The sequence below is a fragment of the Streptomyces sp. NPDC101178 genome (assembly GCF_044767965.1).
Taxonomy (GTDB): domain Bacteria; phylum Actinomycetota; class Actinomycetes; order Streptomycetales; family Streptomycetaceae; genus Streptomyces.
Genome location: NZ_JBIWOZ010000010.1, coordinates 57,672 through 115,342, shown reverse-complemented (window position 1 = coordinate 115,342; position 57,671 = coordinate 57,672). Strand labels below are relative to the sequence as shown.

The 57,671-nt window shown below is 71.8% G+C and carries 44 protein-coding genes (2 of these 44 cut by a window edge); 11 read left to right on the top strand and 33 right to left on the bottom strand.

Features of this window, described 5'->3' with window-relative positions:
• A protein-coding gene (locus ACIRR8_RS26990; protein ID WP_404069614.1) for a M16 family metallopeptidase crosses the window boundary here: on the bottom strand, window positions 1-1,093 show its 5' portion. The gene continues 278 nt to the left of window position 1, outside the view; the window shows 1,093 of its 1,371 coding nt (coding positions 1-1,093); it begins with the start codon at window positions 1,091-1,093; its stop codon lies beyond the left edge, outside the window.
• Window positions 1,094-1,119: 26 nt separating this feature from the next.
• Complete coding sequence (locus ACIRR8_RS26985; RefSeq protein ID WP_404069612.1) at window positions 1,120-2,475, bottom strand: M16 family metallopeptidase; 1,356 nt, start codon at window positions 2,473-2,475, stop codon at window positions 1,120-1,122.
• Between the two features lie 260 nt (window positions 2,476-2,735).
• Between ACIRR8_RS26985 and ACIRR8_RS26980 the strand changes: the two genes are divergently transcribed.
• Window positions 2,736-5,189: a DNA topoisomerase (ATP-hydrolyzing) subunit A gene (locus ACIRR8_RS26980; protein ID WP_404069610.1), complete on the top strand. Its 2,454-nt coding sequence runs from the start codon at window positions 2,736-2,738 to the stop codon at window positions 5,187-5,189.
• Window positions 5,190-5,299: 110 nt separating this feature from the next.
• Here the strand turns inward: ACIRR8_RS26980 and ACIRR8_RS26975 are convergent, their stop codons facing one another.
• A complete protein-coding gene (locus tag ACIRR8_RS26975; RefSeq protein ID WP_404069608.1) occupies window positions 5,300-6,433 on the bottom strand; it encodes a CobW family GTP-binding protein in 1,134 nt (377 codons plus the stop codon).
• Between the two features lie 24 nt (window positions 6,434-6,457).
• On the bottom strand, window positions 6,458-7,612 hold the full coding sequence (locus tag ACIRR8_RS26970) for a citrate/2-methylcitrate synthase (protein WP_404069606.1): 1,155 nt from the start codon (window positions 7,610-7,612) through the stop codon (window positions 6,458-6,460).
• A gap of 111 nt (window positions 7,613-7,723) precedes the next feature.
• On the opposite strand from ACIRR8_RS26970, the gene ACIRR8_RS26965 reads away from it, so the two are divergent.
• Window positions 7,724-8,968 carry a citrate synthase gene (locus ACIRR8_RS26965; protein WP_404069604.1) on the top strand — a complete coding sequence of 415 codons (1,245 nt, stop codon included), beginning with the start codon at window positions 7,724-7,726 and terminating at the stop codon, window positions 8,966-8,968.
• A 28-nt stretch (window positions 8,969-8,996) separates the two neighbouring features.
• Here the strand turns inward: ACIRR8_RS26965 and ACIRR8_RS26960 are convergent, their stop codons facing one another.
• Window positions 8,997-10,016: a LacI family DNA-binding transcriptional regulator gene (locus tag ACIRR8_RS26960; protein WP_015611931.1), complete on the bottom strand. Its 1,020-nt coding sequence runs from the start codon at window positions 10,014-10,016 to the stop codon at window positions 8,997-8,999.
• Window positions 10,017-10,192: 176 nt separating this feature from the next.
• Between ACIRR8_RS26960 and ACIRR8_RS26955 the strand changes: the two genes are divergently transcribed.
• Window positions 10,193-11,842 (top strand): ATP-binding protein, encoded by a 1,650-nt coding sequence (locus ACIRR8_RS26955; protein ID WP_404069602.1) that lies wholly within the window; start codon window positions 10,193-10,195, stop codon window positions 11,840-11,842.
• Window positions 11,839-12,507 carry a response regulator gene (locus ACIRR8_RS26950; protein WP_404069600.1) on the top strand — a complete coding sequence of 223 codons (669 nt, stop codon included), beginning with the start codon at window positions 11,839-11,841 and terminating at the stop codon, window positions 12,505-12,507. The genes ACIRR8_RS26955 and ACIRR8_RS26950 overlap by 4 nt, the downstream gene beginning before the upstream one ends.
• A gap of 10 nt (window positions 12,508-12,517) precedes the next feature.
• Here ACIRR8_RS26950 and ACIRR8_RS26945 read toward each other — a convergent pair whose 3' ends face one another.
• The 3 genes from ACIRR8_RS26945 to ACIRR8_RS26935 all read right to left on the bottom strand — a co-directional run bounded on the left by ACIRR8_RS26945 (window position 12,518) and on the right by ACIRR8_RS26935 (window position 16,901).
• On the bottom strand, window positions 12,518-14,110 hold the full coding sequence (locus tag ACIRR8_RS26945; protein WP_404069598.1) for a cation acetate symporter: 1,593 nt from the start codon (window positions 14,108-14,110) through the stop codon (window positions 12,518-12,520).
• Window positions 14,107-14,556: a DUF485 domain-containing protein gene (locus ACIRR8_RS26940; protein WP_404069748.1), complete on the bottom strand. Its 450-nt coding sequence runs from the start codon at window positions 14,554-14,556 to the stop codon at window positions 14,107-14,109. The genes ACIRR8_RS26945 and ACIRR8_RS26940 overlap by 4 nt, the downstream gene beginning before the upstream one ends.
• A 218-nt stretch (window positions 14,557-14,774) precedes the next feature.
• Entirely contained in the window at window positions 14,775-16,901 is a 2,127-nt protein-coding gene (locus ACIRR8_RS26935) for a type IIA DNA topoisomerase subunit B (protein ID WP_404069596.1), read from the bottom strand.
• 447 nt (window positions 16,902-17,348) lie between these two features.
• Between ACIRR8_RS26935 and ACIRR8_RS26930 the strand changes: the two genes are divergently transcribed.
• Entirely contained in the window at window positions 17,349-17,579 is a 231-nt protein-coding gene (locus ACIRR8_RS26930; RefSeq protein ID WP_018516290.1) for a hypothetical protein, read from the top strand.
• 120 nt (window positions 17,580-17,699) lie between these two features.
• On the opposite strand, the gene ACIRR8_RS26925 is transcribed toward ACIRR8_RS26930, so the two are convergent.
• The 6 genes from ACIRR8_RS26925 to ACIRR8_RS26900 form a co-directional block, all read right to left on the bottom strand.
• Window positions 17,700-18,530: a serine protease gene (locus tag ACIRR8_RS26925; protein WP_404069594.1), complete on the bottom strand. Its 831-nt coding sequence runs from the start codon at window positions 18,528-18,530 to the stop codon at window positions 17,700-17,702.
• A 137-nt stretch (window positions 18,531-18,667) separates the two neighbouring features.
• Entirely contained in the window at window positions 18,668-20,218 is a 1,551-nt protein-coding gene (locus ACIRR8_RS26920) for an RNA polymerase sigma factor (RefSeq protein ID WP_404069592.1), read from the bottom strand.
• A gap of 328 nt (window positions 20,219-20,546) precedes the next feature.
• On the bottom strand, window positions 20,547-21,437 hold the full coding sequence (locus ACIRR8_RS26915) for a FadR/GntR family transcriptional regulator (protein WP_404069590.1): 891 nt from the start codon (window positions 21,435-21,437) through the stop codon (window positions 20,547-20,549).
• Window positions 21,438-21,597: 160 nt separating this feature from the next.
• Window positions 21,598-23,334 (bottom strand): ATP-binding cassette domain-containing protein, encoded by a 1,737-nt coding sequence (locus ACIRR8_RS26910; protein WP_404069588.1) that lies wholly within the window; start codon window positions 23,332-23,334, stop codon window positions 21,598-21,600.
• A 145-nt stretch (window positions 23,335-23,479) separates the two neighbouring features.
• Window positions 23,480-24,223 carry an NUDIX domain-containing protein gene (locus ACIRR8_RS26905; RefSeq protein ID WP_109163229.1) on the bottom strand — a complete coding sequence of 248 codons (744 nt, stop codon included), beginning with the start codon at window positions 24,221-24,223 and terminating at the stop codon, window positions 23,480-23,482.
• Window positions 24,224-24,377: 154 nt separating this feature from the next.
• Window positions 24,378-25,754: a DUF4192 domain-containing protein gene (locus tag ACIRR8_RS26900; RefSeq protein WP_404069586.1), complete on the bottom strand. Its 1,377-nt coding sequence runs from the start codon at window positions 25,752-25,754 to the stop codon at window positions 24,378-24,380.
• Between the two features lie 110 nt (window positions 25,755-25,864).
• Between ACIRR8_RS26900 and ACIRR8_RS26895 the strand changes: the two genes are divergently transcribed.
• Together ACIRR8_RS26895 and ACIRR8_RS26890 are read left to right on the top strand one after the other, a co-directional pair.
• The gene (locus tag ACIRR8_RS26895; protein ID WP_404069584.1) at window positions 25,865-28,036 is read left to right on the top strand and encodes a RecQ family ATP-dependent DNA helicase; all 2,172 of its coding nucleotides are present in this window, start codon (window positions 25,865-25,867) and stop codon (window positions 28,034-28,036) included.
• A 215-nt stretch (window positions 28,037-28,251) separates the two neighbouring features.
• The gene (locus ACIRR8_RS26890) at window positions 28,252-28,902 is read left to right on the top strand and encodes a hypothetical protein (protein WP_404069582.1); all 651 of its coding nucleotides are present in this window, start codon (window positions 28,252-28,254) and stop codon (window positions 28,900-28,902) included.
• A 111-nt stretch (window positions 28,903-29,013) separates the two neighbouring features.
• On the opposite strand, the gene ACIRR8_RS26885 is transcribed toward ACIRR8_RS26890, so the two are convergent.
• From ACIRR8_RS26885 to ACIRR8_RS26860, 6 genes are all read right to left on the bottom strand, one after another.
• Window positions 29,014-29,652 (bottom strand): hypothetical protein, encoded by a 639-nt coding sequence (locus ACIRR8_RS26885; RefSeq protein WP_404069746.1) that lies wholly within the window; start codon window positions 29,650-29,652, stop codon window positions 29,014-29,016.
• Between the two features lie 62 nt (window positions 29,653-29,714).
• Window positions 29,715-30,425 carry a ribonuclease HII gene (locus ACIRR8_RS26880; RefSeq protein ID WP_404069580.1) on the bottom strand — a complete coding sequence of 237 codons (711 nt, stop codon included), beginning with the start codon at window positions 30,423-30,425 and terminating at the stop codon, window positions 29,715-29,717.
• Window positions 30,426-30,519: 94 nt separating this feature from the next.
• The gene (locus tag ACIRR8_RS26875; protein WP_404069578.1) at window positions 30,520-32,319 is read right to left on the bottom strand and encodes a DUF4153 domain-containing protein; all 1,800 of its coding nucleotides are present in this window, start codon (window positions 32,317-32,319) and stop codon (window positions 30,520-30,522) included.
• A gap of 266 nt (window positions 32,320-32,585) precedes the next feature.
• Window positions 32,586-33,494, bottom strand: coding sequence for an ADP-ribosylglycohydrolase family protein (locus ACIRR8_RS26870; RefSeq protein WP_404069576.1), 909 nt, complete (start codon window positions 33,492-33,494; stop codon window positions 32,586-32,588).
• A 12-nt stretch (window positions 33,495-33,506) separates the two neighbouring features.
• Window positions 33,507-34,166, bottom strand: a complete 660-nt coding sequence (locus tag ACIRR8_RS26865; protein WP_404069574.1) for a histidine phosphatase family protein — start codon at window positions 34,164-34,166, stop codon at window positions 33,507-33,509.
• 130 nt (window positions 34,167-34,296) lie between these two features.
• Complete coding sequence (locus tag ACIRR8_RS26860; protein WP_404069572.1) at window positions 34,297-34,902, bottom strand: YdbC family protein; 606 nt, start codon at window positions 34,900-34,902, stop codon at window positions 34,297-34,299.
• A 185-nt stretch (window positions 34,903-35,087) separates the two neighbouring features.
• Between ACIRR8_RS26860 and ACIRR8_RS26855 the strand changes: the two genes are divergently transcribed.
• A complete protein-coding gene (locus tag ACIRR8_RS26855) occupies window positions 35,088-35,624 on the top strand; it encodes a TerD family protein (RefSeq protein ID WP_404069570.1) in 537 nt (178 codons plus the stop codon).
• Window positions 35,625-35,722: 98 nt separating this feature from the next.
• Here the strand turns inward: ACIRR8_RS26855 and ACIRR8_RS26850 are convergent, their stop codons facing one another.
• Complete coding sequence (locus ACIRR8_RS26850) at window positions 35,723-38,617, bottom strand: vitamin B12-dependent ribonucleotide reductase (RefSeq protein WP_404069568.1); 2,895 nt, start codon at window positions 38,615-38,617, stop codon at window positions 35,723-35,725.
• Between the two features lie 165 nt (window positions 38,618-38,782).
• Window positions 38,783-39,295 carry a transcriptional regulator NrdR gene (nrdR, locus tag ACIRR8_RS26845; protein ID WP_404069566.1) on the bottom strand — a complete coding sequence of 171 codons (513 nt, stop codon included), beginning with the start codon at window positions 39,293-39,295 and terminating at the stop codon, window positions 38,783-38,785.
• A gap of 482 nt (window positions 39,296-39,777) precedes the next feature.
• Here nrdR and lexA point away from each other — a divergent pair, with 482 nt between their 5' ends.
• Entirely contained in the window at window positions 39,778-40,575 is a 798-nt protein-coding gene (gene lexA / locus ACIRR8_RS26840) for a transcriptional repressor LexA (RefSeq protein ID WP_026242273.1), read from the top strand.
• An 81-nt stretch (window positions 40,576-40,656) separates the two neighbouring features.
• On the opposite strand, the gene ACIRR8_RS26835 is transcribed toward lexA, so the two are convergent.
• The 5 genes from ACIRR8_RS26835 to ACIRR8_RS26815 all read right to left on the bottom strand — a co-directional run bounded on the left by ACIRR8_RS26835 (window position 40,657) and on the right by ACIRR8_RS26815 (window position 48,786).
• A complete protein-coding gene (locus ACIRR8_RS26835) occupies window positions 40,657-42,627 on the bottom strand; it encodes an ATP-dependent DNA helicase (RefSeq protein ID WP_404069564.1) in 1,971 nt (656 codons plus the stop codon).
• Between the two features lie 38 nt (window positions 42,628-42,665).
• Window positions 42,666-44,567 carry an IucA/IucC family protein gene (locus ACIRR8_RS26830; RefSeq protein ID WP_404069562.1) on the bottom strand — a complete coding sequence of 634 codons (1,902 nt, stop codon included), beginning with the start codon at window positions 44,565-44,567 and terminating at the stop codon, window positions 42,666-42,668.
• 60 nt (window positions 44,568-44,627) lie between these two features.
• Window positions 44,628-45,377, bottom strand: coding sequence for a GNAT family N-acetyltransferase (locus ACIRR8_RS26825; RefSeq protein ID WP_404069560.1), 750 nt, complete (start codon window positions 45,375-45,377; stop codon window positions 44,628-44,630).
• A gap of 69 nt (window positions 45,378-45,446) precedes the next feature.
• Window positions 45,447-47,354, bottom strand: a complete 1,908-nt coding sequence (locus ACIRR8_RS26820) for an IucA/IucC family protein (protein ID WP_404069558.1) — start codon at window positions 47,352-47,354, stop codon at window positions 45,447-45,449.
• Between the two features lie 28 nt (window positions 47,355-47,382).
• Complete coding sequence (locus ACIRR8_RS26815) at window positions 47,383-48,786, bottom strand: diaminobutyrate--2-oxoglutarate transaminase family protein (protein ID WP_404069556.1); 1,404 nt, start codon at window positions 48,784-48,786, stop codon at window positions 47,383-47,385.
• Window positions 48,787-49,089: 303 nt separating this feature from the next.
• On the opposite strand from ACIRR8_RS26815, the gene ACIRR8_RS26810 reads away from it, so the two are divergent.
• Window positions 49,090-50,316 carry a trypsin-like serine peptidase gene (locus tag ACIRR8_RS26810; RefSeq protein ID WP_404069554.1) on the top strand — a complete coding sequence of 409 codons (1,227 nt, stop codon included), beginning with the start codon at window positions 49,090-49,092 and terminating at the stop codon, window positions 50,314-50,316.
• Window positions 50,317-50,422: 106 nt separating this feature from the next.
• On the opposite strand, the gene ACIRR8_RS26805 is transcribed toward ACIRR8_RS26810, so the two are convergent.
• Both ACIRR8_RS26805 and ACIRR8_RS26800 read right to left on the bottom strand, forming a co-directional pair.
• The gene (locus ACIRR8_RS26805) at window positions 50,423-50,803 is read right to left on the bottom strand and encodes a hypothetical protein (protein ID WP_404069552.1); all 381 of its coding nucleotides are present in this window, start codon (window positions 50,801-50,803) and stop codon (window positions 50,423-50,425) included.
• A 58-nt stretch (window positions 50,804-50,861) separates the two neighbouring features.
• The gene (locus ACIRR8_RS26800) at window positions 50,862-51,104 is read right to left on the bottom strand and encodes a DUF6411 family protein (RefSeq protein ID WP_404069550.1); all 243 of its coding nucleotides are present in this window, start codon (window positions 51,102-51,104) and stop codon (window positions 50,862-50,864) included.
• A 176-nt stretch (window positions 51,105-51,280) separates the two neighbouring features.
• Here ACIRR8_RS26800 and ACIRR8_RS26795 point away from each other — a divergent pair, with 176 nt between their 5' ends.
• Window positions 51,281-51,730, top strand: a complete 450-nt coding sequence (locus ACIRR8_RS26795; protein ID WP_404069548.1) for an ATP-binding protein — start codon at window positions 51,281-51,283, stop codon at window positions 51,728-51,730.
• A 58-nt stretch (window positions 51,731-51,788) separates the two neighbouring features.
• Here the strand turns inward: ACIRR8_RS26795 and hflX are convergent, their stop codons facing one another.
• From hflX to dapF, 4 genes are all read right to left on the bottom strand, one after another.
• Window positions 51,789-53,309 (bottom strand): GTPase HflX, encoded by a 1,521-nt coding sequence (gene hflX / locus ACIRR8_RS26790; protein ID WP_404069546.1) that lies wholly within the window; start codon window positions 53,307-53,309, stop codon window positions 51,789-51,791.
• Window positions 53,310-53,506: 197 nt separating this feature from the next.
• Window positions 53,507-54,961, bottom strand: a complete 1,455-nt coding sequence (locus ACIRR8_RS26785; RefSeq protein WP_404069544.1) for a M1 family metallopeptidase — start codon at window positions 54,959-54,961, stop codon at window positions 53,507-53,509.
• Between the two features lie 71 nt (window positions 54,962-55,032).
• Window positions 55,033-57,234 carry a RelA/SpoT family protein gene (locus ACIRR8_RS26780; RefSeq protein WP_404069542.1) on the bottom strand — a complete coding sequence of 734 codons (2,202 nt, stop codon included), beginning with the start codon at window positions 57,232-57,234 and terminating at the stop codon, window positions 55,033-55,035.
• A gap of 188 nt (window positions 57,235-57,422) precedes the next feature.
• Window positions 57,423-57,671 carry the 3' end of a diaminopimelate epimerase gene (gene dapF / locus ACIRR8_RS26775; RefSeq protein WP_404069540.1) on the bottom strand. The gene runs 624 nt beyond the window's last position, so 249 of the gene's 873 nt are visible here — the last part of the coding sequence; its start codon lies beyond the right edge, outside the window; its stop codon occupies window positions 57,423-57,425.

The following is a 57,671-nucleotide window of genomic DNA, read 5'->3' as shown; positions in this document are numbered from 1 at the left end:
CCGTCTCGCGCTCGGCGTCGGTCAGCCCTTCGGCGGCCAGCGTCCGCAGGACTTTCCAGAGGTCCTCCAGCGCCGGGCCGGTGGACTCGGTGTCAACCGAACCGCTGATGGCGAGCATCGCCGCGCCGCCCGAGTCGGGCCCGGTCGAGCGCAGGACCTGGGTGAAGGCGCGTACCCCGTAGGTGTAGCCCTTCTCCTCGCGCAGCACCCGGTCCAGCCGGGAGGTGAGCGTGCCGCCCAGGCAGTACGTGCCGAGCACCTGGGCCGGCCAGACGCGCTCGTGGCGGTCGGCGCCGATGCGGCCGATCAGCAGCTGGGTCTGGACGGCGCCGGGACGGTCCACGATGACCACGCGGCCGGCGTCGTCGGCGGTGATCGGCGCGACCGGGCGGGCCTGGGCCGTGTTGCCGGACCAGTCGCCGAGGGTGTCGGCGAGCAGCGCGTCCAGGTCGATGCCGGTGAGGTCGCCGACGATGACGGCCGTCGCGGTGGCCGGGCGGATGTGGGCGTCGAAGAAGGCGCGCACGGCGGCGGCGTCGATCCGCCGCACGGTCTCCTCGGTGCCCAGGCGCGGGCGGGACATCCGGGCGGTGGCCGGGAACAGCTCCTTGGAGAGCTGCTTGGCCGCGCGCCGGGACGGGTTGGCCTTCTCGTGCGGGATCTCGTCGAGGCGGTTGCCGACGAGCCGCTCGATCTCGCTCTCGGCGAAGGCCGGGGCGCGCAGGGCCTCGGCGACCAGGCCGAGCGCCTTGGCCAGCCGGGAGGCCGGGACCTCCAGGGAGACCCGGACTCCCGGGTGGTCGGCGTGCGCGTCCAGGGTGGCTCCGCACCGCTCCAGCTCTGCGGCGAACTCCTCGGCGCTGTGCTTGTCGGTGCCTTCGGAGAGCGCGCGCGACATGATCGTGGCCACGCCGTCCAGGCCCTCGGGCTCGGCGTCCAGCGGTGCGTCCAGGAAGATCTCCACGGCCACGACCTGCTGGCCGGGTCGGTGGCAGCGCAGCACGGTCAGCCCGTTGGGCAGGGCGCCGCGCTCGGGTGCGGGGAAGGCCCACGGCCGGGCGGTGCCCGGGGTCGGCTGCGGGTGGTACTCCATGGCTACTCCAGTCACGGCGGCGTCGCTCACTTGTCCGCCCCCTCGGGCGCGTCGGTGGCCTCTTCGGCGTCCTCGGACGGCTCGATGGGCTCGTAGACCAGCACCGCCCGGTTGTCGGGGCGCAGGGCCGCCGCTGCCGCCTCGCGCACCTCGTCCGCGGTGATGTCGAGGACGCGTCCCACGGCGGTCAGGGCGAGCTGCGGGTCGCCGAACAGCACCGCGTAACGGCACAGTTCGTCGGCGCGGCCCGCGACCGTCCCCAGCCGGTCCAGCCACTCGCGCTCCAACTGGGCCTGCGCGCGCTCCATTTCCTCCGGTGTGGGGCCCTCCTCGGCGAACCGGGCCAGCTCCTCGTCGACGGCGGTTTCGATCGTCTCCACCTCGACCCCGCCGGAGGTCTTCACGTCCAGCCAGCCCAGCGAGGGCGCGCCGGCGAGCCGCAGCAGGCCGAAGCCCGCCGCCACCGCCGTACGGTCGCGGCGGACCAGGCGGTTGTGCAGCCGCGAGGACTCGCCGCCGCCGAGCACGGTGAGCGCCAGGTCGGCCGCGTCACAGGCGCGGGTGCCGTCGTGCGGGAGGCGGTAGGCGGCCATCAGCGCACGCGCCGGGACCTCCTCGTGGACCACTTCGCGCAGCTGCTCGCCGATGATCTCGGGCAGGGTGCCGTCGCGCGGCGGCTGCTTGCCGTCGTGGGACGGGATGGAGCCGAAGTACTTCTCGACCCAGGCGAGGGTCTGCTCCGGGTCGATGTCCCCGACGATCGACAGCACCGCGTTGTTGGGCGCGTAGTACGTACGGAAGAACGCGCGGGCGTCCTCCAGCGTGGCCGCGTCCAGGTCGGCCATGGAGCCGATCGGGGTGTGGTGGTAGGGGTGGCCCTCGGGGTAGGAGAGGGCGGTGAGCTTCTCGAACGCGGTGCCGTAGGGCACGTTGTCGTAGCGCTGGCGCCGTTCGTTCTTGACGACGTCGCGCTGGTTCTCCATGGACTCCTCGTCGAGCGCGGCGAGGAGGGAGCCCATGCGGTCGGCCTCCAGCCAGAGGGCCAGCTCCACCTGGTGGGTGGGCATGGTCTCGAAGTAGTTGGTCCGCTCGAAGCTGGTCGTCCCGTTGAGCGAGCCGCCGGCCCCCTGGACGAGCTCGAAGTGGCCGTTCCCCTTGACCTGGCCCGAGCCCTGGAACATCAGGTGCTCGAAGAGGTGAGCCAGGCCGGTGCGTCCCTTGACCTCGTGGCGCGAGCCGACGTCGTACCAGAGGCAGACCGCGGCGACCGGGGTCAGATGGTCCTCGGAGAGCACCACACGCAGGCCGTTGGCCAGGCGGTGCTCGGTCGCTGTCAGGCCGCCGGAGCCAGCCTGTGCGGTGGCCGTGTGACCCATGGGCATGTACGTCCCTTCGATCGCGATACTGGACTTCCTGACCGGTACTTCCTGCCAGACCTGCCACTCTAAGCAAGCGCACCGGCACCTGGCGAAGTTCCCGTTCCGCGGAAGTTTCCATCGATGGTGTCCCCGGCCGTGCCGCCCGGGACGGCTTCGGACGGGTCAAGGTCCGCGTTGTCAGTGCGGAGGTCCACAATGGTCCGCATCAGTACCCCAGGTTGTCCGATCAGAATCCGTGAATCCGAGAAGGAGTCGCAGCCGCGATGGCCCGCCGTAGCACGAAGACCCCGCCGCCGGACGACTTCGAGGAGAAGATCCTCGACATCGACGTCGTCGACGAAATGCAGGGCTCCTTCCTGGAGTACGCGTACTCGGTGATCTACTCCAGGGCCCTGCCCGACGCCCGCGACGGCATGAAGCCGGTGCACCGGCGCATCGTGTCCCAGATGAACGAGATGGGACTGCGCCCCGACCGCGGCTATGTGAAGTGCGCGCGCGTCGTCGGTGAGGTCATGGGCAAGCTGCACCCCCACGGTGACGCGTCGATCTACGACGCCCTGGTGCGGATGGCGCAGCCCTTCTCGATGCGGCTGCCGCTCGTCGACGGCCACGGCAACTTCGGCTCGCTCGGCAACGACGACCCGCCGGCCGCCATGCGGTACACCGAGTGCCGGATGGCCGACGCCACTTCGCTGATGACGGAGGCGATCGACGAGGACACGGTCGACTTCCAGTCGAACTACGACGGCCAGGAGCGCGAGCCGGTCGTCCTCCCGGCCGCCTACCCCAACCTCCTGGTCAACGGCGTCTCCGGGATCGCGGTCGGCATGGCGACCAACATGCCCCCGCACAACCTGGGCGAGGTCATCGCCGCCGCCCGCCACCTGATCAAGCATCCGGGCGCCGACATCGAGACGCTGATGCGTTTCGTCCCCGGCCCCGACCTGCCGACCGGCGGCCGGATCGTCGGCCTGGGCGGCATCAAGGACGCGTACACCAACGGCCGCGGCACGTTCAAGATCCGCGCCTCCGTCGCCGTGGAGAACGTGACGGCCCGCCGCAAGGGTCTCGTCGTCACCGAACTGCCCTTCACCGTCGGCCCGGAGAAGGTGATCGCCAAGATCAAGGACCTGGTCTCGGCGAAGAAGCTCCAGGGCATCGCCGACGTCAAGGACCTCACCGACCGCGCGCACGGCCTGCGCCTGGTCATCGAGGTGAAGAACGGCTTCGTGCCGGAAGCGGTGCTGGAGCAGCTCTACAAGCTGACGCCGATGGAGGAGTCCTTCGGCATCAACAACGTGGCGCTGGTCGACGGCCAGCCCCTCACACTCGGCCTCAAGGAGCTGCTGGAGGTCTATCTCGACCACCGCTTCGAGGTGGTGCGCCGGCGCAGCGAGTTCCGCCGCACCAAGCGCCGCGACCGGCTGCACCTGGTCGAAGGTCTGATCGTCGCCCTGCTCGACATCGACGAGGTCATCCGGATCATCCGGGACAGCGACAACTCGGCGCAGGCGAAGGAGCGCCTGATGGCGCACTTCTCGCTGAGCGAGATCCAGACGCAGTACATCCTGGACACCCCGCTGCGCCGGCTCACCCGCTTCGACCGGATCGAGCTGGAGAGCGAACGCGACAAGCTCAACGGCGAGATCGAGGCGCTGACGGCGATCCTGGAGTCGGACGCGGAGCTGCGGAAGCTGGTCTCCACGGAGCTGGCCGCGGTGGCGAAGAAGTTCGGCACGGACCGGCGCACGGTGCTGCTGGAGTCGGCGGGTGCGCAGATCGCCTCCGTACCGCTGGAGGTCGCGGACGACCCCTGCCGGGTGCTGCTCTCGTCGACGGGTCTGCTGGCCCGTACGGCCAACGCGGAGCCGGTGGAGATCTCCGAGGACGCCCGGCGGTCGAAGCACGACGTGATCGTCTCGGCGGTCGCGGCGACGGCGCGCGGCGATGTGGGCGCGGTGACCTCCACCGGGCGGCTGCTGCGGCTCTCGGTGATCGATCTGCCGCAGCTGCCGGACACCCACGCGGAGCCCAACCTGTCGGGCGGGGCGATGATTTCGGAGTTCCTCACGCTGGAGGCGGACGAGGAGCTGATCTGCCTGACCACGCTCGACGAGGGGTCGCCGGGGCTGGCGATCGGGACGCTCCAGGGTGTGGTGAAGCGCGTCGTGCCGGACTATCCGGCCAACAAGGACGAGTTGGAGGTCATCGCCCTGAAGGACGGTGACCGCGTCGTGGGCGCGACCGAGTTGCGTACGGGCGAGGAGGACCTGGTCTTCATCACCTCCGACGCGCAGTTGCTGCGCTATCCGGCGGCCTCGGTGCGGCCGCAGGGGCGGGCCGCCGGAGGCATGGCGGGCGTCAAGCTGGCGGCCGGGGCCGAGGTGCTGTCGTTCACGGCGGTGGACCCGGCGGCGGACGCGATCGTGTTCACGGTGGCCGGTTCGCACGGGACGCTGGACGACTCGGTGCTGACGTCGAAGCTCACGCCGTTCGACCAGTATCCGCGCAAGGGCCGGGCGACCGGCGGCGTGCGCTGCCAGCGGTTCCTGAAGGGTGAGGACGTGCTGGTCTTCGCCTGGGCGGGTCCCACCCCGGCCCGGGCCGCGCAGCAGAACGGCACCCCGGCGAAGCTGCCGGAGCCGGACCCGCGGCGGGACGGTTCGGGCACACCGCTGCTGGAGAAGGTGTCCGTGATCGCGGGACCGCCGCTCTAGGGGTGTCGTCGAACTCAGGGGTGTCGTCAAACTGCCGTCGTCGCCCGGCAGGCGGCAGTCTGACGACGGGCCCCAGGCCTCTCCGTACGGTGGGAAGCGGCCCGGAGGTGTCACGCCTCCGCGGCCGCTTCCTCCCGTACCTCCTCGGGTTCCGGCTCCTGTCGTACGTACCGGAGCACGCCCCACATGGCGCGTTCGGCGTCCGGGGTTTCGGAGCCGTCGTCGTCGGAGGCCCGCGCCGGGTCCGCGCTCTGCACCGGCTCCGCGCGGCAGGCGGCGAGGCCGGTCCGCAGCGCCTCGGCGTCGATGCCGGCGCCGATCATGACGAGCTGGGTGAGCCGCTGTTCGTCCCGCGCCCACGGCTGCGGTACGAAGCGCAGGAACCGGCCGACCGCGTGCAGCGCGTACCGGTTGTCCCGGTCGCCCACGCCGAAGTCCGCGAACCCCTTGATCCGGTACAGGCCTTCGGGCCGTGAGTCGAGGAACGCGATGAAGCGGCGCGGGTCCATGGGGACGTTTGAGGTGAACTCGACGCTCTCGTAGGCCGCGTGGAGGTGGTCGGCGTGCCCGTCACCGGCCTCCTCCCGCAGCAGGTCCTCGAAGGTGAGCTGGCGGATCCTCTCCTCGCCGTCCGGCCGCAGCGCCGGATCGAAGAGCAGCTCGGGGTCGATCCGTCCGTGCACGGCGGAGATCACGGCGGCGGGCGCGCTCAGCTCCGCGACCGCCGTGCGCAGCCGCTGCTGCTCGGCCTCCGCCACCCGGTCGGTCTTGTTCAGGACGACGAGGTCCGCGACGGCGAGGTGGCGGTCGATCTCCGGGTGGCGCTCCCGGACCCCGTCGAACTCGGCGGCGTCGACGACCTCGACCAGTCCCCCGTACAGGATGTGCGGGTTCTCACTGGCCAGCAGCATCCGTACGAGCTCCTGGGGTTCGGCGAGACCGCTCGCCTCGATGACGATCACGTCCAGGCGGGCGGAGGGGCGGGTGAGCGTCTCCAGGAAGGTGTCCAGTTCGCTCGCGTCGACCGCGCAGCACAGGCAGCCGTTGCCCAGGGAGACCGTCGAGCCGACCTGCCCCGCGACCGTCATGGCGTCGATCTCGATGGACCCGAAGTCGTTGACGATCACGCCGATCCGGGTGCCCGCGCGGTTGCGGAGGAGGTGGTTCAGGAGCGTGGTCTTGCCGGAGCCGAGAAAGCCCGCCAGGACGACGACCGGGATCTGCTGGGTGCGGGGCGGGGTCAACGGGGGCCTTCCTGGGTGGGGCGGTCAGGGTGCGGGGACCGGCTGCGGGGCAGGTGTGCCGATGTAGCGGGCCGCCGGGCGAATGATCTTCGAGTCCTCCGCCTGCTCCAGGATATTGGCGCTCCAGCCGATCACCCGCGCCGCGGCGAAGGTGGGCGTGAACATCGCGCGCTGCAGCCCGCAGAGCTCCATGACGACCCCGGCGTAGAACTCCACGTTGGTGTGCAGCTCCCGCCCCGGCTTGAGCTCGGCGAGGATCGCCTCCACCTGCCGTTCGACCTCCACGGCGAAGTCCACGAGCGGCCCGCCGAAGCCCTGCGCGATGGACTTGAGCATCCGGGAGCGCGGGTCCTCGGTGCGGTAGACGGGGTGGCCGAAGCCCATGATGCGGCGGCCGGAGAGGACCTGCTCGCGGATCCAGCCGTCGATGCGGTCCGGGGTGCCGATGGCGTCCAGGGTGTCCAGCGCGCGGCTGGGCGCTCCGCCGTGCAGCGGTCCGGAGAGCGCGCCGACGGCGGCGACCAGGCAGGCGGCGAGGTCGGCGCCGGTGGAGGCGACGACGCGGCCGGTGAAGGTGGAGGCGTTGAAGCCGTGGTCGATGGTGGAGATCAGGTACCGCTCGACGGCCCGGACCCGGTCGGGCTCCGGCTCGGTGCCGGTGAGCATGTAGAGGTAGTTGGCCGCGTACGGCAGGTCCGCGCGGGGCTCGACGGGTTCGAGGCCCTCGCCGAGGCGCTGGAGCGCGGTGAGGATCGTGGGTACGGCGGCGCAGGCGGCGAGCGCGTCGTCGCGGCGGCTGTCGGCGTCGAGATCGTAGACCGGGCGGAATCCGGCGGAGGCGCCGAGCAGTGACAGGGCCGTACGGAGTCCGGCGAGCGGTCCGGAGACGGCGCCCGCGCGGGCGATGGCGGGCAGGGCCTCGGTCACGTCGGCGGGGATCGTGCGCAGCCTCGCCGTGCGGGCGGTGAAGTCGGCGGCCGCTGCCCGGCCGGGCAGTTCGCCGTGGAACATCAGGTACCAGACGTCCTCGAAGCTCCGGGTCTGCGCGAGGTCGATCGCCGCGTACTGGCGGTAGTGGTAGAAGCCCTCGCGGCCGCGGACATCGCCGAGTGCGGTGTCGGTGACGACGACTCCGGCGAGGCCGCGCGGGACGGCGGGGGCGACAGGGGTGGTGGTCATGGCCGGTCTCTCCTCCGTGCATGCAACATTGATTCAACTGTTCATGCTTGACTGTAGATCCGTCAATATTGATTGAGTCAATGTTCAGGCGGAGTGGATACGGTGGCCTCCATGACGGATCAATCAGAGCCCGGCGCCGTCCCTCCGGACGCACCACGGCTGACCACCCGCGAGGCGGCCGAGCTGCTCGGGGTGAAGGCCGAGACGGTGTACGCGTACGTCAGCCGGGGCCAGCTCAGCAGTGTGCGGGCGGCCGGGGGCCGAGGCAGCACGTTCGACGCCGAGGAGGTGCGGGCGCTGGCCCGGCGCTCGGGGCGGCGCGATCCGTCACCGGCCGGCGGCGACCTCGTGTTCCGTACCGGCATCACGCTCATCGAGGAGGACCGGTACTTCTTCCGCGGGGTCGACGCCACGGAGCTGGCCCGGAACCACAGCTACGAGGAGGTCGCGGAGTGGGTGTGGACCGGTGAGCTGCGGCCGGGCGCGCGGTTCGAGGCGCCTTCCGGGACCCTGGCGGCGGCTCGCCGGGCGGTCGGCGCGCTGCCCGTGCACAGCGGGCCGACGGACCGGCTGCGGGTGGCGGTGGTGGCCGCGGCGGTGACGGATCCGCTGCGGTTCGACCTGGCGACCGGGGCGGTGCTGAGCAGTGCGCGGAGCCTGATCCCGACGCTGGTGGGCGCGTTGCCGCTGCTCGGCGCGCCGGAGGCCGAGGAAGGCCCCTTGGCCCGGCAGCTCTGGCCACGGCTGACCTCGTCGCCCGCCGACGCCCCAGCCCTCGCCGTCCTGGACACCGCGCTGGCTCTCCTGATCGACCATGACCTCGCGGCCTCCACCCTGGCCGCCCGGGTCGCCGCCTCGGCGCACGCCCATCCGTACGCCGTGGTCTCCGCCGGCCTCGGGGTCCTGGAGGGTCCGCTGCACGGGGCCGCCAGCGGACTGGCCCACCGCATGCTCCAGGAGGCCGTGGACCGGGGCAGCGCGGTCCCGGTCGTCGCCGACCACCTGCGGACCGGGCGCCGGGTGCCGGGGCTGGGCCACCGGCTCTACCGGGGCGAGGACCCCCGGGCCCGCACCCTGTTCGCGCTGCTGGAGGACGTGCCGCAGGCGGCCGGAGCGCTGACGGCGGCCCGGGAGGTGGTCGCCACGACGGCCCGCCAGGCGCCGCTGCACGCCAACATCGACCTGGCGCTCGCCGTCCTCTCCGTGGGCTGCGGGATGGCGGCGGAGGCGGGTGAGACGGTGTTCGCCATCTCGCGCACGGCGGGCTGGATCGCCCACGCGCTGGAGGAGTACGGGGAGCGCCCGCTGCGGATCCGGCCGAGCGGGCAGTACACCGGGCCCCGGCCCACCCCCTAGGTACGGGCCACTGCAAATTAGCTACGGATCAGAGGGAATTCTCGCGCGGCGGCTGAGCCGTGGATCCGCGCACCACCAGCTCGGGCTCGAAGAGCAGCTCGTCGGAGGGCACGGTCCGGCCGCCGATCTGCACCGAGAGCAGCTCCACCGCCGCGCGCCCCATGGCCTCGATGGGCTGGCGGACGGTGGTCAGCGGCGGCTCGGTGCAGTTCATGAACGCCGAGTCGTCGTAGCCCACGACCGATACGTCGTCGGGGACCGAGAGTCCTCGGCGGCGGGCGGCCCGGACCGCGCCCAGAGCGAGCGGGTCGCTGGCGCAGATGATGCCGGTGACGCCGCGCTCCAGCAGCCGCATGGCGGCGGCCTGCCCGCCCTCCAGCGAGAACATCGCCCGCGCCACCCACTCGTCGGGGATGCTCGTGCCGGTCTCCTCCGCGAGCACGCGGGCGGCGGCGAGCTTGCGCTGCGAGGGCACGTGGTCGGAGGGGCCGAGGACCAGGCCGATGCGCTCGTGGCCGAGCGAGACGAGGTGGCGCCAGGCCTGCTCGACGGCGACCGAGTCGTCGCAGGAGACGCCCGGGAAACCGAGCCGGTCGATGGCCGCGTTGATCAGGACGACCGGGATCTTGCGGTCGGCGAGCACCTTGTAGTGGTCGTGCGGGGCGTCCTCCTGGTGGTACAGGCCGCCCGCGAAGACCACGCCGGAGACCTGCTGCTGGAGCAGGAGCTCCACGTAGTCGGCCTCCGAGACGCCACCCTTGGTCTGCGTGCAGAGCACCGGGGTCAGCCCTTGTTGCGCGAGCGCGCCGCCGACCACTTCGGCGAAGGCCGGGAAGATCGGGTTCTGCAGCTCGGGCAGGACGAGCCCGACCAGCCGGGCCCGCTCTCCCCGCAGCTGCGTGGGCCGCTCGTAGCCGAGGACGTCCAGCGCGGACAGCACGGCCTGCCGGGTGGCGTCGGAGACGCCCGGCTTACCGTTCAGCACCCGGCTGACCGTCGCCTCGCTGACTCCCACCTTCTGGGCCACTTGAGCAAGTCGTCGCGTCATAAGCGCAAGATTAGCGCAAGAAAAGCAAGCAGATTGCGCTACTGACGAACTCCCCGCAACGCTCCCAGAACGCCCGTACGAGAACGCTCACAGAAGCCGCGCCGCCAGGCAAGGGGAACGGCCCGGCGAACCCAGCGGATTTCCACCCGGTCGCCATGCCCCTTACCGTCTCTACGATGAACGCCGCACCCCTCTCCAGCCGGGCGCCGCGCCGGTTCGGCTGGCCGCAGCGGGTCTTCTCCCAGGTGCTGCTGATGCAGCTGGCCATCATCACGGGCGTCACCGTGCTGGTCACCGGCCTGTTCCTGGCTCCTCTCAGCGCCCAGCTCGACGACGAGGCCATGCGCCGCGCGCTGGCCGTCGCGCAGAGCACGGCCGCCCAGCCCGGCATCGCGGAAGACCTGCGCACCACGGAGCCGTCCGCGCTCGGCCCCGTACAAGCCGCCGCCGAGAAGATCAGGCGGGCCACCGGCGCGGAGTACGTCGTCGTGCTGGACCGCCGGGGCGTGCGCTGGTCGCACCCGGAGGCGGACCGGATCGGCGAGGTGGTCTCCACCGACCCAGGGGACGCGCTGCGCGGGCGGGAGGTCATGGAGATCGACAGCGGGACGCTCGGCCGCTCGGCGCGGGGCAAGGTGCCGTTGCGCGAGACCTCCGGCTCGTCGGAGGTGGTCGGCGCGGTCTCGGTCGGGATCGAGTACGACAGCGTGCGCGCCCGCCTCCTCGGCGCGATCCCGGGGCTCCTCGCGTACGCCGGAACCGCCCTGGCCGTCGGCGCGCTCGCCGCGTACCTCATCTCCCGCCGGCTCCAGCGGCAGACCCATGACCTGGCGTTCTCCGACATCTCGGCGCTGCTGACCGAGCGTGAGGCGATGCTGCACTCCATCCGCGAAGGGGTCGTCGCGCTCGACGGGACGGGCCGGATCCGGCTGCTCAACGACGAGGCGCAGCGGCTGCTGGGGCTCGGCCCCGAGGCGGCGGGCCGGCCGCTGGAGGAGATGCTGGACGGCGGCAGGACGGCGGATGTGCTGGCGGGCCGGGTGGTGGGCGAGGACTTGCTGGCGGTCCAGGGCGGCCGGGTCCTGCTGGCCAACCGGATGGAGACGGACGACGGCGGGGCGGTGGTGACCCTGCGCGACCGGACCGAGCTGGAACACCTCGGCCGCGAGCTGGACTCCACCACCGGCCTGATCGATGCGCTGCGCGCGCAGGACCACGAGCACGCCAACCGGCTCCACACCCTTTTGGGGCTGCTGGAGCTGGAGATGCACGAGGACGCCATGGAGTTCGTCACGGAGGTGGTGGGCGTCCACCGGGCGACGGCGGAGCAGGTCACCGAGAAGGTCCGGGACCCGCTGCTGGCGGCGCTGCTCGTCGGCAAGGCGACGGTCGCCGCCGAGCGCGGTGTCTCGCTGCGGCTGGCGCCGGGCACGCTGCTGCCGGACCGGGTGGTGGATCCGCGCGGCCTGGTCACCGTGGTCGGCAACCTGGTCGACAACGCCACGGACGCGGCGGCCGGGTCGGCGGACGCCCGGATCGAGGTCGGGCTGCGGGCCGAGGGCCGTACGGTGGTGCTGCGGGTGAGCGACAGCGGCCCCGGGATCGCACCGGAGCGGTACGGCTCGATCTTCACCGAGGGCTGGTCCACCAAGGACGTTCCGGCCCACGGCAAGCGGGGTCTCGGGCTGCCGCTGGTCCGGCGGCTCGCGGAGCGCCAGGGCGGCGGCGTGACCGTCGCCGGGGCCGACGGCGGCGGCGCGGTCTTCACGGTGGTCCTGCCGGAGGCGCTCGGCGCGGCGGGCCCCACGACGGGAGGCGAACGGTGATCCAGGTCCTGATCGTGGACGACGACGTGCGGGTGGCGGGGATCAACGCCGCGTACGTCGCCAAGGTCGCCGGATTCCGGGTGGCCGCGCAGGCCCACTCGGCGGCGCAGGCGCTGGCCGTGGTCGAGGAGGTGCCGGTGGACCTGATCCTGCTGGACCACTACCTCCCGGACCGCAACGGTCTCGCCGTCGTACGGGAGCTGCGCCGACTGGGCCGCCAGGTGGACGTGATCATGGTGACCGCCGCCCGTGATGTGGCGACCGTGCAGGACGCGATGCGGCACGGCGCGCTCCAGTACCTGGTGAAGCCGTTCACGTACGCCGGTCTCCGCTCGAAGCTGGAGGCGTACGCGGCGCTGCGCCGGACCCTCGACGGCGGCGGCCAGGCCGAGCAGGCGGAGGTGGACCGGATCTTCGGCGCTCTATGGGCGGCGGGCGAGCCGGAGCTGCCCAAGGGCCACTCCCCCACCACCGCCGAACTGGTCCGGCGGGCGCTGCGCGACGCGGACGGCCCGCTCTCCGCACAGGAGGTCGCGGAGAGCGCGGGGATGAGCCGGCAGACGGCGCAGCGCTATCTGAAGCTGCTGGAGCGGACGGGGAAGGTCCGGTTGACACTGCGGTACGGCGAGACGGGCCGCCCGGAGCACCGGTACGCCTGGGCCTGAAGGTCCTCGCCTACGCCGCTCCCGCCCCCGTCAGCGCCCGGACCTCGCTCTCGGCGTGCTTGGCCTCGTCCGGCTCCTCGCGCGAGGTGACCGTGCCGAGCCAGCCCGCCAGGAAGCCGAGCGGGATCGAGACCAGCCCCGGGTTCTCCAGCGGGAAGAGCTGGAAGTCGACGCCCGGAAAGAGCGACGCCCGGCTGCCCGAGACGACGGGTGAGACCAGGACCAGGGCGACGGCCGGGACGAGGCCTCCGTACACCGCCCAAACGGCTCCCCGGGTCGTGAAGTTCCGCCAGAACAGCGAGTAGAGCAGCGCCGGCAGGTTGGCCGACGCGGCCACGGCGAAGGCGAGGCCGACGAGGAAGGCCACGTTGAGGTTCTGCGCGAGGAGGCCGAGTGCGATGGCGACCGCGCCGATGGCGGCGGCGGCGACCCGGGCGACGGCCACTTCGCCGTACTGCTTGCGGCCCGGACGCCGGAGCGAGGCGTAGAGGTCATGGGCGACGGAGGCCGAGGAGGCCAGCGTGATGCCCGCGACGACGGCGAGGATCGTGGCGAAGGCGATCGCGGCGACAAGGGCGAAGAGAACCGTTCCGCCGGTGGACCCCTCACCGCCGCCGAGGTCGAGGGCCAGCAGCGGTACGGCGGTGTTGCCGGCGCCGTTCGAGGAGCGGACCTCGGCGGAGCCGACCAGGGCGGCGGCGCCGAAGCCGAGCACGATCGTCATCAGGTAGAAGCTGCCGATGAGGCCGATGGACCAGACGACGGACCGGCGCGCGGCGCGGGCGGTGGGCACGGTGTAGAAGCGCGCCAGGATGTGCGGCAGCCCCGCCGTGCCGAGGACGAGGGCCACACCGAGGCTGATGAAGTCGAAGCGCGCGGTCCAGTCGCCGCCGTAGCGCAGGCCGGGTGCGAGGAAGTCCTTGCCGTGGCCGCTGCGTTCCGCGGCGGTGTTCAGCAGGCTGTTGACGTCACCGCGGAAGTGGACCAGGACGAGCACCGTGAGCGCGACGGCCCCGCCCATCAGCAGTACGGCCTTGACGATCTGGATCCAGGTGGTGGCGCGCATCCCGCCGAAGGAGACGTAGATGACCATCAGCGCGCCGACGCCGACCACGGTCCACGTCCGGGCCGCCTCGCTCGTCCCGCCGAGCAGCAGGGCCACCAGGGAGCCCGCGCCGACCATCTGGGCGACCAGGTAGAGCACGGAGACGGTGACGGAAGAGGTGCCGAGCGCGGTGCGGACCGGGCGCTCGGCCATCCGGGCGGCGACCACGTCGGCGAGGGTGTACCGGCCGCAGTTGCGGACGAGTTCGGCGACCAGCAGCAGGACCACCAGCCAGGCGACCAGGAAGCCGACCGAGTAGAGCATGCCGTCGTAGCCGAAGAGCGCGATCAGCCCGGAGATGCCGAGGAAGGAGGCGGCGGACATGTAGTCGCCGGCGATGGCGAATCCGTTCTCCATCGGCGAGAAGAGGCGTCCGCCGGCGTAGAACTCCTCCGCGGAGCCCTGCCGGTTGCGGCTGACCCAGGTGGTGATGAAGAGCGTCACCGCGATGAACGCGCAGAACAGCAGCAGGGCGAGTGTCTGGTGGTCGCCTCTCAACGTCCCCGCCCTCCCGTCGCCTGCTGGGCGGCGCCTCGCGTCAACTCCTGTGTGTCCCATCGCAGATCGAGCGCCGCCCGGTCCCTGCGCAGCCGCGCGTGACGGGCGTACGCCCAGGTCAGCAGGAAGGTGGTGAGGAACTGGCCGAGGCCCGCCACCATCGCCACGTTGACCGCTCCGACGACCGGTCGGGCCATCAGCGCGGGCGCGGTGGTGGCCGCGACGACGTACGCGAGGTACCAGAGGAGGAAGGCGAGCGCGGCGGGCGCCACGAAGCGGCGGTAGCGGCGGCGCACCTCACGGAAGGCCTCGCTCCGGTGCACCTCCAGGTAGATCTCGGCCGCGCTGGGCCGGGGTTCTCCGGGGCCGGGCAGGCCGTCCGCCGCGCCTTCCGCCTCGTCCCAGCCCGCGGCCGACGCCTCGTACCACGGGTCGTCGGGCCGCACTCCCGCGACGGCCGGCCCTGCATCCTTCTCCACCGAGCAACTCCCTTGTCCACGGACCTTTTCGGCCGCGTGGCCCACGATGGGTGGTGGAGGAGGACCCCGGGTGCGTCATTCGCCCGAATTCACCTCTTCAGGTGACAGAGACCTTGAACGCGGGCGGCCCCCCCCCACCCGGTGGTCCGGGAGGGCGGGGGCCGCGACGAGCCGGTAGGGCTTCCCTACGCGTCGATGCGCGAGCGGTCCAGGGTCGCCGCCGAGCTGGTGATGAACTCCTTGCGGGGCGCGACCTCGTTGCCCATCAGGAGGTCGAAGACCTGCTCGGAGGATTCCAGGTCCCCGATGTTGATCCGGCGCAGCGTGCGGTGGCGCGGGTCCATCGTGGTCTCGGCCAGCTGGTCGGCGTCCATCTCACCGAGGCCCTTGTAGCGCTGGATGGACTCCTTGATGCGCACGTTCTTGCGCTGGAACTCCAGCAGCGTCTGGCGCAGCTCGTTGTCCGAGTACGTGTAGACGTACTTGTCCTGGCCCTTCTTCGGCTGGACCAGCTCGATCCGGTGCAGCGGCGGCACGGCGGCGAAGACCCGTCCGGCCTCGACCATCGGGCGCATGTAGCGCTGGAAGAGGGTCAGCAGCAGCGTACGGATGTGGGAGCCGTCCACATCGGCGTCGGTCATCATGATGACCTTGCCGTACCGCGCGGCGTCGATGTCGAAGGTCCGGCCGGACCCGGCTCCTATGACCTGGATGATGGCGCCGCACTCGGCGTTCTTCAGCATGTCCGAGACGGACGACTTCTGGACGTTGAGGATCTTGCCGCGGATCGGCAGCAGCGCCTGGAACTCGCTGTTCCGCGCCAGCTTGGCGGTGCCGAGCGCCGAGTCGCCCTCGACGATGAAGAGCTCGCTGCGCTCCACGTCGTCGCTGCGGCAGTCGGCGAGCTTGGCCGGCAGCGAGGAGGACTCCAGCGCGGTCTTGCGGCGCTGGGCGTCCTTGTGCTGGCGCGCCGCGATCCGCGTACGGGCGGCGGCGACGGCCTTCTCCAGGACCGCGCGGGCCTGCGCCTTGGCGTCCCGCTTGGTGGAGGTCAGGAACGCCTTCAGCTCCTTGGCGACCACGGCGGCGACGATCCGGTTGGCCGCGGAGGTGCCGAGCACCTCCTTGGTCTGCCCCTCGAACTGCGGCTCCGCCAGCCGTACGGTGACGACGGCGGTGAGCCCTTCGAGGGCGTCGTCCTTCACCACGTCGTCCTCGGCGACCCGGAGCAGCTTCTGGGAGCGGAGCGCCTCGTTCACCGTCTTGGTCAGCGAGCGCTCGAAACCGCTGACGTGGGTGCCGCCCTTGGGGGTGGCGATGATGTTGACGAAGGAGCGGACGGTGGTGTCGTAACCGGTGCCCCAGCGCAGCGCGATGTCGACGCCGAGTTCGCGGGTGACCTCGGTCGCGGTCATGTGGCCGCGGTCGTCGAGGACCGGGACGGTCTCCTTGAAGGTGCCCGTGCCGGTCAGCCGCTGGACGTCGCAGACGGCCTTGTCCTGCGCCAGGTACTCGCAGAACTCGCTGATGCCGCCGTCGAAGCGGAACGTCTCCTCCGTCTTGCCCTCGCCGTCGAGACCGCGCTCGTCGCGGACGACGATGGTGAGGCCCGGGACGAGGAAGGCGGTCTGGCGGGCCCGCTGGTGGAGCGTCTCCAGGTTGAGCTTGGCGTCCTTGAGGAAGATCTGCCGGTCCGCCCAGTACCTGACCCGGGTACCGGTACGGGTCTTCGGGACCCGCTTGCCCTTGCGAAGGCCGTTGGCCGGGTCGAAGGGGCTGTCGGGGCCCTGCTCGGTGAACATGCCGGGGACGCCGCGGCGGAAGCTGATGGAGTGGGTCGCGCTGTTGCGGTCGACCTCGACGTCCAGGCGGGCGGAGAGGGCGTTGACCACGGAGGCGCCGACGCCGTGGAGGCCGCCGGAGGCGGCGTAGGAGCCACCGCCGAACTTGCCGCCGGCGTGCAGCTTGGTCATGACGACCTCGATGCCGGAGAGGCCGGTCTTGGGCTCGACGTCCACGGGGATGCCGCGTCCGTTGTCCCGGACCTCCACGGAGGCGTCGTCGTGGAGGATGACCTCGATCTGGTCGCAGTGACCGCCGAGGGCCTCGTCGACGGAGTTGTCGATGATCTCCCAGAGACAGTGCATGAGGCCACGGCTGTCGGTGGACCCGATGTACATACCGGGGCGCTTGCGGACCGCCTCAAGCCCCTCGAGGACGAGAAGGTGCCGCGCGGTGTAGTTGGAGCTGTCCCGGTCGCCGCCTGCTGCGGTCAGCATCGCGGTGGACGGCACGGACGTTTCGGCGGTCACGCGGTTCGCTCCTCGCTGAATTTCATCTGGGCCCTTGGTGGGTATCACGGTCGGCTTCGGTTGCCGCTGAGAGCCTACAGAGGCCTGGTAGAGCGGTTGTAACGCCACCCTCGGGGAATCCTCATGCTAGACGAGCACCATCCGGGCTCGCATGGATGTTCGATCATTCGTCGGAGTGACGTGCACATCACGTTCCCTTCGAGGCATGAACCATTTAGGCTCCGGGCACGTCCTCATGAACACACCGGCAAGCCGGCCGGCGGGACCCACCCCCAAGACAAGCAATGCGAAACCGTAGCGCTCCGCATACGGCACATTCGCCGCCAACCGGCAACTGACAGCCATCCCGAGAAGAAGTTTCGAAGAAAAGCCACGAGCGGGAACGTTTTCGGCCTGGTTGGATGTTGACCCTGGTACGACAGCTCGTCGAGCTAGAGAAGAGGCGACGTGACTACTGTTCTGACCCCCGCGAGCCCGCTGACCGCAGCAGACCGCTGTGACCGTTGCGGCGCCCAGGCCTATCTGCGCGTCGTCCTGATCAGCGGCGGTGAACTGCTCTTCTGCGCCCACCACGGGCGCAAGTTCGAGCCGGAACTCAAGAAGATCGCCGCGGAAATACAGGATGAGACGGATCGGCTCACCGCCGTGCAGGCGACCGCCGACGAGGACCAACACTGACACCTCGCATCCACGACGAGCCAGGGGCCGGTCCAGGACCGGCCGACGGGCGGCACTCCCCACCGGGGGTGCCGCCCGTTCTCGTGTTCTCCGGCAGGCCTCGGCGACCCGCTCGACCGCTCAGATGCGGCCCTCGGCCCACTTCACGGCGGCCGAGACCCGGGTGTACACCCCGGGGCTGCCCGCCCGCCCGCAGCCGCTCCCCCAGGACACCAGGCCGATGAGCCGCCCACGGGCCACCAGCGGCCCGCCGCTGTCGCCCTGGCACGCGTCCCGCCCGCCCCTCGGATCGCCCGCACAGAGCATCCCTGAGGCGTCGTACGTGCCCTCCCTGCCGCCCGGGTAGGCCCGGGCACACTCGGCGTCCGGCAGGACCTGGACCCGGGCGGAGCGCAGCACGGAGGCGTACGTACCGGCTCCCGTCGTGTCGCCCCACCCGTAGACCGCCGCACCCGTCCCGGCCCGGTACGCCTCGTCCCCGGCCCGCGCCATCGGGATGACACTGCTCCTCGGCAGCGCGCGGGAGAGGGTCAGCACCGCGAGGTCTCCGGAGTTGGTGTCGGGGTCGTACGCCGGATTGACCCAGACCGTCCGGACCGGGATCTCCTGACCGGCGGTGTCGCTCAGCCGGTCCCGCCCGGCGATGACGCGCAGGTCCCGCACCCGGCTCACCGGTCCGCCGAGGGCCTCTTCACCCAGACAGTGGGCGACCGTCAGGATCTTCGTGGGCGCCACGGCGACGCCGCCGCAGAACTGGCCCGAGCGCGCTCCGCCGAACCGCTCCCGGCTCGACAGGGCCACCGCCCACGGGCTGTCCGCCACCGGGGCGGGCTGTCCGCCGACGACGATGCTGTCGGCGGCGGCCGGGAGCGGGGCCGCGAGCGGCGCCACGGCGGCCGCGGCGGTCAGGGCGAGGAACCCGGTCAGGGTACGGACGACGGGACGGGGCATGAAGGCTCCTGACACTGAGGTGGCAACGGTCCGCCCAGCGTGATCCAGCCCGTACGCCTGCGCACCCGCGGACACGCCGGAGGGCCCGGATCCCCTGCGATCCGGGCCCTCCGGCGGTGAATCTTCCGCCCTGTGTTCTAGTCCAGGTAGTCGCGCAGGACCTGCGAACGCGACGGGTGACGGAGCTTCGACATCGTCTTCGACTCGATCTGACGGATGCGCTCACGCGTCACGCCGTAGACCTTGCCGATCTCGTCCAGCGTCTTCGGCTGGCCGTCGGTGAGACCGAAGCGCATCGAGACCACGCCGGCCTCACGCTCGGAGAGCGTGTCGAGCACCGAGTGCAGCTGCTCCTGGAGGAGCGTGAAGCTGACCGCGTCCGCCGGGACGACGGCCTCGGAGTCCTCGATCAGGTCACCGAACTCGCTGTCGCCGTCCTCGCCGAGCGGGGTGTGCAGCGAGATCGGCTCGCGACCGTACTTCTGGACCTCGATGACCTTCTCCGGGGTCATGTCGAGCTCCTTGGCCAGCTCCTCCGGGGTGGGCTCACGGCCCAGGTCCTGGAGCATCTGGCGCTGGACGCGCGCGAGCTTGTTGATGACCTCGACCATGTGCACCGGGATACGGATGGTGCGGGCCTGGTCGGCCATGGCGCGGGTGATCGCCTGACGGATCCACCAGGTGGCGTACGTGGAGAACTTGTAGCCCTTGGTGTAGTCGAACTTCTCGACCGCGCGGATCAGACCGAGGTTGCCCTCCTGGATCAGGTCCAGGAAGAGCATGCCGCGGCCGGTGTAGCGCTTGGCCAGGGAGACCACCAGGCGGAGGTTGGCCTCCAGGAGGTGGTTCTTGGCGCGGCGGCCGTCCTCGGCGATGATCTCCAGCTCGCGCTTGAGCTTCGGCGCGAGCTTGTCGGCGTTGGCGAGCTTGTCCTCGGCGAAGAGACCGGCCTCGATGCGCTTGGCGAGCTCGACCTCCTGCTCGGCGTTGAGGAGCGGAACCTTGCCGATCTGCTTGAGGTAGTCCTTGACCGGGTCGGCGGTGGCGCCGGCGACGGCGACCTGCTGGGCAGGTGCGTCGTCCTCGTCGTCGTCGGAGAGGACGAAGCCCTTGTTCTCGCCCTCGCCCTCCTCCTCCTCGCCGCCCTTGCCTGCCTTGACCTCTTCGACGGCCTCGTCACCGTCGAGCAGCTCGTCGTCCTGCTTGCCGGACTTCTTCGCCGCTGTCTTCTTGGCCGCTGTCTTCTTCACGGCGGTCTTCTTGGCAGCCGTCTTCTTGGCTGCCGCCTTCTTCGCGGGGGCGGCCGCGACGGCGTCGTCGGCCACCGCGTCCGCGCTCTCGGCCGCCGGGGCGGCGGTGGCCGCGACGGTCCTCGTCACGGTGGTCTTCGCCGCGACAGTCTTGGTGGCGGTGCGCTTGACCGGGCTCTTCGCTGCGACGCTCTTGCGGGCGCGCTTCGGCGACTCCGCGGCACTGACCATCAGCGTCACACCCTCTTCCTCGAGGATCTGGTTGAGGCTGCGCAGAACGTTCTTCCACTGGGTTGGCGGAATCTGGTCAGCCTCGAAGGCCCGACGCACGTCATCGCCGGCGATCTGCCCATCAGCCTTTCCCCGCTCGATGAGCGCCATCACAGACTCGGACTCGGCGATCTCCGGCGGGAGCGTACGGGATGTGCTGGCCGACACGAACAACCTCTCGGAACGATGGAAACGGCTTCCGGCCCTGCCCTGGGGAGGGCTGGAACCGACGACCGTCGACTGGGGATGTCGCCGACGGCGCGGGTTTGGCCTCAGAACTGAAACAGCGCGCCCAAGGGCTGCTGTATTCCTTCCGCGGCGGTCACCTCTTAAGTCATCGCGCTGCTTCGAGGAGTGTTACGCCCAATCCGCGTGGCCCGAGTCACACCCCATTCGGGACGAACCGTGCCAGGGCAGGCATCATCTCCTCATCATTGTGCCGCCGGACCCGTGCGGTCCGGCGGCACAGGGCCTGTCCACCCCGGCCGTGGACCGGTCAGTGCTGCTCGCGAGGCGCGGGAACCACGCGCTCCACGTCGGGGTGGACGACGAGCAGTTGGCGCATGGCCGTCTCGGCGCCCGCGGAGTCGCCCGAGGCGAGGGCGTCGACGATGCGCGCGTGGTGGGCGAGCGAGGCGTCACCCGGGCGGTCGCAGCCGGTGACCGGGCCGCCGGAGACGTGCAGGGCGGCCGAGACGATGCCGGAGAGGTGTTCGAGCATCCGGTTGCCCGCGGCCTGGATGAGCAGGGCGTGGAATTCGGCGTCGGCACGGGAGAAGGTGATCGCGTCCCCCTGTCCCATCGCGTGCCCCATGATCTCCACCATGTCGCCGAGGCGCTGCTGGAGGTCCTCCCGGCCGTGGCCGGCGGCGAGGCGAGCGGCGAGCGGCTCGATGGTCCAGCGCAGCTCGGCGAGCTCACGGCGCTGGTCGTCGCGCTGCGGGCCGAAGGCGCGCCATTCGATGATGTCGGGGTCCAGCAGGTTCCAGTCACTCACCGGACGGACCCGCGTACCGACATTGGGACGCGCGCTGACCAGCCCCTTGGCCTCCAGGACACGCAGGGACTCGCGTACGACGGTACGGGAGACCTCGAAGCGCTGGCCGATCTCCTCGGGGACGAGGGGGCGGTCCGCGCCGAGGTCGCCGGAGACGATCATCTGGCCGAGCTGCTGGACGAGTTGGCCGTGCAGGCCGCGTCCGCGGCTGGCCGCTCCCCGCCGGCTCGCCCGCCCCAACTCGGAATCGGAACCGCCCCAGGGCCGGGCCGCGGCGCGCTCGCCGGCCGGCGCCTCCGCATAGGGATAGCGATCGAGTTCGCCCGAGCCGGCCAGGCCGGAGTCGGCGGAGCGGGCGGCGGTCATCATGGTGTGCGCAAGGGTACTCACGCATCCTTTGTCGGCGTGGCCCGTCCACCCCTTGAGGTCTTTGGTGAAAAGCACACGAAAGGGTGATCGGCGCTCACGCCGCAATTGACGCCATATACGCATGAACCCGGCATTTCCTAGGGAGTTGCGGGCTCCCCTCCTCGACGTCGGTCCGCAGTGATCACCAACGCACCTTTCCGCGAAGACTGGTGAACAGATACGCACAGATCAGGGCCGACAACGACAGGGTGAGCGCAGCGCCCACGGGCTGCGCGACCACCCGCGCGACGGCCAGGACCCAGCGGTCGGCCTCCTGCGGCAGCTGCCACCAGGCCAGTTCGCGCAGCCTGCCCGGAAGTCCGGTGACCGAACGCGCGGACGGGGCCTCGAACACCTTCTGCACCAGCGGAACCACCAGCACCGGAACGGCCAGCACGGCGGCGATCCCGGCCCCGGCCACCCGGAAGACGCCCGCCGCCAGCAGCCCCGCCCAGGCGCAGCCCACCGTCAGGCAGGCCCAACTCGCTCCGAGCGCGACGGCATTGGTCGGCACGGTGATCAACTCCGGCCCGTAGAAGAGCCGGAGGGCCTGCGCGCCGCCGACGATGGCGAGCGAGGCCAGCAGGAGGGCGAAGCCGGCGGTCACCGTCAGCTTGGCCAGCAGCAGGCCGATCCGCCGGGGCACGGTGCCGCGTCCGGCGGCGAGCGCCGGGTAGCGGAACTCGTCGCCGAAGGAGAGCGCGCCCAGGATGCCCGCGCCCAGGGCGGCGGGAGGCAGCGGCAGCAGCTCGGGCCAGGCGGCGAGTGCGCGCGGCAGGGGCGTGGAGCCGGTGCGGGCGAGCAGGACGGAGAGCGCGGCGGAGACGAGGAGCACGGACGCCATGATCATGGTCGTCGTCCGTACGCCGAGGGAGCGCCGCAGCTCGTAGCGGAGCGGGCGCAGCGGGCCGCGTGCGGGGCGGGCGCGGATGGGCGGCGGCAGTTCGGAGAGGGCGGCGGCGGAGGGCTGCCGGGTCTCGCCGGTGTCCGGCGGCGGGGCGGCGGGGCCGGTGTCACCGATCTCGTCGGCGAGTTGGTGGACCGGGACGCCGTGCCGGAAGGCGGTGTCCCCGACCTCGGCGCAGGAGGAGCCGTACACGGTGAGCCGGCCGTTCGGCTCGGGGACCACCTCGACCGAGCGCCGCGCGGCGCGGGCCTCTCTGCTGACGACCGCGGCGAGCCGGGCCGCGTGCGGGGTGCGGACGGCGACGCGGGGGCGGAGGCGGGTGCGCGCGAAGTCGGCGACCTCCTGGTCCGCGACGAGCCGGCCGCCGTCGACGGTGACGACGTGATCGGCGGTGCGGGCGGCCTCCTTGGGGTCGGCGGTGGCGTACAGGACGGTTCCGCCCTGCGCCGCGTGGGCCCGCAGCAGCCCGTACAGCCAGCTGTTCTCGCGCGGGGAGAGGCCTTCCGCCGGTTCGTCCAGGACGAGGGTGTGCGGGTCGCCGAGCAGGGCGGAGGCGAGGCCGAGCCGGCGGTCCATCCCGACCGACAGGGTGCCGAGCCGCTGGTCCCCGAGCCCGGCGAGGCCCACGACCTCGAGCATCTCGTCGGCCCGGGTCGCGGGCGTTCCGGCGGCCGCGCAGAGCATCCGGAGCTGGCCGCGGGCCGTACGGGACGGATGCCCCGGTACGTCGCCGAGCAGCACGCCCACCTCGCGGGCCGGGTGGGCGATGCGGTGCAGCGGCCTGCCCCGGAAGTAGGCGACGCCCCGGCCGGAGTCGAGTTCCAGCATCAGCCGCAGGGCCGCGGTCTTGCCCGAACCGGGGGCGCCGAGCAGAGCGGTGACGCGGCCGGGCGGAGCCTCGAAGGTCAGGTCGTCCACGGCGGGCGGAGCGGCGCGACGGGGTGTGCTGGTGAGTCCGATGGCCTGGAGCATCGCTTCTCTCGCGTTCTCTCACGGAAGGTGAGACCGCTCGGCGGCAGAGGGGTACCGCAGCAACATAACGCGACATTTCCGACTTTTCGTGCAGCAGCAGACCCCGGGTCTTCCGCACTCCCCCGGCTGCCGACAGGCGCCGTCGTCAGACCTCCGGCCGCAGCATCGGCGGATTGAGCACGGTGGCGGCACCGGCCCGGAACAGCTGCGCGGGCCGGCCGCCCTGTCGTGTGGTGGTCCCGCCGGAGGGCACCAGGAACCCGGGAGTGCCGGTGACCTTGCGGTGGAAGTTACGGGGGTCGAGGACTACGCCCCACACCGCCTCGTACACCCGGCGCAGCTCTCCGACCGTGAACTCCGGCGGGCAGAACGCGGTGGCCAGCGAGGAGTACTCGATCTTGGAGCGGGCGCGCTCCACACCGTCGGCGAGGATCCGCGCGTGGTCGAAGGCGAGCGGCGTCGCCTGCTCGCCCTCCCTGAGCAGATCCTCCACGGGCGCCCAGCGCGCGCTGTGCGCGTCCCCGCCGGCCCGGGGCGCGGGCAGATCCGGCGCGAGGGCGAGGTGGGCCACGCTGACGACCCGCATCCGGGGGTCCCGTGCGGGGTCCCCGTAGGTGGCCAGCTGTTCGAGATGCGCACCGTTGCCGACGGCCGGCTTCGCCGGATCGTGGGCGCACAGCCCCGTCTCCTCGACGAGCTCCCTCGCCGCCGCGGATCCGAGATCCTCATCGGCCCTGACAAAACCGCCGGGCAGCGCCCACCGGCCCTGGAACGGGGTCTCCCCACGGCGGACCACCAGCGCGCAGAGCGCGTGACGGCGCACCGTGAGCACGACCAGGTCCACGGTGACGGCGAAGGGCGGGAAGGTCGACGGGTCGTAGGGCGGCATGACGTGATCATAGTCGTCTGCCTGACGATAAACACTCCCTTCGGGCACTCCGGTGATCAGGGGAGCCGGGTGCGCGGGTGGACGCGTGGGGAGCCGGGGGCACGGCACCGCACCCGCCCGCACCCCGGCCCGCCAACGCGCCGGCCCACCGACCTCAGCGCCGCGTCCCCGTGCCCCGCCTGCCGTAGCGCCGGACGTCACGCGGCCGGCGTCCGGGCATCGCACCGTGAGGGCCGGTGCGGGCGGTAGCGGGCGCCGGTGTGCTTCCCTGCGCGTTCGTCGTCCGGCGGCCACTTCCGCGCCGCCGTGAGCGGTTCGCCGCCGGCCTGACGCTGCGGACATGCAGGGCGGGGCCCCTTACGGCGCCCGCACCGGCCTCCTCGGCGGCCGGGGCCGTCGCATCGGAGCCCGTAGCGTCACCGCGCAGGCAGCGGCGCAGGGTCTCCGGGTCCAGGCCCTCGTTGCAGGCCCGGTGCAGGAGTTGCGCGAACGTGTACTCCGGGTCCGCGCGCAGGGCCATGGACAGCGCGACCCGTGCGCCGGGCTCGTCGCCGGTGGACCAGGAGACCCAGCCCGCCAGGGTCAGCGGAGCCGCCGCGTGCTCGCCGTACGGACCGACGCAGCGGCGGGCGAGTGTCCGCCACAACCTCAGCGCGCGGTGGCCGTCGGGGCCTTCCATCCAGGCCGCCGCCTTGTCACGGGTCTCCCGGTCCTGGAGGCCGAGGATGACGGCGGCGGCCTCGTCCTCGGTGATCAGCCGGTCGTCCCCGGAGTCGGAGACGGCTTCCGGCGCGGACCGCGACCGGCCGAGGCGGCCCATGAGTGCGTGGGCGAGCGTGAGGGTCTCCTCAGCCGCCTGGGCTTTCGCGCTCTCGTCCAGGATCCTCGGGACCAGCGAAGCCGCGGCCCGGTCCAGCGCCTGCAGCTGTGCGAATGTCTCGTCCGGCTTCTGCCGGGGCGCGAGCCGCGCCTCCATCTCCCGCAGCGTCCCCCGCACGTGGACCCCCGCGTACGTGGCCGCCGCGGCCATCACCGTCGTACCGGGCATGGCCAGGGGCTTTCCGTCGGGCGGGCAGCACCGGGTGTCGGGGCAGCAGTAGGACCAGTACCGGCCGTCCGAGATGCAGAGCGCTTCGAGGACCGGCACGTCGAGCGCCCCGCACGCCGTGCGCAGGCTCTGGGCGAACGGCCGCAGGCGCTCCATGGTCGCAGGGCCGCTCCCACCGTCCGGCGAATCCTGGCAGAGGAAGATCAGAATCGCGTCGGGCCGCCCGCCGCGCCGCTCGCTGCCCGAGATCAGGCTCTCCGCCAGCTGCTCGGCGACCGGCCCCCATTCACCGGGCGCCCGCGGAATGCCGAGCCGGAGACGGCCGCCGAACCGGCCGCGGCCTCCGTGCAGGGCCACCATCACGACGCTGTCGTCGGGGTGGAAGCCCATCAGATACGGGAGGGCGTCGGCGAGTTCGGCGGGGCCGCGCAGAGTGATCTGCTGACCGTCGGAGGGGCTGGTGGATTCCTGGTGCTTGTTCATGACTCGAAGGTCCCGCGGTCCGCCGGATCCCGCGACCCCTGTGGATAACGTTATCCACAGGCACGCCACGCCGTTCGCGGTTTGTGGTCGTCATCGGGTTGCATGGGGGGATGACCAACGCAGATCGCGCAGCACTCAGGGCTTCGGCCGACTCCGTCCTCGCCCGCCTCGTCGGGGATCCCACGGGTGAGGCCAGGCTGCGCGAGGACCAGTGGCTGGCGATCGAGGCGCTCGTCGCCGACAAGCGCCGGGCGCTGGTCGTGCAGCGCACCGGGTGGGGCAAGTCCGCCGTCTACTTCGTGGCGACCTCGCTGCTGCGCGCGCAGGGCGGCGGCCCGACCGTGATCGTCTCGCCGCTGCTGGCGCTGATGCGCAACCAGGTCGCGGCGGCCGCGCGGGCGGGGATCAGCGCCCGCACGATCAATTCGTCCAACACGGAGGAGTGGGAGAGCGTCCAGGACGAGGTGGCGGCCGGTGAGGTCGACGTCCTGCTGGTCTCCCCCGAGCGGCTGAACAATCCCGATTTCCGGGACCAGGTGCTGCCCCGGCTCGCGGCCGCGACCGGGCTTCTGGTGGTCGACGAGGCGCACTGCATCTCCGACTGGGGCCACGACTTCCGCCCGGACTACCGACGGCTGCGGACCATGCTCGCCGATCTCCCGGCCGGCGTTCCCGTGCTCGCCACCACCGCCACGGCCAACGCACGCGTGACGGCGGACGTCGCGGAGCAGCTGGGTACGGGCGCGGGCACGGACGCGCTGGTCCTGCGCGGTCCGCTGGACCGGGAGAGCCTGAGTCTCGGCGTGCTGCAACTGCCCAACGCCGCGCACCGGCTGGCCTGGCTCGGCGACCACCTCGGCGAGCTGCCCGGTTCCGGGATCATCTATACGCTGACGGTCGCGGCGGCCGAGGAGGTCACGGCCTACCTGCGGCAGAACGGGCATCCGGTCGCCTCCTACACCGGCCGGACGGAGAACGCGGACCGGCAGCAGGCCGAGGACGATCTGCTGGCCAACCGCGTCAAGGCGCTCGTCGCCACCTCCGCGCTGGGCATGGGGTTCGACAAACCCGACCTCGGTTTCGTCGTGCACCTGGGCTCGCCCTCCTCCCCCATCGCCTACTACCAGCAGGTCGGCCGCGCGGGGCGCGGGGTCGAGCACGCCGAGGTGCTGCTGCTCCCCGGCAAGGAGGACGAGGCGATCTGGCAGTACTTCGCCTCGGTCGCCTTCCCGCCGGAGGAGCAGGTGCGCCGCACCCTGGACGTTCTGGCCGGCTCGGAGCGGCCGCTCTCCCTGCCGGCGCTGGAGCCCTTGGTCGACCTTCGGCGGACGCGCCTGGAGACGATGCTCAAGGTGCTGGACGTCGACGGTGCGGTGAAGCGGGTCAAAGGCGGCTGGATCTCCACGGGCGAGCCGTGGGTCTACGACTCCGAGCGGTACGCCTGGGTCGCCCGGCAGCGGGCCGCCGAGCAGCAGGCCATGCGGGACTACGCCACCACGACGGCGTGCCGGATGGAGTTCCTGCGGCTGCGGCTGGACGACGAGGAGGCCACCGCATGCGGGCGCTGCGACAACTGCGCGGGCGCCCGCTTCGACGACAAGGTCTCCACCGCGGCCCTGGACGGTGCCCGCAACGAGCTCGGCCGGCCAGGGGTGGAGGTGGCACCCCGCAAGATGTGGCCCACCGGTCTGTCCGCGGTGGGCGTCGACCTCAAGGGACGTATCCCCGCCGGTGAGCTCTCCTCCGCCGGACGGGCGCTGGGCAGGCTCTCCGACATCGGCTGGGGCAACCGACTGCGCCCGATGCTGGCGGCGCAGGCACCGGACGCGCCGGTGCCGGACGATGTCACCGACGCCGTGGTCACCGTGCTCGCGGACTGGGCCAAGGGCCCCGGCGGCTGGGCCACCGGCGCGCCCGACGCCGCTCCCCGGCCGGTCGGTGTGGTCACCGTAGCCTCGCGCCGCCGGCCGCAGTTGGTGGAGTCGCTCGGCCGGCGCATCGCCGAGATCGGCCGGATGCCGCTGCTCGGGACGGTGACGTACGCGCCGGGCACCGAGGATCTGACGATGTCGCAGACCAACAGCGCACAGCGGGTGCGGGCCCTGCACGAGGCGCTGACCGTCGAACCGGATCTGGCGCGGGCGTTGGAGTCCGCGGGCGGTCCGGTCCTGCTCGTGGACGACCTCTCCGACACCGGCTGGACGCTGGCCGTCGCCGCGCGGCTGCTGCGCCGGGCCGGAGCTCAGGGGGTGTGTCCGCTGGTCCTCGCGGTTCAGGGGTGACGGGAGGCGTCATCCGGCCGGAGCTGGGCAGGGATATCAGTAGCATTCCGGCCGATACCCGTCAGCGTCGCCAATTGCTCGTTGCCGCCCGCCGATGCGCCAGGAAGAATTGGTATCGCTCCCCGCACAGTTCTCGTCGGGCCCGGTAGGGCTGTGCCGCGGCGCGCCCTCACTCGACCCTGCCCGCACCATGGGCGCGTAGCGAAGGGAGGACCATGACCTTCGGATTCGCCCCGTCCTCAGCCACTTCGATATCGGCGTTCTCGACCCCACCGGGTGGAGGGGACTCCGTCAACCGCCTTGCCCGGCTGCTCGAACCCGCCGAGTGGGCCTCTGCGGGCATCCCGCTGCTGAGCAATCCCCGCGAGGTCGTCAGCGGGCTGCACTCCCGCCACCGGCCGACGCCGGCCACCGCCGTGGTCGCGGTCCTCGATCACGAGGAACGGCTCACGGCGAGCGCCTCGTTCACGCGGCGGGACAGTGCGGCGGCGGACGGCTGGGACTTCCGCAACGCTCTGCTCGCGCAGCTGCGGCGGGTCATCCCGCACGATCTGCGCCGCCGCACTCCGGTGCGTACGGCCGTACTTCTCTACTGCCGTGACGGCGACGAGCGGTGGACCGAGGAGGACGGTGCGTGGATGTGGGGGCTGCGGGACGCCTGCACGTTGCACGGGCTGCGGTGCGGTGCGTACATCACGCTGACCGGCGGCGGCTGGCAGGTGCTCGGCGAGGGGCGCGGCGGACGGCGGCCCAGCTCGTTGTCGGAGCCGGCCCCGCTGGCCGACCTCGTGGCCGAGCAGCAGCCCACGCTGACGCGGACCGGTGGCGGCTCGGCCGAGGCGCTGCGCCGCTCGGCCGCCCGGTGAGCGGAGAGCACTTCACGCGCTGAGCCCCGGCCGCCGTCACGGGCGGCCGGGGCTCCTCGGTTCGAACGGGTCCGGCGGTTCAGACACCGGCGCTCGAACCGGTGCGTCGGTTCAGACGCCGGCGCCGAGTGCGGCGTTGACCGTCTGCGGGTCTCCGCAGACGATCAGCAGCGTGGTGGCGCGGTCACGGGCGACGGGCAGCGCGCGGGTGACGGTGTCACCGGCGTCCCCGTTGACCGCCACGACGACCACGGGCCGGGGCTTGGCCCGGTCGACCGCGGAGGCGTCCGCGAAGAAGACGTCGTCGCCCGCGTCCTGCTGGCCCCAGTAGGAGGCCTCGCCGAAGGACAGCTCGTGGGCGGCCCACGGGTGCTGCTCGCCGGTGGTGAGGACCAGGATGTCGCCCGGCGCGCGGCCGGACTCCAGCAGCAGGTCGACCGCTTCCTCGGCCGCGTCGAGGGCTCCGCCGGCCGGGGCCGGGATCAGCTGGAGCTGCGGCCCGGAACGATTCTCCGGCCGGCTCGGAACGCCCTGGGGCGCCGCGGGCGCGGGTACGGGTGCGGGGTGTGCGCGCTGTGCCGGAGGCGTGGGGCGCGCGGGGCCGGGGCCCGGACGACCGGGACGCGGCGTGGCCGCGGAACGCGGACCTGGTACGGGACGGGGGGTCGGCGCGGTTCGGCCGGCGGCCGGGGTGACGCGGGGACCCTGGGCACTCTCGTGAATCTGAGGCTCCTGGAGGAAGAGAGGCAGGATGGTGGTCTGTCGTGGGCCGACGTCATCGGTCGGCATCGCTGGTGGGCGCCTGCGCGCGGTCAGAATTCGAAGCCGAGCTGGCCCCCGCTTTCGAGTGCGGCCGCCTCGGCGGAAAAACGGACCTTCTTCAGGTGCTGCCACCGGGGCAACGCGTCAAGATACGCCCAGGAGAGGCGGTGATGACGCGTGGGCCCCCGCTCCTCCAGTGCGGCCCGGTGCACCGGCGAGGGATATCCCGCGTTGGCGCCGAAGGCGAAGTCCGTGTACTCCTCGGACTCGCCGCCCAGTTCGGCCATCATCCGGTCGCGGTACACCTTGGCGATGACCGAGGCGGCCGCCACCGCGATGCAGGACTGGTCGCCCTTGATGACCGTACGGACCTGCCAGGGAGCGCCCAGGTAGTCGTGCTTGCCGTCGAGTATCACCGCGTCCGGCCGGACCGGCAGGCCTTCCAGGGCACGTACGGCGGCGAGCCGGAGGGCGGCGGTCATGCCGAGGTCGTCGATCTCCTCGGGAGAGGCGTGGCCCAGGGCGTGGGCGGTGACCCAGCTCTCCAGGACGGGCGCGAGCTCGGCACGCCGCCGGGGCGTCAACAGCTTGGAATCGGTGAGGCCTTCGGGCGGTCGGCGCAGGCCGGTGACCGCGGCACACACGGTGACGGGTCCGGCCCACGCCCCGCGTCCGACCTCGTCGACACCGGCAACGGTCCTGGCGCCGGTGGTAGCGCGGAGCGAGCGCTCGACGGTGTGCGTGGGTGGTTCGTACGGCATGGCGCCAGCCAGCGTACGCCGAGAGCGACGGCAGCAACACCCCGGGGCATCGCGCACACCGAGATTCGGCCACCGGGCCCGGCCCGGGGCCGGATCAGTAGGGGTCGTAGTCGTCGTGGTCCTGCTCGTAGCCGCCCCGCTCGCCCTCCCGTACGCCGTCCGTGCCCAGCCCGTAGCAGGTGTCGCGCCCGTTGGTGGCGGGACGCTCGCGGAGGATCGCCCGCGCCCGCGCCTCGCCCCAGCTGGTGGCGTACCAAGGGGAGTCGGAGGTGTGCAGCTCGCGCTGGATGACCCGGAGCGCGCAGGAGCGCTGCGGTTCCGGCAGTCTGTCGAGAGCGGGTACGGCGTCGGCGGAGAGGTCCTTGAGGTAGTCGATGTCGATCGAGGTGCGGTCGTCCCGGAAGCGCTGGACGTTCTGTTCGGCGACCACCGCGTCCGGGGAGACCAGTCCGAAGGCGAGGACGGCGGCCCCGGCGCTGACCGCGATCGCGCGCGGCAGGAACCTGGCGCCGAAGACCCCGGCGGCCAGGATCAGGACGAACACGGCGCCGAGCCAGAGTTCCATCGCCGCCACGGAGATCCGCAGCCGGGTCAGCCCGTATTCGTCGACGTACAGGTCCATGCGGCGCAGGGCGGAGGCGACGACGACCAGGGTGAGCACGCAGAGGGTGCCGAGGACGGCGCGGACCAGCGTCCGGTCCCGGCTGCCTCCGCGCGGCGCCCAGCGCAGGGCCAGGGCGATCACGAGGAGGGTGAGCAGGGTGGCCCAGAGCAGCTGCCAGAAGCCCTGGCGGGCGTACTCGGCGTGGTCGAGGCCGGTCTGCTCCCGCACCTTGTCGTAGCCGCCGAGGAGGACGACGAGCTGCAGGGTGATGAACGCGGCGAAGAGCAGGTTCAGGACGATGAGCGGAAGTGCCCATTCCGTACGTCCCCGGGGCTTGCCCGGCGTGACGGTGAGACCGTCCCACCGCACGGGTGCGGCGGCGGTCCGCGCGGCGGCCAGCGCGCCCAGGAGCCCCACGAGGAAGAGGAACGTCCGCCACGGGCCGTCGACGATCGACACATCAGGGGTGAGCCGGCCCAGCAGGTCGGCGAAGGCGGCGTCGGCGCTGGCGAAGAGCGTCCCGAACACCACGAGGAGCCCGAGGGCCACGGCCGTGGTGCGTACGGCGGAGCCCCAGCGCCCCCGCGAGCCGTCGGCCCGCTCCCGTACCCCGCGCCAGCCCCACCGGGCACCCGGCACGACCGACTCCAGGGTGCCCACGGAGCCGAGCAGGACGCCGGGCCACGTCCGGCTTCCGTGCAGCGCGAGCGAGCCCAGGGCGAAGGCCGAGACGACCGCCAGGAAGGCCGGCCAGCCCGCGTCCCGGAGCGCGGGCACCACGAGCAGCGCGAGACCGCCGACGGCCCACGTGGCGGTCCACGGACGCGGTCGGCGGCCCGCGGCCCGTGCGGCGAAAGCTGCGGCCAGGGCGGCGGGCACGGCGACGATCAGGAGGTTCACGCCGAGGCCGTCGCCGAGGAGGAGCGCGCTGAGTACGGCAGTGGCCAGGGCCGCCCAGAGCACGGCGGGCCGGACCAGCGGCGGCGCGGCCGGACGGAGCTTGGCCGTCGCGCCGGGGCCCTTGACGGGCGGCCGCCAGGGCTGACCGGGCTGCCAGGTCTGCTGCGCGCCTCGGTCCGGCTGCCGTTGGGCGTGGAGGTAGGCGGGCGTGGCGGAGGGCTCGGTGGCCGCCGGTGGCACCTGCTTCGCAGGCGTCGGTTCCGTAGGCTTCGCATCCGCGGGCGTCCGCTCCGGAGCCACTGACCGCGAAACCGGCGGGCCATCGGCCGCCTGGCCTGACGCCTCGGACGACGCGGGCCCCCCGCTCGCCTCTGACGGTCGTTCGGACATGGGACCCCTCCCCCACCGGCACCCGCGCACGCCCGCAGGCGGCGCGTCGGCCCGGCATCTCATTCGGCGCGCACCCGCGGAGGTCGACCGGCGAAGATCGACCAGGGGCGGCGTGGCGAAAGGTTAATCCCGAACCGGTGTTCGCGAACACTCAGAGTGAGGGCTGTGGCAGGACCGTGACAGACGGTCGGCCCACCACCGGATCCATACGGTCAGTGGTGCCCACCGGATCCGTACGGTCAGTGGTGCCCACCGGATCCATACGGTCAGTGGTGCGCCGGGAGCAGCCAGCCGGGCGGTTCCTCCGTCTGCGCCAGCCAGTCGGCCGGCGGCGCACCGGCCGGACCGGCGGCGACGACTCCGCCGACGATGGCGCAGGTGGTGTCGACGTCGCCGCCCGCCTGGGCCGTCAGCCAGAAGGCCGCCTGGAAGTCGCCGAGGTTCCTGGCCGCCGACCAGAGGGCGAACGGCACGGTGTCGTGGGCGCTGGTCCGGCGGCCGTTGCCGAGGACCGCGGCGACCGTACCGGCGTCCTGGTAGTCGAGCATGTCGCGGGCCCTGCGCAGCCCGGCGCCGACCGCACTGCGGGGCACGAGCGCGATGACGCCGTCGAGCAGCGCCTCGGGCGTCGGCGGACCGTCCGGGGCCGCGGCGAGCGAGGCGGCGGCCGCGACGGCCATCGCCCCGACGACGGCCTCACGGTGCTGGTGCGTGGTGTACGAGGAGATCTCGGCCTGGTGGGTGGCCTGCTCCGGATCGTCCGCGTACCAGGCGCCGAGCGGCGCGATCCGCATGGCCGAACCGTTGCCCCACGACCCCTGCCCCTTGAAGAGCGCCGAGGCCAGCTCGCGCCAGTCGCCACCCTCCCGTACGAGCCGGAGCAGCCGGTTCACGGCCGGCCCGTAGCCGCGGTCGAAGTCGTGGTGCTCGGCGAAGGAGTGCGCGAGCGCGTCCTGGTCGATACGGCCGTGGGCGGCGAGCACGGCCACGACCGAGGCCGCCATCTCGGTGTCGTCGGTCCACTGCCAGAGGCCGGGCGGCAGGCGGCGCTGTTTGAGCAGCGGGTAGTTGACCGGGACGAAGAACTGGGAGCCCAGGGCGTCTCCCACGGACAGGCCACGCAGGCTGGCCAGGGCGCGTTCGAAGCGCCGCTCGGAAGCAGAATCAACGGTCATCGCACAGCCACTCTATCCGGTACGGCCGTACGGTTCCGGGGTGCGCCAGTGCTGGAAGGGCCGGTCGAGGGTGTAACGGCCGTTCTCGCCGAGGAGCAGGGTCCGCGCCTCGCCGTTGCCCGGGTTGGAGAGCGATTCGAACTCGGCGACCGACCAGTGGAACCAGCGCATGCAGAACAGCCGCATGGTCAGGCCGTGCGTGACGAGCAGGACGTTCTCGGGGTGGTCCGACTCCTCGAAGCTGCGGTGCAGGCTCTCCAGGAAGGCGCCGACCCGATCGTAGACGTCGGCGCCGGACTCGCCTTGGGCGAAGCGGTAGAAGAAGTGGCCGTAGGCGTCCCGGTAGGCCTTCTGGAGCCGCACGTCGTCGCGGTCCTGCCAGTTGCCCCAGTCCTGCTCCCGCAGCCGGGGCTCCTCGCGGACCCGGACCCGTGCGGGGTCGAGGCCGAAGGCACGGAAGGTCTCGTGGGTGCGCCGGTAGGGCGAGATGTAGACGCTCACCCGCTCGTCGCCGAACTGCTCGCGCAGCCGCGCCCCGGTCTCCTCGGCCTGCCGCAGGCCCTTCGCGGTGAGCCGTAGCGCGTGGTCGGGCTCCCGCTCGTACACCGTGTCGTCGGCGTTGCCCTCGGACTCGCCGTGACGGACGAGGACTATGCGCTGCGGTCGTGCCATGCACCGACCCTAGGTGGTGTGCGGCGATCACGCGTGCCCTGCGGGCATCAGGCGCGGCCCCGCAGATGACGCGCGATCCCGAAGATCACACGTGATCCTGTGGATCACGCGTACCCCGTGGAGAGCGCCGTCAGACCGTCCAGGACGGTTCCAGCTCCACGACGTCCCCCGTCAGCGCGGCCACATCCGTCTCGGTCTGCGCGCGGGCCGCCAGCCGCTGGGCGCCGTCGGCGCGGTACTTGCCGCGCTCGGCGCTCGACTTCCACATGGAGAGCACGAGGAACTCGTTGCCGGGCGCCTCGCCGAAGAGCCCGCGCACCATGCCGGGGGAACCGGCCATCGCCGGGTTCCACACCTGCTTCTGCATCAGCACGAAGTGCTCGGCCCGGTCCTCGTGGACGCTGCTGTGCGCGACCCGGACGACGTCCGCCTCCGCGAAGTGGGGCTCGAAACCGGTCTTCACATCGAAGCGGCGCTCGAAGAGCATGACCTGCATGTCACGGAAGGTGCCCGCCTGCCCGGTCGCCGGGCCTTCGTGTCCGCGGGCCATGAACGAGTCGTAGAAGACGCGGTTCTCCCAGAACGCGAAGACATGGGCGACATCGGGGCGTGTTCGGCTCCACCCGCCGCTCTGCCCTCTGAACCCCGGCTCGCCGAGCAGCCCCGCCCACTTCCGCTGTCCCCGCTCGAAACCATGACGGTCCACCACGGAACAGCGAATCCACTTCACCAGCACCGCGCCATCGTACGGGGCGGAACGTGGCCGGGGTCACGGTCGCCCGCGAGGCCCGTCCCCCGGCGCATGGCCCGATTCCGTCGTCCGCCGCAGGGGCAGTTGGCGGCGCGGCCCGTTCCGTACATGATCGGGTGAATCGGATGATGAGAACGGTCCAGGGACCGTCGGCCAGGAGGGGAAGTCCGGTGAGCACTCCCAACAAGGACATCGAGAAGGTCGAAGTACGGATCAAATGGGATCCCAGCCCGCACGGTGAACCGGACGTCGACCTGGACATCATCGCGGCGACCTATCCGGCGGACGCGCCGTACGGCGGCCCCGCGTACCTGGTGCACTTCGACAGCCGCTCGCCGGACGGCACCATCACGCTGAACCGGGACAGCAGGACGGGCCAGGGGTTCGGCTTCGACGAGGTCATGACGATCGAGCTGGGCCGGCTGGCGGACCGGTACGGGCGGGTGGTCGTCGGCGTCGCCATCCAGCAGCGCGAGGGGCGCAAGACCTTCGGCGAGGTCGGCTCCACCGCGGTGCAGATCCGGGAGGGCTACACGAACCTGCTGGAGGACGACTTCACGGGCGTCGCCCCGTCCACGGCGGCGGTGGTCGCGGAGTTCTCCCGTACCGGTTCGGGACCGTGGGTGTTCCGCCCGGACGTCCGCGGCTTCGACGCCGATCCCGACGCGTTCGCCGCGGTGATGGGGAACCGCGACACCGGAGCCTGAACCGCATCGGCGAGTTCCGGCCAACCCCGCGTGAGTGCGTGACGAAGGGGACCGGCCTCGGGCCGGTCCCCTTCTGTCAGCTACCGCTCAGCCGGATGTCAGCTGCAGCCGCTGGTCGAGCCGCAGCCCTCGCAGATGTAGCAGGAGCCGGCGCGCTGCATCTTCGTACCGCAGGAGAAGCAGAGCGGGGCGTCCGCGCTGATGCCGAGCTGCATCTCGACCAGCTCGGCCGAGGTGTGCGCCGTCGCCGGAGCGGGCTTCTCGGCGGACTCGCGGGGAGCCGCCACCGCCTTCAGCTCGGGCTGGACCGGGGCCGACTGGGCGAGGCTCTCGGAGTCCACGCCGTCCGCCTCGAAGGACGCCTCGTACGAACCGGTGTCGAGGTGGCGCTGACGCTCCTCGGCGGAGTGGATGCCGAGGGCGGAGCGGGTCTCGAAGGGCAGGAAGTCGAGCGCCAGGCGGCGGAAGATGTAGTCGACGATCGACTGCGCCATCCGCACGTCCGGGTCGTCCGTCATACCGGCCGGCTCGAAGCGCATGTTCGTGAACTTCGAGACGTACGTCTCCAGCGGGACGCCGTACTGCAGACCGACCGAGACGGCGATCGAGAAGGCGTCCATCATGCCCGCGAGGGTCGAGCCCTGCTTGGACATCTTCAGGAAGACCTCGCCGAGACCGTCGTCCGGGTAGGAGTTGGCGGTCATGTAGCCCTCGGCGCCGCCCACCGTGAAGGAGGTGGTGATGCCGGGACGGCCCTTGGGGAGGCGCTTGCGGACCGGGCGGTACTCGACGACCTTCTCGACCGCCGTACGGATGGTCTCCTCGGCCTTCGCGGTGACCTCTTCCTTCTCCTTCTCCTTGGTCTTGGCGGAGAGGGGCTGGCCGACCTTGCAGTTGTCGCGGTAGATCGCGAGCGCCTTGACGCCCAGCTTCCAGGCCTCGAAGTAGACCTCTTCGACGTCCTCGACGGTGGCCGTCTCGGGCAGGTTGACGGTCTTGGAGAGCGCGCCGGAGATCCACGGCTGGATGGCCGCCATCATCCGGACGTGGCCCATGGCGGAGATGGAGCGCTCGCCCATCGCGCAGTCGAAGACCTCGTAGTGCTCGGTCTTCAGGCCCGGCGCGTCGATCACGTTGCCGTTCTCGGCGATGTGGGCGACGATCGCCTCGATCTGCTCCGGCTGGTAGCCCATGCGGCGCAGGGCCTGCGGGACCGTGCCGTTGACGATCTGCATCGAGCCGCCGCCGACCAGCTTCTTGAACTTGACCAGGGCGAGGTCGGGCTCCAGGCCGGTGGTGTCGCAGGACATCGCGAGACCGATGGTGCCGGTGGGCGCGATGACCGAGGCCTGCGCGTTGCGGAAGCCGTTCTTCGCTCCGAGACGGATCACGTCCTGCCAGGCCTCCGTCGCGGCGGCCCAGACGGGCGAATCCAGGTCGTCGACGTGGATCGCCTTGGCGTTGGCGTCGGCGTGCTGCTTCATGACGCGCTGGTGCGGCTCGGCGTTGCGGGCGTAGCCGTCGTACGGGCCGACGACCGCGGCCAGCTCGGCGGAGCGCTTGTAGGAGGTGCTGGTCATCAGCGAGGTGATGGCACCGGCCAGGGCGCGGCCGCCGTCGCTGTCGTACGCGTGGCCGGTCGCCATCAGGAGGGCGCCGAGGTTGGCGTAACCGATGCCCAGCTGACGGTAGGCGCGGGTGTTCTCGCCGATCTTCTGCGTCGGGAAGTCCGCGAAGCAGATCGAGATGTCCATCGCGGTGATGACCAGCTCGACGACCTGGGAGAAGCGCTCAGACTCGAAGGACTGGTTGCCCAGGCCGTCGTCCTTGAGGAACTTCATCAGGTTGAGCGAGGCGAGGTTGCACGAGGTGTTGTCCAGGTGCATGTACTCGCTGCACGGGTTCGAGCCGTTGATCCGGCCGGACTCCGGGCAGGTGTGCCAGGCGTTGATGGTGTCGTCGTACTGGATTCCGGGGTCGGCGCAGGCCCAGGCGGCCTCGGCCATCTTGCGGAAGAGGGACTTGGCCTCGACCTCTTCGATGACGTCGCCGGTCATCCGGGCGCGGAGCCCGAACTTGGAGCCCGCCTCGACGGCCTTCATGAACTCGTCGTTCACGCGGACCGAGTTGTTGGCGTTCTGGTACTGGACGGACGTGATGTCGTCGCCGCCCAGGTCCATGTCGAAGCCCGCGTCACGCAGGGCGCGGATCTTCTCCTCCTCCTTCACCTTGGTCTCGATGAAGGCCTCGATGTCGGGGTGGTCGACGTCGAGGATGACCATCTTGGCCGCACGGCGGGTGGCGCCGCCGGACTTGATGGTTCCGGCGGAGGCGTCGGCACCGCGCATGAAGGAGACCGGGCCGGAGGCGTTGCCGCCGGAGGAGAGCAGTTCCTTGGAGGAGCGGATACGGGAGAGGTTCAGGCCGGCGCCGGAGCCGCCCTTGAAGATCATGCCCTCTTCCTTGTACCAGTCGAGGATCGACTCCATGGAGTCGTCGACGGCCAGGATGAAGCAGGCGGAGACCTGCTGCGGCTGGGGCGTTCCGACGTTGAACCAGACCGGGGAGTTGAAGCTGAAGACCTGGTGCAGGAGGGCGTACGCCAGCTCGTGCTCGAAGATCTCGGCGTCCGCGGGAGAGGCGAAGTAGGCGTTCTCCTCGCCGGACTTCCGATACGTCTTCACGATCCGGTCGATCAGCTGCTTGAGACCGGTCTCGCGCTGCGGCGTGCCGACCGCACCGCGGAAGTACTTGCTGGTGACGATGTTGACCGCGTTCACCGACCAGAAGTCGGGGAACTCGACGCCACGCTGCTCGAAGTTGATCGAGCCGTCGCGCCAATTGGTCATGACGACGTCACGGCGCTCCCATGCCACCTCGTCGTACGGATGCACGCCGGGGGTGGTGTGGATGCGCTCGATACGCAGACCCTTGCTCGCCTTGGTGCCCTTGGTGCGGGAACCTCGTGCCGGGCCGCTCGCCGTCTCTGTCATGCCGCCTCCCATATGTGGGCAAAAACGCCCTGAAGTGCCCAGTTCTTCCCAGGCACAGTGTGTGTCCGTTGTCCCACGGGCCGCGCTCGGCCACGGGAACAGGTCCTGAAGCGCCCGGTCACCGGCCGGCGGACGTGAGTCCGGACGGTGACGGGCAGGTGCCGCTCAGTCGGCGGCGATGGCGGGTGCGGGGACCTCAAGGGTCTCGCCGCTCCCGGGGTCCTCCGCGGAGGGCCGCTGCGCACGCAATTCCACGATGGCGGCCTCGAAGTCTTCCAAGGAATCGAACGCCCGGTAGACGGACGCGAAGCGCAGGTACGCGACGAGGTCGAGTTCCTGCAAGGGGCCGAGAATGGCCAGACCCACGTCGTGGGTGGTCAGCTCGGCGCTGCCGGTGGCACGCACCGCCTCTTCGACCCGCTGGCCGAGTTTGGCGAGGGCGTCCTCCGTGACGGGCCGCCCCTGGCATGCCTTGCGGACGCCGGAGATGACCTTGGTACGGCTGAAGGGTTCGGTCACGCCGCTGCGCTTGACCACCATCAGCGAGCACGTCTCCACCGTGGTGAAGCGGCGGGAGCAGTCGGGGCACTGGCGGCGGCGACGGATCGACGTCCCGTCGTCGGTGGTGCGACTGTCGACGACCCGGCTGTCGGGGTGCCTGCAGAAGGGGCAGTGCATGGCTCCCAACCCTCCTTCACAGCGCAACGGAATAGCCTCTCCGGCACGCCCTTGCGGGCTCCTCGGAGGCAGTCCCCAGCATAGGCGATGGCCCTGGCCCGAATGAACCCAGGACCACAACTTCTGGGCGGCCGGGACGATCCAACCACTAGATCTAGGGTTGGGTCGCGATTTCAGCCCTACCGCGTGTCGCGCCCCGGGCGATGTCCGCGGAGGGAGCGCGGGCCAGAGGAGAGGGTACGGGAACGGCGCGGTCCGCGAACCTCCGGGGCCGGGAGCGGGGACCCGGGATGAAAGACTGGCCGGGGGCCGCAGCCGGACCCCGTTCGAGCCTCGTACGCACCGCCCGCTCCGTGCTCATACACCTGCAGGCAGCATCGCGGCAGCCATTTATTCGTTTTTCACTCGAACGTGTGTTTGGCGCAACCTTTCGAAAGCTACTACCGTTGTCCAGCTAGGGAGAACATTCGAGAGGGGCCGACGTGACCACGACCGCAGACAGTGCCACCATCACCGCCCGGGACCACCGCTCCCAGAGCCGACTTGAGCCGGTGCATGCCATGAATGACTCAGTCACGAACACGGACGGGCCCGAGCCCGCGCGCCCCGGGCGCTCCTTGCCCGGGAGGCCGCCAGGGATCAGGGCGGACAGCTCGGGACTCACGGACCGGCAGCGACGGGTCATCGAGGTCATCCGCGACTCCGTGCAGCGCCGGGGTTACCCGCCGTCCATGCGGGAGATCGGTCAGGCGGTGGGCCTGTCCAGCACGTCGTCCGTCGCCCATCAGCTGATGGCCCTGGAGCGCAAGGGGTTCCTCCGTCGGGACCCGCACCGGCCCCGCGCCTACGAGGTGCGCGGCTCGGACCAGCCGAGCACCCAGCCGACCGACACCACGGGGAAGCCCGCCGCGTCGTACGTCCCGCTGGTGGGCCGGATCGCCGCCGGTGGGCCGATCCTCGCGGAGGAGTCGGTCGAGGATGTCTTCCCGCTGCCGCGCCAGCTCGTCGGTGACGGTGAGCTGTTCGTCCTGAAGGTCGTCGGCGACTCGATGATCGAGGCCGCGATCTGTGACGGCGACTGGGTCACCGTGCGCCGCCAGCCCGTCGCGGAGAACGGAGACATCGTCGCCGCGATGCTGGACGGCGAGGCGACGGTCAAGCGCTTCCGCCGCGAGGACGGCCATGTGTGGCTGCTGCCGCACAACGCCGCGTACCAGCCGATCCCCGGTGACGAGGCGACGATCCTCGGCAAGGTGGTGGCGGTGCTGCGGCGGGTGTGAAGAGCACCGGTCGGCCGACCTGGCGGATACGAGAAAGGCCCCGGGACGCTACACGGCGATCCCGGGGCCTTTCTGTTTCCCTTATTTGCCGTCCGCCTTGGCCAGGGCGTCGATCGCGGCGAGTGAGCGGCGCGCCTGGTTGCGGTCCGTCGTGTACCAGAAGTCGGGCATGGAGGCGCGCAGATAGCTGCCGTACCGCGCGTTGGCGAGGCGCGGGTCCAGCACGGCGACGACGCCCTTGTCGCCCGTGGCCCGGACGAGGCGGCCCGCGCCCTGGGCCATCAGCAGTGCGGAGTGCGTGGCGGCCACCGCCATGAACCCGTTGCCGCCGGCCTCCTCCACCGCCTTCTGGCGGGCGCTCATCAGCGGGTCGTCGGGCCGGGGGAACGGGATCCGGTCCATGACCACCAGCTGACAGCTCGGCCCCGGCACATCCACGCCCTGCCAGAGCGAGAGCGTGCCGAACAGGCAGGTCTCCGGGTCGGCGGCGAAGTTCTTGATCAGTTCGCCGAGGGTCTCCTCGCCCTGGAGCAGGATCGGCTTGTCCAGCCGTCCGCGCAGCTCCTCGGCGGCCGCCTTGGCCCCGCGCATGGAGGAGAACAGCCCCAGCGTGCGGCCGCCCGCCGCCTCCACCAGCTCCGCGAGCTCGTCCAGCATGTCCGTACGCGAACCTTCGCGGCCGGGAGTGTTCAGATGGCGGGCGACATAGAGGATGCCCTGCTTCGGATAGTCGAACGGAGAGCCGACGTCCAGCCCCTTCCACGACGGGATGTCGTCGCCCGCCATGCCCTCGGGAGCGAGCCCCAGGGACGCGCCGACGCCGTTGAAGTCGCCGCCGAGCTTCAGCGTGGCCGAGGTCAGGACCACCGAGCGCTCGGTGAAGAGCTTCTCGCGCAGCAGCCCGGAGACCGAGAGCGGGGCCACCCGCACGGAGGCGCCGAACCGGTCGTGCTGCTCGTACCAGACGACGTCGTACTCCGAGCCCTGAGTGATCCGCTCGGCGACCCCGTGGATCGACTCGACCGAGGCCAGGGCCTGCTTCCGTACGGCGTCCTCGTCCTGGACGGACTTGTCGCGGGTGGCACCGATCGCGGAGATGACCGTGCGAGCCGCGTCGCGCAGCGCCATCAGCGCGTACCCGAGGTCCTCGGGCACCTCTTCGAGACGCCCCGGCAGCGCCAGCTCCATCACCCGCTCGAACCCCTCGGCGGCGGTCTGGAGCGCGTCGGCGGCCTTCTCGTTGACCAGCTTGGCCGCCCGGCGGACCGCCCGGTTGACCTGGGCCGGAGTCAGCTCGCCGGTGGCCACCCCGGTCACCCGGGAGACCAGCTCGTGCGCCTCGTCCACGATCAGCACCTCGTGCGACGGCAGCACCGGAGCGCCTTCGATGGCGTCGATCGCGAGCAGCGCGTGGTTGGTGACGACCACATCGGCGAGCTTGGCGCGCTCCCGGGCCGCTTCGGCGAAGCACTCCGCTCCGTACGCACACTTCGTCGCACCGAGGCACTCGCGCGAGGAGACCGAGACCTGCGCCCAGGCCCGGTCCGAGACGCCCGGCGTGAGGTCGTCCCGGTCGCCGGTCTCCGTGTCGTCGGACCAGTCCCGCAGCCGCAGCAGGTCCTGGCCGAGCTTGCTGGCGGGCGCCGCCGCCTCGAACTGGTCGAACAGCCCCTCCTCCTCGTCCTGCGGGACCCCTTCGTGGAGCCGGTGCAGGCAGAGGTAGTTGGAGCGGCCCTTGAGCATCGCGTACTGCGGGCGGCGGCGCAGCAGCGGGTGCAGCGCCTCCACCGTGCGCGGCAGGTCCCGCTCGACCAGCTGGCGCTGGAGGGCGAGGGTGGCCGTGGCCACGACGACCCGCTCCCCGTGCGCCAGCGCGGGCACCAGATAGCCGAGGGACTTGCCGGTGCCGGTGCCCGCCTGGACGAGCAGGTGGGATTGGTCGTCGACCGCCTCGGCGACGGCCTCGGCCATGGCGGCCTGGCCGGGGCGCTCCGTACCGCCGACGGCGGTGACGGCGGCGTGCAGGAGCTCGGGGAGGGATGGCTTCGTCATAGCCCGACCACCCTACGGCGCACCACTGACAACGGTGGTCACTCCCGGATCCGGGCAGCGGGGTGCAGCGGGTTGGGAACCGTGCCGTGGATCGCCGCGTGCGGGCGGCTGGAGCGGTCGCGGTAGCCGTCCACGTGCAGCCGGTTGCGGTTGAGACAGAGCCGTTCGATCTCGGGGGTGAGCATGTCGAACAGCTCGTACCGCTCCTTGAGCTCCGGGAAGCGGGCGTGGTGGCGGGCGATCTCCGCCCGGACGAGTGACCAGAACTCGTCCTCGCTCACGCCGAGCTGCTCCTCGCAGAGCGGGGAGAGGTAGCGGAAGACGCCGACGAAGAGGCCGGAGTGGATGAACTGGGTGAGGAAGGACGGCGCCTCGGTGAGGAGGACCGCGCGCACCTCGTCGGGCATGGTGTCGTGCTCCGGCAGCGGGTGGGCGCTGATGTTGACGTCGTCGACGAAGTCCTTGATCGCGAGGCGTACGGGCACGTCGTTCTCGTCGAAGACGACGATGGCGTTCTCGCCGTGCGGCGAGAAGACCGTGCCGTACCGGTAGAGGAAGTGCAGGAGCGGAGGCAGCAGGGCGGCGAAGAGGCGGGTGAGCCAGGCCGCCGGAGCCAGGCCTGAGCGCTCGACGAGTTCGGCGGTGAACGCGCGGCCCGCCGGATCCGTATGGAGGAGGGAGGCGAGCGTGCGGGCGCGTTCGCCCGGGGCGAGGCGGGGCGGCAGGGGCTCCCGCCAGATCGCGCCGAGGAGTTCCTTGTACTGGTACGGGGCTTCGGGGAGGTGGTCGTAGAGCGGGTGTTCCACGGCGACGGAGGCGACCTCGCCGAGGAGGATGACCCGGCAGGTGTCGCGCAGGAACGGGTCGGCCTCGCACAGGCCCTGGACCCAGGCGGTGACGGCGGGTGCGGCGAGGGTGCGCTCGGTGGGCAGGCCGCGCCAGACCAGGGTGTTGAGGATGGAGAGCGGCAGCTTCACCGTGTGCCGGTCCGGGCGGGCCACGTTGGCGAAGGTGCGGACGGACTGCTGCGGGAGGCGGGCGTCGCCGTCGGTGTGCAGTGCCACGATGTCGCCGTCGGCGATGGCGGGCGCGAAGAGCGGAACGATCCACTCGTCCCACTGCCAGGGGTGCACGGGCAGGTAGAGGTAGCTCTCCGGGTCGAACCCACGGGCTTGCAGTACGCCGGCGAACGAGGCGCGTACGGAGGGGTCGAGCTCCTGGGCGTAGAGGTGCTCGGAGGTGGTGAGGCCGCCCACGCCGCGGTACTGCGCGATGCGGGTGCTCACGGCGATCCACGGCAGCTGGAGCGGGCTGCGGGTCTCGGGCGTGAAGCGGGCCGCGTCGGCGGCGGAGAAACCGAGCCGTCCCTTGCTCGCCACCAGCCAGGGGTGGCCGGTCTGGTGTCCCTCCAGCTCGGCGTAGTCGGCGTCGGCGAGCTGGGCCGCGGTGAGGGCGGTGTGGTCGAGCCTGGCGTCGGCGGAGAGCGTGAGGGTCAGTTCGCGGATGAGGTGGCCGAGGGTGGCGCCGTCGAGGCCGAGGAGGCCGCCGGCGCGGGCGAGGAACCGCAGCGGGTCGCGGAACGGGCGGGCCGTGCCGTCCGGAGTGCCGTTGGCGGCGGCGTGGCTGGAGGAGGCGCCGTTGGAGAGGGGGCTCGCCGGCGGGTGGGCCGTCTCGATGGAGTCGGGGTCGACGCGCCAGCTCCCGTAGACGCCCCGGCGGGCCGAGAAGCGGAGCTCGGTGCCGTCGTCGAGCGTGAGGGCGTGCACGCGGCCGTCGCCGGGCCGGCGTTCGGGCTCGATGATCTCCTCGTACGCGAACTCGCCGAGCATCTTGGCGAGCAGCCGCGCCGCGGCCCGGTCCCAGACCTGCCGGTTCAGCTCCGGCGGGCTGAGGAGGGGGTGGGGCTCGACTGCATCATGGCTCGCGGGATATGTCGGCACGGGGACTCCTCCGGGTGGGACCGATGGGGTTCGAGCGGTGTGGACGGTGCGGCGCGATGTTCACAGGTGATCACGGTACGTTCGGTCGCGGATCATGAGAGCGGCACGTTTGCCGGGGAGATCCACCTCTGCGGAGAAGCGGAATCCGGCGCTCAGGAATGCCGATACGGACGGGGTGTTACGGAGGTCCGGCTCGGCGACGACCCGGCCGCAGCGCGGCAGGTTGTCCAGCACGAGGTCGGCGACGGCGCGCAGCAGCGTGGTGCCCACGCCCCTCCCCCGGTTGCCCACGCCCCCGATGAGGAGGTGGACGCCGGTGTCGTGGAGGCGGGCGGGGTAGTGGCGGGCCAGCGGGTCGAGGTCGGCGCGGTAGATCTCCCAGTAGCTCATGGGTGTTCCGTCGAGCACGCCGAGGCAGGGGACGGAGCGGCCGTCCCCCGCGAGCTGCGGCCGCAGATGGTCGGCGGTGACGGATTCGGGGCCGGCCAGCTCCCAGAAGGCGGCGACGGCCGGGTCGTTCATCCAGCGGCTGAGGACGGCGAGGTCGCGCTCCAGGACCACCGGGACCAGGTGGAACACCCCGGCCTCGGTGGCCGCTCCGGGCCAGGTGGCCGGGTCGCCGAGCAGCCCGCCTTCAAAGTCGTGTCCCGCCGCCTTGCTCCGGTCCTCGGCGATGAGAGCGAGAAGCTCTTCTGTGAGCTTCAGGTCGAGCGTGTCCTCAGTGCCCATGGGGGCGCCCGGGTCCGTGGGCCCGGGGCCCGGTTCCGGAGGCGCCGCGTCGGATGCGGCGGACGCGTCGGCGGGAGGCACGGTGACACTCTCCTCTCTGGAGCGGGGCCGGGCCCCTCAGGTCTCTGGAGCGGGGGCCGGGGCCCCCTCTCAGGCGTGCAGCGGGTTGGCGATGGAGACGTAGACGGACTGGGTGTCGACCGGGCCGACCAGCTCGTCCAGGCCGTGCAGCCGGGTCAGCAGATTGGCCTTGCACCGCAGTTGGCGGTTCTGGAGAAGATACGTGGGCAGGGGCGAGCCCAGTTCCGCGCTCTCGGTGAGGAAGTGGCGCAGGACGGTGAGGAGGGCCTGTTCGTCGGCGAGGCGCTGGGCACCGAACGCGCCGATGAGGCCGATGACGTTGTTGATGCCGAGGTAGTAGGCGAACCGCTCATCGGTGACCGGGTCGGAGACGAAGGTGTCGCTGACCGTGCCGATGCCCGGGAGCCGCCGCTCCAGCTCCTCGCGGCGGGAGTCGCGGAAGTAGTAGCCCTGGTTGTCGCGGTAGCGGCCGCCGACCGGCCAGCCGTCCGGGTCGAGCAGGACGAGGGTGTTCTGCTGGTGGGCTTCCAGGGCGACGCCGGCGTACGCGTCGAGCCAGAGGACGGGGCGTACGACGCGGTCCAGGTAGCGCCGGAACCACTCGGCGGAGATGTCCGCGACCGGGCGGCCGGTCCGGGTGGCCAGGGCGGCGACGGCCTCGGCGAGCCGGGAGCGCATCAGGGGCTGACCGGGCCGGGGCCGCTGTGCGGTGAGCCCGGCGATGCAGACGGCGTCGTCGCCCGGGCCGAAAGGGTTCTGCCGGAGCATCACGTCGAGCCCGGTGACGGGGGTGCCCTCGGGGTCGTCGACGGCGAGCCAGGCGGGGTCGCGGACGATGTCGAAGCCGGGGTGCTCGCGCTGCCAGCTCTCGGCGAGGCCGGTGGTCAGGAGGCGGTGGACCTCGACGCCTCGGTGCAGCTCCTTGCGGAGGTTCTCGCGGCGGGAGTTGGTGATGCGGACTCCGAGGGAGAGCTTGAGCATCACGCGGGCGCCGGGCCGGTGGACGGTGCGGATGGAGGAGGTGGGGTGCCAGTGCTCGCCGTGCGGGCCGAGGTCGTGCAGCAGGCCGGTCTCCTGGAGGGCGGCGACCTGCGGACGGCTCAGCAGGTCGGCGGCCTGCCAGGGGTGCAGGGGCAGGGCGGCGGTGCCGGGCGGCAGGCGCAACCCGTCGCGGTGCGGGGCGAGAAGCTCCTCGGCGGAGGCCTGGCCGCCGTCGGTCCAGGCGGAGTCGGTGGCGGTGAGGGAGCGGTCCACGGCGAACCAGTGGAGCGGGAAGGAGCCGTGCAGCTCGGGTGAGTAGCGCCGGGACTCCGCCTCCGAGAGCCCTTCGCGGCTCTTGGGGGTGGGGTGGAGCGGGTGGCCGAGGAGGAGGGACTGTTCGGCGGTGAGGAAGAGGTCGGTGTCGGCCGGTTCGGCGGGGTGGCGGCGGCGCTGTTCGACGAAGCCGGCGGTGTGGCGTACGGAGTCGGCGACGCGGGCGACCAGTTCGGCGGAGCCGTTGCGGTCGGCTTCCCGGCCGATGAGGACGGCGACGGTGACGGCGTCGGCGGGCGGGGCCTTCTCGGGGGCGCCTTCGAGGACCGGGGCGCCGAAGCGGTGGGCTCCGGTGGCGGACCAGTAGTGCACGGGGACGAGCAGGGCGGTACCGGTGGCGGGGAATACGACGCGCAGGGTGTCGCCTTCGGGCCGGGGCAGGTCGTTCTCCCGGGTCCAGCACCGCAGGAGGCTCTCGGTGCCGGCGGCGTCGGCGGCCCGCAGCGGGTCGGGATGGTCCAAGGGGTCCTGTTCGCGGGGGACTTCGCCGTACGAGGCGTCCGAACCGCCTTCGTCCGAGGCCTCCGGGACTCCTTCGTGCGGGACTTTCTGACGGGGCACGGTCGTCGTCGCCTCGGCCGTGCCGGGGGCGGCCGGTCCGTCCTGCCCTCGGTGGTGGGGGGTTCCGGGGCCGTCGGCCTCGGACGCTGAGGTGGGGTTCACGGCGGTCTTCCTTGTGTGGTTCCGGGGATCAGCTGGTCGACGCGGTGGCGGCCCGGCGGTGCGGTGAACGCTCCGCGGCCGCCAGCGCGTCGGCCAGCCGGTCGACGACGGCACTCGCCTGTTCGTCGGTGAGGGTGAGCGGAGGCAGCAGGCGGATCACGGCGCTGTGCCGGCCGCCCAGTTCGACGATGAGGCCGCGGTCCAGGCACTCCTGCTGGACGGCGCGGGCGAGGGCCGGATCCGGCGGCGGGGCCGGGGTGTGGTCGTCGGCCTCGGCCGGCAGCGGCGCGGCCTCGGGGTCCACCAGCTCCAGGCCGATCATCAGTCCGCGCCCCCGTACGTCGCCGATCCCCGCATGCTCCGCCCGCAGTCTCCCCAGGCTGTCGAGCATGCGGGCGCCCAAGGCCGCCGCCCGCTCCGCCAGCCCGTTCTCCCGGACGTACGCGAGGGTGGCCGCGCCCGCCGCCATGGCGAGCTGGTTGCCACGAAACGTACCCGCGTGCGCGCCCGGCTGCCAGAGGTCCAGCTCAGAGCGGTAGACGATGACCGCGAGCGGGAGGGAGCCGCCGATTGCCTTGGAGAGGACCATGACGTCCGGGACGACGCCGCTGTGCTCGACGGCCCAGAAGGCGCCGGTCCTGCCGACGCCGGTCTGCACCTCGTCGGCGATGAGCGGGATACCGCGGGCGCGGGTGATCTCGCGCATCCTGCGCAGCCAGGCGTCCGGCGCGGGGTTGACGCCTCCCTCGCCCTGGACCGGCTCCACGATCATCCCCGCGGGAGCCGGGACCCCGCCTTTCTCGTCGTCGAGCAGATGCTCCGTCCACCGCGCGGCGAGGGCGGCACCGCGCTCGCCGCCGACGCCGAACGGACAGCGGTAGTCCTGCGGGAAGGGCAGCCGCGTCACCCGGACGTCCCGGGCGCCGCCGGAGGCTTCCAGCGCTCCGGCCGTCATGCCGTGGTAGGCGCCGGTGAAGGTCAGCAGGGAGTCGCGGCCGGTCGCGGCGCGGACCAGCTTGAACGCGGCCTCGACCGCGTCCGTTCCGGCGGGGCCGCAGAACTGGATGCGCGCGCTCTGGGCGAACTCGCGCGGCAGCGTGGCGAACAGCTCGGTGGTGAAGGCGTCCTTGACCGGGGTGGCGAGGTCGAGCACGTGGAGCGGCGCTCCGGAGTCGATGACCTTCCGGATGGCTTCGAGCACGACCGGGTGGTTGTGGCCGAGCGCCAGGGTGCCCGCGCCCGACAGACAGTCCAGATAGCGCCGTCCGTCCGCGCCCTCGATGGTGAGCCCGCGCGCCCGGACCGGAACGATCGGCAGGGACCGCGCGTAGGTGCGGGCGGCCGATTCGCGCAGCGACTGGCGGCGGAGGATGCCCTCGTGCGCGGGGGGCGCGGGAGGCGGTGCCACCGGAGCGGGTTCGGTCACGGACACGGCTCTTGATCCTCCTGCGGTAACAGTTGCGTTGCACGTCGGTACGTTTTGGCGCGGACGGAGTGCGGGGGTGAACGCTGTCCTGGTGTCCCCCGTACGTACCAACGACGCCGACCGCAAGGGATCACGGGTAAATCGGAACATCCTTGCGGGGACGGAACCGTGGACCTGCCGCCTACCGTCCCCATCGGCACCGGCATAGTGGGGGCCGCGCAGAAGGCCGGAAACACTTGCTCCACGGCCCCGAAGTGTCCGAAATGCAGCACGGAGTACCGAGTGACGAAGTCCCAGGGGGATCACCAGATGCGAACCGTTCGCCCGACCGACACCGCACGCCGCGGCAGCCGCGTACGGCGCGTGCCGCGTGGCGTGCTCGCCGCGACGGCGGCCGTCGCCGTCCTGGCGCTCACCGCCACCGCCTGCGGTCCGGAGGAGGACAACGCGGGCGGTACGACGCCCAGCGCCTCGGCCGACCCGACCTCCGACGGCAAGGTCGTCATCCCGGACGACCTGAAGAACCGGCTCAAGGAGCACGGGATCGACCCGGACAAGTGGCGGGACGGCGAGTGGAAGAACTGGGACAAGGACAAGTGGCTGCGTGAGGCCAAGGACTTCGTCAACCCGATCATCGACGGCCTCTGGGACCCGGACCGGATGCGAGAGGCCGACAAGCCCCCGGAGAACCCGGTCGACAACGACATCTCCGGCGACGACGGCGTGACGGACCCGACACCCGCCCCTGTACAGGCGGCCGGTGTCGCGACGCCGTACCACGACAGCGAGCCGGCGTCCGGGAAGCTGCTCTTCGACGGCCCCAAGGGCTCGATGGTCTGCTCGGCGACCGTGGTGAAGGACCCGGCCAACCCCGGCAAGTCCAACATGGTGTGGACCGCCGGGCACTGTGTGCACGCCGGCAAGGTGGGCGGCTGGTACCGCAACATCGCCTTCGTCCCGTCGTACAACAACGACGGCCTGTCGCTGGCCGAGCTGGAGACCGCGCCCAAGGAGAAGATCGCTCCGTACGGTGTGTGGTGGGGCCGGTGGGCCCAGACCTCCGAGCAGTGGATCGCTGAAGGTGCGGCGACCGGCGGGCAGGGCGCTCCGTACGACTTCGCGGTGCTGCATGTGACGCCGGAGAAGGGTTCGACGGGCAAGTCGCTTGAGGAGACGGTCGGTTCGGCGCTGCCGGTCGACTTCAACGCTCCCGCCGTTCCGCAGATCCCGTCGATGGCGGCCACCGGCTACCCGGCCGCGCCGCCGTTCGACGGCCAGAAGCTGCTCCGGTGCGAGGACAAGCCGGGTCGCCTCTCGGTCCGCCAGAACGAACCGACGATGTACCGCATCGGCTGCACGATGACCGGCGGTTCCTCCGGCGGCGGCTGGGTCGCACAGGGCCAGGACGGGCAGCCCGCGCTGGTCTCCAACACCTCGATCGGCCCGCTCTCGGCGGGCTGGCTGGCCGGCCCCCGCCTGGGCAAGGAGGCCGAGGGCGTCTACCGCGCGGTCAGCGAGAAGTACGCGGGCCAGTAGGCCGCGTGACGGCCGTACGCGGGCCGGCAGGAAGCGACCGCTGTACGCAGGTCGGTACAAGCGTCCGCCGTACGCGGGTCAGTGCGAAGCGGCCGTCGTACGCGGGTCAGCTGGACCGTTTCCGCCCGGGTGACCGGCTCTCTTCGCCGGTCACCCGGGCGGTTCGCTGTCCGGGCTTCCCGGTGTCGAGTTCCGCGGCCCCGGCCTCCCAGCGGCGGCGCCGCTCGGCGAGGGACTGCTCCCACCACGGGGTGCCGCGTTCGCCGAGGGCCACCTTGGCCGTGTGCACCCGGCTCCGGGCCAGCTTCTCGGCCGCGGGGTCCGCGTTCCGGTGGGAGGCGGCCACCGCGCGCCGGGCCGCCATCAGGTGGCGGCGCAGACCGGCGGCGACATCCTCGGGGATCTCCGGGTCGGTGGCCCGCCATCGACGGCCCTTCACCACGATGTACCGGCCGTCGGGGGTCCGCTCCGGCTGATCGGCGTCCATCCGGCCATAGTGCCCGACGGGCACGGCTACCGGCGTGAACGCGTGCGGGCGCATGCCGTCAGAACGGCATGTGGCTACGGGCACGCCGACCGGCCGAGCCGCTGCGGCCGACCGCCTTGGAGCTGCTGCGGAACGGCTTGCTGAAGAGCCGGCCCAGCGGACCCGGCGCCTTGCTGCCCGCGCGGGAGCCCAGGCCCAGCGTGCGCTGGGTGCCGCGCTCCGGGCGGCGGGAGAACTTGGGGACCAGGAAGGCCAGCACGGCCAGGACTACACAGACGGCAACTATTCCGACGATCATCATCATTTTCTCCTTGCTAGGTGCGTGCTGCCGTCGTGTGCCCGATGCTCAGTCCTCCAATCACCGCCGGTCTCGACGGCTTCGCGGCTCGGGCGGGACGGTGTTCCGCGCTCCGGCGGGTACACGGAGGACAACCGAGCGCCGGGATCCCCGTACGGCCGCGATCGAGAGGCATGGCGATGACCGATTCCACGATGAGGGCGGTGGGCTGGGCGCAGTCCTTCCCCATCTCCCAGGGAGTGCGAGCGGGGCGCCACTGGGCGCGCGAGCACCTGCAGAGCCTGGAGTGGGCCAAGAACTCGCCCGACACCGTGGATTCGGTGCTGATCGCCGTCTCCGAGCTCATCACCAACGCGCACAAGCACGCCCGCAGCGACGCCCAGCTCATTCTGACCTGGGACAGCGCGTGCCTGCACGTCAGCGTCCACGACTCCAGTCCGCAGCCGCCCGCACCGCGCGACGCGGAGCCGGACGCGCTCGGCGGCCGCGGCATGGCCATCGTCGACGCGCTGGCCGACAGCTGGCAGCACCACCCGCAGCGGGACGGCAAGACGGTGACGGCGTGCTTCGTACCTCCGGGGTACGAGGACTCCGCTGCCGCCGGACGCGGGGCCCCCGGGAACGACTGACGCCCGGCCGGGCGGACCCGGTCGGGCGTCTCCGTCTCCGGCCTGAGCCGTGCGGTGATCAGTGCGCGGCGGGGACGAACGTCCCGAGCTCCGCCGCCAGCTCCTCGTGGACCTGGGCCTTGAGCAGCGTGCCCTCGGCGGTGTGCTCCTCGGAGAGGACCTCACCTTCGGCGTGCACCCGGGAGACCAGCGCCCCCTGGATGTACGGCACGAGCACCTCGATCTCGACGGACGGGCGCGGCAGTTCGGCGTCGATGAGCGCGAGCAGCTCGCCGATGCCCTCGCCGGTCCGGGCCGAGACCGCGATCGCGTACTTCTCGTTGCGCAGCAGCCGCTGGAGGACCAGCGGGTCCGCCGCATCCGCCTTGTTGATCACGACGATCTCGCGCACGTTCACCGCGCCGACGTCCCGGATCACCTCGCGGACCGCGGCGAGCTGCTCCTCCGGCACCGGGTGTGAGCCGTCCACCACGTGCAGGATGAGATCGGACTCGCCGACCTCCTCCATGGTGGAGCGGAACGCCTCGACGAGGTGGTGCGGCAGGTGCCGTACGAACCCGACGGTGTCGGCGAGGGTGTAGATCCGGCCGCTAGGTGTCTCGGCCCGGCGCACGGTCGGATCCAGGGTGGCGAACAGGGCGTTCTCCACCAGGACGCCGGCTCCGGTGAGGCGGTTGAGCAGCGAGGACTTTCCGGCGTTGGTGTATCCGGCGATGGCGACGGAGGGCACCTTGTTGCGCTTGCGCTCCTGCCGCTTGATCTCGCGGCCGGTCTTCATCTCCGCGATCTCCCGGCGCATCTTCGCCATCTTCTCGCGGATCCGCCGCCGGTCCGTCTCGATCTTGGTCTCACCGGGACCACGCGTGGCCATACCGCCACCGCCGCCGGACCCGGCGCCGCCCATCTGACGGGAGAGCGACTGACCCCAGCCGCGCAGCCGCGGCAGCATGTACTGCATCTGTGCCAGCGAGACCTGCGCCTTGCCCTCCCGGGACTTGGCGTGCTGGGCGAAGATGTCGAGGATGAGCGCGGTCCGGTCGACCACCTTCACCTTGACGACGTCTTCCAGGTGGATCAGCTGGCCCGGGCTGAGCTCACCGTCGCAGATGACGGTGTCGGCGCCGGATTCGAGGACGATGTCACGCAGCTGGAGCGCCTTGCCGGACCCGATGTAGGTCGCCGGGTCGGGCTTGTCGCGCCGCTGGTACACCGCGTCGAGCACCAGCGCGCCCGCGGTCTCGGCGAGGGCGGCGAGCTCCGCGAGGGAGATCTCCGCGTCGCGCACGGTCCCCGAGGTCCAGACACCGACCAGCACGACGCGCTCGAGGCGCAGCTGCCGGTATTCGACCTCGGTGACGTCCTCGAGCTCCGTGGAGAGACCGGCCACGCGCCGCAGCGCGGCACGCTCGGAGCGGTCCAGCTGGTCGCCGTCGCGCGCTCCGTCGGTCTCCTGGCTCCAGGCGACGTCCTCTTCCATCAGGGCGTCGGCCCGAAGGCTCTCGGTGAGGCTCTCGGGGGTGTTCTCCGTGGCGCTCCGCGCGTCCTGCGCGTCCTGGGGAAGGGAAGAAGAGGAGGTCATTGGATCCTTACGTCGAGAGAGTTCTTTACGTCAGTCACAACGTGTGATCTGTCCGGATGATTCCCGACCATTCCCACCCGGGGATTCCGATCAGGTTCCGGTCGCGGTTCCGGTCGGGGTCCCGGGCCGTCCGCCGTGCCGACCTGTCGATAGTGGCACGGCCCCACCGGGCCCGTCACTGGGGTTTTCCCCAGTCCTCAAGGGGTGGCAGCAGGTTCCGCCGCCCGCCAGTCGGGGTGGCCGGGCATCGGCGGCGTCTTCTTCCCGTAAAGCCAGCTCTCGAAGAAGGCCGTCAGGTCCCGTGCCGCGATGCCCGAGGCCAGCCGGGTGAAGTCCGCGGTGGTCGCCGTACCGTCCCGGTGGATCCGGACCCAGGCGCGCTCCAGCCGGTCGAAGGCGGCCGTGCCGATCTCCTGGCGCAGCGCGTAGAGGACCAGGGCGCTGCCGTCGTAGACGACCGGCCTGAAGAGGCTCAGCTTCTCGCCCTCGGCCGGGCCGTCCGGGTGCGCCGGCGGGCCGCCGTCCGCCCGCCAGCCGTCGGAGAGCTTGTACGCCTCGCGCATCCGCCGCTCCAGGGTCCAGCCGCCGTTCTCCTCGGCGTGCAGGGCCTCGTACCAGGTGGCGTGTCCCTCGTTGAGCCAGAGGTCGGACCAGGTGGCGGGCGAGACGCTGTTGCCGAACCACTGGTGGGCCAGCTCGTGGACCATCACGGAGTCGACGTACCACTCGGGGTAGGCGGGCTCGGTGAAGAAGGACTTCCCGAACAGCGAGAGGGTCTGGGTCTCCAGCGCGAAGCCGATACGGCTGTCGGCGACGAGGACTCCGTACGACTCGAAGGGATAGCGGCCGACGCGTCGTTCCATCCACTCCAGCTGGGCCGGGGTCTTCTTCAGCCAGGGCTCCATCCTCTCGCGGTCGGCGGCCGGGACGACGTCGCGCAGCGGCAGTCCGTGCGGGCCGGTGTGGTGGTGGACGTGGGAGCGGCCGATGGAGACCTGGGCCAGCTCGGTGGCCATGGGGTGCTCGGTGCGGTAGGTCCAGGTGGTCGTGGCGCCGTTGCGGGTGTGGCCGGCGGGCAGCCCGTTGGCGACGGCCGTGAGGTCCTTGGGGGCGGTGATGCGGAAGGTGAAGTGCGCCTTGTCGGAGGGGTGGTCGTTGCTCGGGAAGACCCGGTGGGCGGCGTCGGCCTGGTTGGCCATGGCGAGGCCGTCGGCGGTCCGGATCCAGCCGCCGTTGCCCGAGGTTCCGGCCGGATCGCTGGTGTGCCGGACGGTGATGTTCAGCGGTACGCCTGCGGGGAGGCGTCGGGGGGCCTGGATCACCAGGTCCTCGTTCTTGCTGCCGAAGTCGGCGGTCTGCCCGTTGACCTCGACGCCCCGCACGGTGCCCCGGGCGAAGTCGAGGTTGACGCGGTCCAGTGGTGCGGTGGTGCGGGCCCTGATCTCGGTGACGGCGTCCAGGGGCTTGGTGTTGCTGCCGTGGTAGGTGAAGGCGATGTCGTACGCGAGGACGTCGTAGCCGGGGTTGCCCAGCTCGGGGAAGAGCCGGTCACCGATGCCGAGCGGCTCGGGGGCGGGCAGGGCGGCGGCGACGAGGGTGAGCGACGCGGTGGCCAGGAGGGCGGCCCGCAGGCGGCGGGAGAGGTGCGGCATGGACTACCGCTATCAGCGCCGGAGGCCTCCCCGGTGGTGCCGCGCGCCGCACCACCCGAACGGGGCGGGGCTCAGCCGGTGGCGGCCGGGTGCTGGGCGCGGCTGACGTCGTAGACCCCGGCGACCTCGCGCATCGCCCGCATCAGGGCGGGCAGTCCGGCGGCGTCGGGGAGCTGGAGGGTGTAGGTGTGCCGTACGCGCTGTTCGCTCGGCGGCTCCACGGTGGCGGAGACGATCGCCGCTTCGGCCGTGGCGATGGCCTCGGTGAGGTCGGCGAGCAGCCGGGGCCGGCCGAAGGACTCGGCGACGAGCGTGACCCGGCAGGCAGCGGTGTCATGCCCGCCGTCCTCGGCGCGCCAGCGGGCCGCGACCGGCGCGCGGCCGATCTCCCGCATCCGGGCGACGGCGGGACACTCCTGGCGGTGCACGGTGACGGCACCGCCCCGGACCACGATGCCCACCACGTCGTCCGGCGGCACCGGCGTACAGCAGCCGGCCAGCCGGGTGGGGCTCCCCGGGCCGTCGACGACGACGCCTGAGGCGCGTCCGCCGGACCGGGTGCGGACCTGTGCGGTGGCGTACGGGCCGTCGGCTGCCGGTTCCGTACGACCGTCGGTGCCGTCCTCGTCGGCCTCAGGGCCTTCGGAAGGGACGGCATCAGGGTCTGCGGCATCAGGGTCTGCGGCTTCCGGAAGGGCCGCTTCCGGGTGGGCGGAGAGCCAGGCGGTGATCGCGATCCGGGCCGCGGGCGTACGGGCGTGGTCGAGCCACTCGGGGGACGGGCCGGAGGCGGTGTCCTGGGCGAGCAGCAGTTGGACGGTGTCGCCGTCGCTGAGGACGGTGGAGAGGGTGGCCAGGCGCCCGTTGACCCGCGCTCCGATGCAGGTGTGCGCCCGCTCCCCGTGCTCCGCGTAGGCGGCGTCGACACAGCTGGCGCCGGCGGGCAGGCCGAGGGTCCTGCCGTCGGTGCGGAAGACGGTGATCTCGCGGTCCTGCGCGAGGTCGGCGCGGAGCGTGGTCCAGAAGGTGTCCGGGTCGGTGGCGGACTCCTGCCAGGCCAGCAGCCGGGAGAGCCAGCCGGGCCGGGTCGGGTCGGCGCGCTCGTCGGACGGTTCGGCCTGCTGGGCGAGGGTGCCGTCGTGGGCGTACGGATTGCCCAGGGCGACGACGCCCGCCTCGGCGACCTTGTGCATCCGGTGCGTACGGATGAGGACTTCGGCGACCGCGCCCTCGGGACCGACGACGGCGGTGTGCAGCGACTGGTAAAGGTTGAACTTGGGCGCGGCGATGAAGTCCTTGAACTCGGAGATCACCGGCGTGAAGCAGGTGTGCAGCTCACCGAGGACGGCGTAGCAGTCGGCGTCCTCGCCGACCAGGACGAGCAGCCGGCCGAAGTCGGTGGGGCGCAGCTCGCCACGTTTGCGGCGGACCCGGTGGACGGAGACGAAGTGACGCGGCCGGATGAGGACTTCGGCGCTGATCCCCGCTTCCCTCAGGGTCGTACGGACGTTGTCGGCGATGGTGGAGAGCGGGTCCGCCTGGCCCGTGGCGGCGGCGATGAGGGTGCGGGTGTCCTCGTACTCCTCAGGGTCGAGGATGGCGAAGACCAGGTCCTCCAGCTCGGTCTTGAGCGCCTGGACGCCGAGCCGTTCGGCGAGCGGGATGAGGACGTCGCGGGTGACCTTGGCGATCCGGGCCTGCTTCTCGGGTCGCATCACGGTGAGGGTCCGCATGTTGTGCAGCCGGTCGGCGAGTTTGATGGACATGACCCGGACGTCGTTGCCGGTGGCGACGAGCATCTTGCGGAAGGTCTCGGGCTCGGCGGCGGCGCCGTAGTCGACCTTTTCGAGTTTGGTGACGCCGTCGACGAGATAGCGGACCTCCTCGCCGAACTGGTCCCGTACCTGGTCGAGCGTCACCTCGGTGTCCTCGACGGTGTCGTGGAGGAGCGAGGCCGTCAACGTGGTGGTCTCGGCGCCGAGTTCGGCGAGGATGAGCGTGACGGCGAGCGGGTGCGTGATGTACGGCTCGCCGCTCTTGCGCATCTGGCCGCGGTGCGACGACTCGGCGAGGACGTAGGCGCGGTGGAGGATGGTCAGGTCGGCGTCGGGGTGGTGGGCCCGGTGCGCGTCGGCGACATGGCCGATGGCGTCCGACAGGCGGTCGCGCGGGACGGGGCCGAGCAGCGCCACGCGGCCCAGTCTGCGCAGATCGATCCGGGGCCGGCTCCGCCTGCGGGGCACAGCGGCGTGATCGGCGGCCTCTGCACTCATGGGGCACCTCCGGCGGCGTCGACCGGCGGTGGGGAGAGGCGGACGCTTCTCCCGGCCGGTGCTTGATGCTATCGACCCCACCACGTGGCGCAGTCCGGCTCTCGCCCAGCGTGAAACGGATCACCCATTCGAGCGAAGCACGGACCGATCACCGTTTCGAGCCGGGGGCGCCGAGCGGCGCTTGCCGGTCAGCCGGTGGCCATTTCCAGCCACGCCGGGTCGATGGTGCCCTCTGCGACGATCACGGCCGGGCCGGTCATGTCGACCGAGCCGTCCGGGTGCTCGGTGATGGTCAGCGTGCCGCCGGGGAGGTCCACCCGGTACGTCGCGGGGAGGCCGGTCACCGCGGGGTCCGTGCCGTCCCGGCGGGCGGCGGCGACGGCCACCGCGCAGGCGCCGGTGCCGCAGGAACGGGTCTCGCCGGAGCCGCGCTCGTG

Excerpts from the sequence above, each read along its gene's own strand:
- ACIRR8_RS26955 (WP_404069602.1), top strand. The coding sequence starts at position 10,193 with ATGAACGCCGCACCCCTCTCCAGCCGGGCGCCGCGCCGGTTCGGCTGG.
- ACIRR8_RS26800 (WP_404069550.1), bottom strand. The coding sequence starts at position 51,104 with ATGATGATCGTCGGAATAGTTGCCGTCTGTGTAGTCCTGGCCGTGCTG.
- ACIRR8_RS26835 (WP_404069564.1), bottom strand. The coding sequence starts at position 42,627 with ATGACGAAGCCATCCCTCCCCGAGCTCCTGCACGCCGCCGTCACCGCC.
- ACIRR8_RS26980 (WP_404069610.1), top strand. The coding sequence starts at position 2,736 with ATGGCCCGCCGTAGCACGAAGACCCCGCCGCCGGACGACTTCGAGGAG.
- ACIRR8_RS26900 (WP_404069586.1), bottom strand. The coding sequence starts at position 25,754 with ATGAACAAGCACCAGGAATCCACCAGCCCCTCCGACGGTCAGCAGATC.
- hflX (WP_404069546.1), bottom strand. The coding sequence starts at position 53,309 with ATGACCTCCTCTTCTTCCCTTCCCCAGGACGCGCAGGACGCGCGGAGC.
- ACIRR8_RS26880 (WP_404069580.1), bottom strand. The coding sequence starts at position 30,425 with ATGCCGTACGAACCACCCACGCACACCGTCGAGCGCTCGCTCCGCGCT.
- ACIRR8_RS26810 (WP_404069554.1), top strand. The coding sequence starts at position 49,090 with ATGCGAACCGTTCGCCCGACCGACACCGCACGCCGCGGCAGCCGCGTA.
- ACIRR8_RS26850 (WP_404069568.1), bottom strand. The coding sequence starts at position 38,617 with ATGACAGAGACGGCGAGCGGCCCGGCACGAGGTTCCCGCACCAAGGGC.
- ACIRR8_RS26895 (WP_404069584.1), top strand. The coding sequence starts at position 25,865 with ATGACCAACGCAGATCGCGCAGCACTCAGGGCTTCGGCCGACTCCGTC.
- ACIRR8_RS26780 (WP_404069542.1), bottom strand. The coding sequence starts at position 57,234 with ATGAGTGCAGAGGCCGCCGATCACGCCGCTGTGCCCCGCAGGCGGAGC.
- ACIRR8_RS26785 (WP_404069544.1), bottom strand. The coding sequence starts at position 54,961 with ATGCCGCACCTCTCCCGCCGCCTGCGGGCCGCCCTCCTGGCCACCGCG.
- ACIRR8_RS26965 (WP_404069604.1), top strand. The coding sequence starts at position 7,724 with ATGACGGATCAATCAGAGCCCGGCGCCGTCCCTCCGGACGCACCACGG.
- ACIRR8_RS26805 (WP_404069552.1), bottom strand. The coding sequence starts at position 50,803 with ATGGACGCCGATCAGCCGGAGCGGACCCCCGACGGCCGGTACATCGTG.
- ACIRR8_RS26910 (WP_404069588.1), bottom strand. The coding sequence starts at position 23,334 with ATGCTCCAGGCCATCGGACTCACCAGCACACCCCGTCGCGCCGCTCCG.
- ACIRR8_RS26875 (WP_404069578.1), bottom strand. The coding sequence starts at position 32,319 with ATGTCCGAACGACCGTCAGAGGCGAGCGGGGGGCCCGCGTCGTCCGAG.
- ACIRR8_RS26970 (WP_404069606.1), bottom strand. The coding sequence starts at position 7,612 with ATGACCACCACCCCTGTCGCCCCCGCCGTCCCGCGCGGCCTCGCCGGA.
- ACIRR8_RS26925 (WP_404069594.1), bottom strand. The coding sequence starts at position 18,530 with ATGCCCCGTCCCGTCGTCCGTACCCTGACCGGGTTCCTCGCCCTGACC.
- ACIRR8_RS26870 (WP_404069576.1), bottom strand. The coding sequence starts at position 33,494 with ATGACCGTTGATTCTGCTTCCGAGCGGCGCTTCGAACGCGCCCTGGCC.
- ACIRR8_RS26890 (WP_404069582.1), top strand. The coding sequence starts at position 28,252 with ATGACCTTCGGATTCGCCCCGTCCTCAGCCACTTCGATATCGGCGTTC.
- ACIRR8_RS26985 (WP_404069612.1), bottom strand. The coding sequence starts at position 2,475 with ATGCCCATGGGTCACACGGCCACCGCACAGGCTGGCTCCGGCGGCCTG.
- ACIRR8_RS26865 (WP_404069574.1), bottom strand. The coding sequence starts at position 34,166 with ATGGCACGACCGCAGCGCATAGTCCTCGTCCGTCACGGCGAGTCCGAG.
- ACIRR8_RS26795 (WP_404069548.1), top strand. The coding sequence starts at position 51,281 with ATGACCGATTCCACGATGAGGGCGGTGGGCTGGGCGCAGTCCTTCCCC.
- nrdR (WP_404069566.1), bottom strand. The coding sequence starts at position 39,295 with ATGCACTGCCCCTTCTGCAGGCACCCCGACAGCCGGGTCGTCGACAGT.
- ACIRR8_RS26960 (WP_015611931.1), bottom strand. The coding sequence starts at position 10,016 with ATGACGCGACGACTTGCTCAAGTGGCCCAGAAGGTGGGAGTCAGCGAG.
- ACIRR8_RS26905 (WP_109163229.1), bottom strand. The coding sequence starts at position 24,223 with ATGCCGCCCTACGACCCGTCGACCTTCCCGCCCTTCGCCGTCACCGTG.